Consider the following 56,148-nt stretch of genomic DNA (forward strand, 5'->3'; position numbering starts at 1 on the left):
ATCGGCCATGAACATTTTCGACCATCAAACTGTGCCGATTCGCTGGTCTGAGGCCGCACATCGTTTGGCCGGCGAACTAATACGCCGCGCTGAGGAACCACGACTTGGCGACAGTCGCGGCATTGCAGCGGCACTGGTAGGAGAAGCAGTATGCAAGCGATCGTCCGCCTATGGCATAGCGGCTGAGCTCCGTGAAATCACATCGCAGGTTGGGATTCTGTCTCGCAAAGGCGTTCTACATCGCCTTCTGGGCCGCTGAACCGGCACACCCGCGCCGCACCGCTCCCGTCAGCGGTACGCCGACGGTGAGGAAGACACCCGGCGACGACGTCGCACACCGATGCAGAACCCCTGGCTGCGCACAACCCGCACAACCCCAGGTGCATGGGGTGCAGCCCGGACACCCTGAACGAGCTGCACATGACCGTATTCCGGTCGGGGCAGCAGGTGTACACCGACGTCGCATACGACGAACGCCACATCGACGTACCCGAGCCCAAGGCGGCGCAATCGCCGCAACGTGCGACGACCTGTTGAGCTTCACCCTGTGAATCACCGGCACGCCCGCGGTTGCCCGCAACTCGCGGTCGGCTACTGCGCACCGGTACCACTGCATTTCGAGGCCGACATCACCGATGAGTTGCTCCACTCCGCCAGTACGTTCCGGCGCGTTGTCGGGCTTCCTCGACTTGCGCCACACCGAGTTCGTCGCCGGTCGGCGCGTCGTGCAGATGTCGGTACGCGAGGATCTGTTGACACCGTAGGGCATTGCACGGAGGGTGTCTGGCGGCGCTGGTCGAACACTGTCTGGGCGTGGTGTTCTACCCCGTCACTTCGCCCGGATCATGGGTTGACCACAGAATTCAAAGACAATTTGTTGCGGGCATGTTCAACGGGGTGTGCATCTCGGTGGCCGACATACTGTTGTTGGCCAAGCGTAGCGGCGTGGCACGGATCGACATCACCAACAACGGCACGTTGGTGTGCGCGGCTCAGGGCACCGCCACGATCGCAGCGCCGGAGGCGGCCGAACACCCTCTAGCGCGGCCGTCATGCCTGGTGCGGCGTCGTGGGTCGGCTCGGACGCTTATCGGGCGGGTGCGCGGTGTGGCCACCAGCTGGTCTCGCGGAGCAGTGTGGCGATGGCGGGCACTGTGAGGGTACGTACCAGGAAAGTATCCAGCAGCAGTCCGCAGCCGATGATCAGGCCGGTTTGAACCATGATGGCTATAGAGCCCACCATGAGGCCGAACATGCTGGCGGCGAAGATGAGTCCTGCGGACGTGATGACCGAGCCGGTGTTGGCGACGGTGCGCAGAACGCCGATGCGGATGTTGTTCGTCGACTCTTCGCGCAGGCGCGATACCAGCAACATGTTGTAGTCGGCGCCGACGGCAACGAGGATGATGAAGGCGAGCAACGGTACCGGCCAGGCGATGTCGTGGCCGAGCCACCATTGGAGCACCATAACCCCGATCCCCATGGACGCCAGGTAGTTGAGGACGACGGTGCCCAGCAAGTAGAGCGGGGCGACGATGGCGCGCAACAACAGGACGAGGATCAGGCTGACGATGATTAGTGTCGCGATCGCCAGTAGGGTGAAGTCGCTCCAGAGCAGTCGTTGGATGTCGGAGTTCACGGCCGGGAATCCCGCGACGGACACTGTGGCGTCTGCCAGTGAGGTGTTGGGTCGTGCGGTGTTGGCGGTGTCGACCATTTCGTGAGCGAGGTTCATCGCCTCGACGCTGTAGGGGTCGACAGCCGACTCGATGACGAAACGCGCTGTCTTGCCGTCCGAGGATAGGAATTGTTCGGCGACATCGGCGAATTGACGGTTCTCGAAGACGCTGGTCGGCAGGTAGAAGCCGCTGGAGGTGTCGGAGCCGACGCTGGCTCGGGCGGAGTCCTGAAGTTGGGCGGCGATCTGGCTCATCCCGGAAAGCATTTCGATGTTGCTGTCGACGAGTGTACGGACACCGGCGGCCAATGCCTTTGCGCCCGAGGCGAGCTCGCTGATGCTGTGTTGAAGGCGCTTGATGTTGGCGGCGAGGTCGCCGTGGCCGGCGATGCCGCCGTATGCTTTGTTTACTGCGGTGACAGCTGTCTGCACCTGGGACAGGGTGCCGGTGACGGTGGCGTCGGTGGCGGGGTTGTAGCGGTCGCCGAGACTGGCGATCTGGTCGAAGAATCCGTTGTTGCGCAGGGTGATCAGGATACCGATCTGGTCACGGATCTGTATGCATTGCGGTGTGGTGGTGCACCACGGGGAGGACTCGAGGACACCCCGGAGGGGGTCGATGATGGTGATCGCGTTTCGTGTTTGTTCGGCGAGCGGACGCAGACCGGGTCCGAATTGAATAGCCCGGTCCACGGCGGGCGCGGTAGTCGAGAGTTGTTGGAGCAGGGGGGCGAACCGGTCGACTTGGGTCGCCGTGTCCTGAGCCTGGGTGAGCAGGTCGATCAGCGGACCGAGGGCAGTTCGCAGGGTGCGGTCCAGTTGTGCAAGGCCAGCGGCGAGTTGGTCGGCGCCGCTGGTGAGTTTGGCCAGATCGTCTTTTCTGGCGTTGCCCTCGGCCGCTTCGTCGGCCATCTTGTTGCCGATCTCGCCGTTCTGCCAGGACAATTGCGCTTGTTCGAGGCGTTGACCGGCGGGTCGGGTGACACCGGAGATCGTGGCGACCCCGGACAGCTGGGAGACGCGTGAGGCCATCTCGTCGAGGTCGGCCAACCCTTTGCCTGTGCGCATGTCGGTGGGGTTCTCGACAACGAGGAACTGGGTGATCACAACGTCTTTGCGGAAGTGCCGGTCGAGCAGTTGATAACCCTGGTTGCTCTGCGTGGACCCGGGCTGGCCTTTGCGATCGTCGTAGCTGATGCTGATGGTGGCCGCCGCCGCTGACAGCGCCACCAAGATGACCAGGCTGACCGTGAGTAGTGGTACCGGTCGGCGCACCACCGCTACGGCGATGCTATTCCAATACCGTTGCGTGCGATCGGGTTTCGGGTCTCCGATGCCGCGCCGTGCGGCCACGGCCAGAACCGGCGGTAGTAGGGTGACCGTGGCCAAGAATCCGACCATCACCGCGACCGCGCACGCCGGCCCGAGTGCGGCGAACACGCTGAGCTTAGCAAAAATCATGGCCAGGAACGCGAACGCGACGGTCCCCGCAGAGGCAAGGATGACCCGCCCGATGCTGGCGGTCGCGTCGATGGCCGCTTGGTCGGCGAGGACGTCGGCACGGCGTTGTTCGTGGTAGCGGCTGATCAGGAAGACGCTGTAATCGGTGCCCGCCCCCAGCAGGATCGCCGTCATGAACGCGACAGTGAATTGTGAAACGGGCATACCCATCTCACCGAACACGGAGAGCACCCCGCGTCCAACGGCCAGGCTCAACCCGATCACGAGCAGGGGCAGCAGCGCAGTGAACACCGACCGGTAGACGATAAGCAAAATCAACGCGATCAGTCCTGCGGTGGCGATCGAGATGAACAGCAGATCGTGTTCGGCACTGGCGATCTGATCGCTGAACGTCGACGGCGGACCGGTCACGTGAACCGTGGTCGATGTGCCGGCGAAGACATCGGTGGCAATCGCGCGTACCGCCGTCACCGACTCCGCAGCCGTCGGATCGCCCAAAGTGCCGGCGATTCCGACCGGCACGAACCAGGCCTTGCGGTCCTGGCTGACCGCCTGCGCTTCAGTGACGGGATCGGCAAGCAGATCCTGGACCCGCAGAACATGTTCGGTGTCAGCGCGCAGGCGATCGACAAGTTCCTCGTAGCGCTGCCGCGCCTGGGGCGTCAGCCCAGACTCGTCCTCCATGGCCACGAACAACATCGTCTTGGAGCCCGGCTCGCCGAAGGCTTCGCTCATGCGGTCCACCGTCTGGAACGACGGCGCATCACGGGGAACCAGATCCACCGACTGCTGCCGCACCACCGTCTCCAGTTGCGGAAACAGCACGGCCAGAACCACCGCCGTGCCGATCCACAAACCGATCACCAACGCCTTATGCCGAAGCGTGAAGGCGCCGACGGCCGCGAGCCGGCGACTGTACTCAGTGGAACCCGATATGTCGGGAGTGGCGCCGCGACGGCCAGCCGTCGCCAGGTTCACCGCTGAGCCGGTCTCGTCTTCGCTCACGCCGACGTGGCGGGCGCTTCGCCAGCAGCGGCGTCGGCGCCCTCGGGCAGATCGTGACGTACGAACCGGACTCGGCCGCCCGGCAGACAGGCCATGTAACCGTGGTGTTTTCCATAGAGTTCCCAAGCGGCAGCGTGCTCGTCGGAGTGCACGTGGATACCGTGCCCGCGTGAGAACTCCAGGTGCAGGGCGCCATCGTCGCCGCACCAGGCCTGGGTGCATGTCGAACCAGCCAAGTCCAACAGGGCTCTCTCCTCGGGCGCGACGCAGTGGGGGTCGATCAGCACATCCTCGGCGGGGAACGCGCCGGCCGGCGGCAGCCTCAACCGGAACGGCCGCGAGATGACGACCTCGTTGTAATCATCGAGGTTGAGGACCAGTCCGTCGCGCAGACCCATGCGCTGGACGGCGCACGTCTCAATCCACTGCTTGAGCATGATCTTCCCTCCGCACGTCGCCGAACAGGGAAAAGGAACTGTCGGTATCGCTACGCTATAACCGGTAGCGTTCCAACGCAAGGGCGCCGGGTGTCACACCGAGCAGCAGCGACACGCCGCGGTCGATGTTGCAGCGAGCTGCGTGGGCTGATAGTCGCCCGCCGACGTATGCAGTCAAATTCGCCAACCACACGTCAGAGATCAGGCCGGCGATCTGTCGATCCCGAACCGTCGGTCGCTCACCGCCCATCGCGTGTGCCATCAGCCCCTCGATGACGCTTGCCGCCTCGTCGACGTCTTCGGCGGCGGACGCGTCGGCAGCGACGAAAGCGCGCACCACGGCCTCAGTGAGAAGGGGATCGCGTTGCCACTCCGCATGCAGGCGGGCGGTCAAGCTAGTCAGCGGTCGCTCGGCTGCGATGCCGTCTGCGGACCAATCGCACATCTGCTCGATCCGAGTGAACTCCCGAGTCAACGCGTTGACCAACAAATGTGTCTTCGACGGGAAGTACCGATAGAGGCTCCCGACGGCCATGCCGGCACGTTCGGCCACGGCTCGCATCCGAACGGCCTCGTAGCCACCGCTTCTCGCGATCGTCAACACCGCAGCCAAGATCGCGTCCCGGCGCGACGATGAGCCGTAAACCTCCGGCGATGCCACCCCGGCGAGAGACGCGTCCACGGTTACCGGAGACGTCATCGCAACACCTCCAATGCCGTCCGTGTCGGTGCGCTACCGGTTGTACCATGACGGGGGTTGCCGGAATGGCACTAGCCTCAATTCCACAATCGCCGAAACGAGTCACCATGGTCGAAGATGCAGCACTCAGTGCGGCTGATAACGATGCCGATCCGCGTCGCGCGCGGTCACGGAATCGTCTATTAGACGCTGCCGCAACTCTTTTGAGTACCGGCGGTGTTGAAGCGGTTACGGTGGAAGCCGTCACCAAGGCCTCGAAAGTGGCCCGCACGACGCTCTACCGGCACTTCAGCAGCTCATCGCACCTGTTAGCGGCGACCTTCGAGCGCCTACTACCCCAGGTGACCCCTCCCGCCCCCACCAACCGCGCCCTCCGAGAGCAACTCATCGAACTGCTGACCCGACAAGCCCGACTGTTCAACGAAGCTCCTCTACACGTCACCACGCTGGCATGGCTGGTCCTGGGGCCGACCAACGTGAAGGGTGAAACCGACGGTCAACAGGCAACCGGTGCCCTGCGTGCACGCCTGATCGACCACTACCGCCAACCGTTCGATGCGCTGCTGCGAAGCCCCGCAGCGCAAGGCCAACTACGGGACTTCGACCTCAACCTCGTGCTGTGCCAAATCATCGGCCCACTCGCATTCGCAAAGATCACAGGATTCCGAGTCATCAACGAAGACGACTGCACGCGCATCGTCGACGACTTCCTCACCGTCCACCAGCAGAAGATCACACCACCGGTAATGGCAGACAAAACTGACACTCGGCCGAAGTGAATTACGCCCTCCCATTCCCACAGCCGAGCACTGGGTGGCCGTGAGGGAACACCAAGCACCACGCCAGCATCGTCGTCACCATCCGGAGAGTCCGATGCGCCACGCCGACCACAAGAAGGGAGCTGCCAAGAATTCGCCAATCACCGGCAACAGAGAGGTAAGCGCTCAGCGACAAGAACTGGCAGCTCTCGAGCCAGCTGTCAGCCGTACCACGATCGATTACCCTTAGCCAGCCGGTTACTTGATTCATCGGACCTGCTATCTGGAGCGACGACATCCGAGTTGGCTTGCCGACGATGGGCGACGGAAAGGATGCCCTTGTGGCCAGCAAGCTCGACGACGGATCAGATACTCAGCGCGAGAAAGGCGTTTGAGGGCCACGCTGCAGCGTCATACCAGCAAGTCGAAAGTACCGATGTGGCGTACACGCAACTTTCAGCAGACCCACGACCCGGACGTCGGCGCGCAGACCCAACGGGCTTGGGACACAGGCATTGTCGAGTCTGACTAACTGTAAGCCCAGCTAGCGGAACTGTTCACAGGCCCGCGCCGGGATTACTCTTGGACACGGCGGCGTTTGTCAGTGCATCGAGGAAGGAACCACGATGCGAGGTCTGAGAATTCGTGTGGCAGTCGGGGCGTTCGTTCTGGCGGCGGCCGCGGGCTCAGCCGGCGTCGCCGCCGCGGTGCCGTCGGGCCCGTGTCAGAACGTGACCTACGTCGGTGTGTGCGAACGGCTCGGTGACCAGCCCCGCACGCCGCCGAAGCAGGCCAGGGGCGAAGTCATCGTGACCCCCAACGATATTCAGAACATCGGCTGACCAAGCGATTTCGCGAACCCGCTGACGTCGCGGATGCTGGCGTCGAACACCTCGGGCATGACATGCGGTAACAGCAGGTCGCCACCGTGGCAGGTGCCGGCCACCACGCGGCCCACGGCGGGCACGCCCGCGCGGACGAGCCGGCGGTAGTACAGCAGGCCCTCGTCGCGCAGCGGGTCGAGCTCGTTGACCGAGATGACATGCGGGGGCATCCCGGTCAGCTCGTCCTCGGTGGCTGCGCCGGCCCAGCAGGTGGCGTCGTCGGCGTGCGAGCCGTCCGGGTTGTAGATGGAGCCCAGCAGCGCCAACTGCTGGCGGCTGACGAAGTACTCGTCGTTCTCCGCCAACGACGGCAGATCGTTACATTCGTCGAGCCAGCGGTTCGAGATATAGGGGCATTGTGCGTAGAGCCCGGCGATGTCCCCCAGCCAGCCTTCCCGTTTGGCCTTGTGCGCGACGGTGAGGGTGAGGTTGCCTCCGCCGGACTCCCCCGACACGATCAGGTGGCTGACGCCGAGCTCCGCGCGGTTGGCCGCGACCCACTGCACGGCAGACGCGCAGTCGTTCAGCCCCGCAGGGAACGGGTGCGGGCCGAGCTTGCCGCCCGAGTTGCGGAATTCCACGCCGACGACGACAACCCCTGTGGCAGCAAGGTATTCGCGAAGCCGTCGGTAGCTCACATCGCCGGCGCTGCCGATGGCCATCCCGCCGCCGTGCAGATGCACGACGGCGGGCAACGCGCCGGGCGCCCCATCCGGACGGCTGACGTAGACGGTGATGGCGTTGTCGTCGACGCCGGTGATCTGAGTCGTCGTGGTGGTGACGCCGGTGACCTGCGGTGCGGCCTGGGCGAAGACGTCCAGGATGGCCCCCATGCCTTCTTCGTTGATCGCGGCGTACTCGAGCCGGTCCGCCAGCGGCGAGTCGACAGTCAGCGGCGCAGCCGGGAGGCGGCCATCGAGGCCGAACGGCGCGAACGCCTTGACCATGCGCGGATCAGCGCGCGGATCCGTGCCGAGTGTGGATTCGGGGTCTGCCAGACGTCCGTACATTTCGCGACCGTACAACGAGGCAGCGTTGTTGTGGTGCTACCTGGGCTATTTGGTCGGCCATCTGGAGTCGAAGATGTCCAGCGCGTGCGGCAGACCCGATCGGTAGCGGCCGCGGTCGAGCTCCTTGAACGGGCCCCACCACGGCGCCTGGAACAACTCGACGATCTTGACCATCTCGCCGTTGTAGCCCGATGCCTGCAGCACCCCGTTGGCCGCGTAACGCCCGCCCTCGTTGGCGCCTTCCATCGTCGTGACGTTCTGATCGGTCTTGACCCAGTCGCCCGCCAGGAACAGGTTGTCGATCCCCGTCACCGCGTTCGGCCTGCGATGCCACGAACCCGGATCCTGGATGAACAGCGGTTCGTCGTTGCGCACATCCGGGGTGCCCGAGCCGATGATCGCCGGGTCCAGAAACCACGAGTGCACCATGTCGTCGTCGACGACCTTGCCGGTGTCGTTGAGGTGGGCCTTGATCTGTTGCCACGCCTCACGGGCGACCTCCTCGGGTGTGCAGTCGCGGGCGCTCTTGCCGTTGAAGTTGCCCGGCGTGCTCCAGTCCGAGATGATCGCCGACATACAGTCCTTGACGGTGCCGTCGCCGTATTCGGTGAGGCTTTTCTTCCAGAACTGCTCCTGGCTGATCGACGTGATCGCCCAGCCGGTGTCGACGTAGTTGACGTGGCCCTTGGTGACGTCCACGCGTTCCTTGAGGTAGAACATCAGGCCGTTCATCCACTCGGTGCGCAGCAGCGCGATGTTGGCCAGCTGCGGGTCGGCCTCGATGACGTCGTCGGTCAAGACGGTGGCGAGCTTTTCGCACGGCACGGCCGAGATGTACCAGTCGGCGACGACGGGTTGCGGTATGCCGCCCTGGTTGACCACGGTGGCCGACTCGATGTGCCTGCCGTTGGGGGTGAACCGCGCCAACGCCTGACCGACGCGGAACTGCACCCCCTGGTCGCGGAGGTGCTCGATCCACGGGTCCAACCACTGCGAGCTCGTCGGACCGTTGAGCACACGGTCGAAACCCTTGCCGTCGATGTCGTTTCCGAACATCAGGATGGACCAGACCGAGGCTTCGCCGACCAGCCCGATCGAATGGGCGCTGGCGTCTTTGGATTTGGAGGCGGCCAGGTTGCGGATGATACCGTCGGCCAGATAGCGGTTGTATTCGCGGGACTTTCGGTTCGCGCCGATGTAGTCCTCCCACGTCATGTGCTCCCACTGCCCGAGTTTGCGTTCGGTGCTGCTGGTGACATAGACCGCGAGCTTCTGCGCGGCGTACACCGCCTCCAACGGCGGCAGCCGAAACAACGTCTCGAACACCGCGGTGACCGATTCGATGAACACTTCGGGGGTGATCGGGTTGGGGATCGTCGGCAACGGAAGCGGCAGCGGCACAGTCAGATCCGCACGGCCCATCCCGGAATGCAGGTACGACGTGGCGCGGGTCAAGTTGTCCCAGGCGCCGTTTCGGTTGCCGGGGAAGGGGACCCGGCGCATCGTGTTGGTGACGTTCTTGTAGAAGCCGGGGAAGAACCGGAAGCCGTGTTCGGCGGGCAACGGGGTGGCGCCGGAGTCCGGGACCGGTATCGAGCGGGCCTTGCCGCCGAGTTCCTTGCGTTCGTAGACGGTGACCTGGTAGCCGCGGTCGACGAGTTCGTGCGCGGCGGTCAACCCGGCGATGCCCGCGCCGAACACCGCGACGGTCTTGCCGGACTGGGCACGGGCCCGCGGGGGCATCGAGGCCAACGCGGCCGCCGCCGCGGTTCCGGCGAGGAACGTCCTGCGGGACAGGTGCGTGTGAGACGCATCACCCGACATGCCGATAAGTTAATGGTGATTCTGCTTCGGAGGGCGGCGACACGCCGTGTGGCGTCAGGTTGCTCCAGCTACGGCTTGGTCGCGGCGTGCAGCGCCACGATTCCGCCGGTGAGGTTGCGCCACCGCACCGAGGACCATCCGGCGTCGGCAATCTCGCGCGCCAGCCCCGGCTGGTCAGGCCACGCGCGGATCGACTCGGCGAGGTAAACGTAGGCTTCCGGGTTCGACGACACCGCGCGGGCGATCCGCGGCAGGGCCTGCATGAGGTACTCCTTGTAGGCCGTCGCGAACAGCCGGTTCGTCGGCGTCGAGAACTCACAGACCACCAGCCGCCCACCGGGGCGGGTGACCCGCGCCATCTCGCGCAGCCCGGCGGCGTGGTCGACCACGTTGCGCAACCCGAAGCTGATCGTCACCGCGTCGAAAACGCCGTCGGCGAACGGTAGTTGAGTGGCGTCGCCGGCCACCTTGGGCACATCGCGGCGCTGACCCGCGGCCAGCATCCCGACGCTGAAATCGGCGGCCACGCACCACGCACCCGAGGCCGCCAACTCCACCGTCGACACCGCGGTGCCCGCCGCCAGGTCGAGCACCTTGTCGCCCGGCCCGATGCGCAGCGCCGCGCGCGTCGCGCGCCGCCAGAACCGGTCCTGGCCCAGCGACAGCACGGTGTTGGTCAGGTCGTAACGGCGTGCGACCGCATCGAACATCGACGCGACGTCGTGCGGGTCCTTGTCCAGCGTCGCGCGGTTCACGGCGTCGACGCTACCTGTCGGCCTCCCCTATCCTGCCGGGCGCTCCCCGGCGAGCAGACGCAGAAACCCCCTTTCGGACGCAATTTCGGGGCCTTCTGCGTCTGCTCGCGAGGAGAAATGTGGGCTGAACGTCACGCTCACGCGGCCTTGAGGCGGCGGTGCCCGATTACGTCGTCGTAGTGGTCGAGCAGCTGGTCGCAGATGGCCGGCCAAGTGCGGGCGAGCACGCTGCGCCGCGCGGCCACCGAATAGCGGGCGCGTTCGGCGATCAGGTGGTCGACGGCCGCGGGGAGCTTGCTTTCGAATTCGTCGACGGCCAGCAGCAGCCCGGTGCGGTAGGGCGCCACCAGGTCACGCGGGCCGCCGGCGCTGGGTGCGACGACGGGCACCCCGGAGGCCATCGCCTCCTGCACGGCCTGGCAGAACGTCTCGTGTTCACCGGGGTGGACGAACACGTCCATCGACGCGTAGGCCGCGGCGAGCTCCGTACCGTACAGCGCTCCGGTGAAAACCGCTGAGGGCAGTGTCTTTTGGAGTTTAGCGCGGTCGATACCGTCGCCGACGATCACGAGTCGCAGGTCGTCGCGGGCGGCCAGCGGAGCCAACCGCTCGACGTGTTTTTCCGGGGCGAGCCGGCCCACGAACCCGACGATGGGTTTGTCGTGCGGCGACCACCGGCGACGTAGCGCGTCGTCGCGGGCCGACGGCACGAACCCGGCGATGTCGACCCCGCGCGCCCACGTGTGTACCCGCGGAATGCGGTGTGTGATCAGGCTTTCCACGGCGGCCGACGACGGCGCCAGGGTGCGGTCGGCACGGCTGTGCAGATGTCGGGTCCACGCCCATGCGGCGCGGGCCGTGAAGCCGACGCCGTAGCTTTGCGCGAAACCGGCGATGTCGGTTTGGAATACGGCGACCGTCGGCACCCCGAGGCGGCGCGCGGACTGCAGGCCGCCGTAGCCGAGCAGGGCCGGTGACGCAAGATGCACGACGTCGGGGCCGAATCCACGCAGGACACCGAGCATCCGCGGGCGTGGCACACCCAGCGGTAGCGAGTTGATCGCGGGGAACATGTGTGACGGCACGCGGTGCACGCGGATACCGTCGTGCACCCGGGCGGCGGGCGGTTGGCCGCGCGGGGTGTCCGGGGCGATGACGAGGGCTTCGTGACCGGTGCGGCGCAGATGCTCGAGCACTCGCAGCACCGAGTTCGTGACGCCGTTGACGTTGGGGAGGAAGGACTCTGCGACGATGGCAACGCGCACACCGGAAAGGGTGTCAGCGGCGGTTGTCGGCGAGGTTGCGGCACGGGGTACGGCGGGCGAAGACCTGGTGGATTGTGTCGCGTAATGTGCCCACTGGAAGGCGGTTGACATGCGGATATCGCGGATCCTGGCGGTGCTGGCGGTCGTGGTGGCGCTCGTCGCGGCGGGGTGCACCCGCCACGTCGCCGGCGCCGCGGAGCCCGACCCCGACAAGCCGCCCGTCGAGCTGAGTGAGGACGGCTACGGCGTCGTCGCCGGGTTCGATAACGCGCGGGCGCACATCGAGATCTTCACCGAACCGCAGTGCACGCATTGCGCTGATTTGCAGGCCGACTTCGGGGATCAACTCGCCTACTACATCGCTGTTGGTCGGTTGAAGATCACCTACCGTCCGCTGACGTTTCTGGACACCGAGGCCGACGGGCATTCGGCGCGGGTGAGCAACGCGTTGTTCCTGGCCGCCGACCCCGAGGCCACCGGTGCGGCGTTCCAACGGTTCGTCGAGGAGCTGTGGGCGCATCAAGAGCCCGGCGGCCCGGGGCCGAGCGACGACGAAATGGCTGGGATGGCAAGGGAAGCAGGGCTTTCCGACAGTGTGGCCAAGCGGGTGGCGACCGGCGGGTCGGCGGTGAACGTCGCCGATATGGAGGTGACGAACTTCGGTTACCTCTATCAGATCGATCCGCTGAGCACCGGGACGCCGACCGTCTACGACCTGGTCAACGACGAACGCCTCGACATCTACGACGACGCCTGGCTGGAGAAGCTCATCCAGTCGTGAGCTAATCCGGCGCCGAGACCGACGAAACGGCGGAATCTTTCCCGCCCGGTTGTCCCTTTCGGCGTTCGAGGCGCTGGGTGAGCCGGCGCTGGGCCAGGCTGGATCCTGCCAACGCCACGCCCGCGATCAGCCAGCCCACCACCGCGATCGAACCGGCCGGGATGATCGCCAGCGACGCGTTGCGGTCCTGCACCCGCACCAGATCCGGGTCGTTCACGTCGTATTCGACATAGATCCGCATCCCCGCCTCCAACTCCGACGGGTACAGCACCCCCAATTCCGGCCGATACGTCACCCGGTCCGGCGTCACGAACTCGATCGTCGAGCGCCGCGGCCCCGCGCTGAGCACCTCGGCCTCCGCCACACCCATATGCCGTTCGATCTGACGGTCGTTGCGCCATGCGCCCAACACCATCAACACCGACTGCAACGTCACCAGGCACGCCACGATCACGATGCCGATGCGGATCCGTCGAAACACCCGCTGGGTCCGCGACCCGTTCGGGTCCGCCGACAGGTTCGGAAACACGCTGTGCAGCAACGCGATCGGATGCCGCAGCCTGCCGAGGTTCACAGCGCCGCCTTGATCGACGCGTGCAACGCCCGCAGCGAGGACCGGTCCGCCTTCACCTCCAGCACCCGCATCCCGTCGAACGGTTCGTCGAGCGCATCGGCCAGCTCGTCGACCTCGAGCTGGCGGCTGTCCACGTGATAGGCCCGGCACAACGCGCCGACGTCCACGTCGTGCGGGGTGCCGAAGATCCGCGACGACACATCGGAGAACCGCGGATCGCCCTGCTCGAGCAGTTCGAAGATGCCGCCGCCGTTGTCGTTCGACACCACGATGGTCAGGTGCCGCGGCGTCGGCTCCGTCGGCCCGATCAACAGACCGGAGCTGTCGTGCACGAAGGTCAGGTCGCCGATCAGCGCGATCGTGCGGCCACCTGCGGTCGCCCGTTCGTGTGCCAGCGCCGCCCCGATCGCCGTGGACACCGTGCCGTCGATGCCGGCCACGCCGCGGTTGGAGCGCACCTTGATGCCGTGGGTGTTCAACCCCACCAGCGCCGCGTCGCGCACCGGATTCGACGCGCCCAGCACCAGCTGATCCCCCGGCCGCAGCGCGTCGGCCACCGCGGCGGCCACGTGCAGCCCCGTCGTCAACGGGTGCGCCTCGAGCTGGCCGTGGACCGCGTCGACGGCGTGCCGGTTGAACTCCTTACACCGCTTCAGCCAGCCCGGATGCGGTGCGCCGGTGGTGACGGCGCGGGTGCCGGTGGCCTGCGAGTTTCCCGACACGTCGGGCCAGCGTGGGCCCGTCGTCAACGCATAGACCGGCACCGACGGATCGGCCAACAGCGCGGAGACCGGCCGGTGCAGCGTCGGGCGGCCCAGCATGATGACCTGCTTGGGGTGGATCAGCGGCAACGCCAGCGGGTGCAGCGGGTTGGCGGCGGGCGGCGCCGTCGGTTCGGCGACGGTTGGCAGCTCGGCCAGGTTGGGGTGCTCGCCCGCGCCGTGGCCCGCGATGACGACGGTGTCGGGCGTGAGATCGATGTCCAGCGGCTGATCGAACGTGACGGGCGGGGTGTGGGTCCACGGCTTGCCGCCGGGCCGACCGTCGGGCACGTACGCACCACTGGCCCGCCCCTCGAACGCGTCGGGCACCAGCGGTTCCCGCAGCGGGATGTCGAACTGCACGGGCCCCGCGTTGGCTGAGCGGGAGCCCTTGGCCGCCACCAGGACTCGACATGTCGCAGAGCGCCACTGCGCGTTGAGTTCGGCCATCCGCTCGGTCGCCTCCTCAGCGAGGCCCAGGCTGATCGATTCGCGCACCTGGGTGCCGAAGTAGCCGAGCTGCTCGAAGGTCTGGTTGGCGCCGGTGCCCAGCAGCTCGTAGGGCCGGTTGGCGCTGAGCACGATCAGCGGCACCCGCGCGTAGTTGGCCTCCACCACCGCCGGGCCCAGGTTGGCCACCGCGGTGCCCGACGTCATCGCCACACACACCGGGGCCTGCTCGGCGACGGCCAACCCGATCGCCAGGTAACCGGCCGTGCGCTCGTCGATGCGCACGTGCAGCCGGATGCGGCCGGCCCGGTCGGCGTCGTGCAGCGCGAACGCCAACGGTGCGTTACGTGAGCCGGGGCACAACACGACGTCGCGTACGCCGCCGCGAATCAGTTCGTCGACGACCACGCGGGCCTGCGCGGTCGATGGGTTCACGACTCCAGACTATCGGCGAAGAACTTCAGCACCGCTTCGTTGACCGCCTGCGGCTGCTCGATGAAGCCCAGGTGGCCGGCGTCGGGGATCTCCAGGTAACGGCCGGTGGGGATGGCGTCGGCCACCTCGCGACCCAGATGCGGAGGCAGCACCACGTCGTCGCCGAACCCGATGACCAGGGTCGGGGTCGTGATCGCGCGGTACGCGAGCAGCCGGTTGCCCTCCGGCGCGACGCCGATCTGGGCCCGCAGTCCCGGGGTGGGCTTGGTCGGCCACATCATGAACATGTCGATCCAGTCGCGGACCTTCGCGTCGTCGTTGAGCGTTTTCGGTGAAAAGCTCTCCAGCAGACGGATTTTGGCGTCATAGCTGGGCGGCAGATCGATGCCGGCCTCGTTGAGCTCGCGCTCGGCGTCGCGGAAGAACTCGCGGGTGCGGTCCGCGCGGCCGCGGGTGGCCATCAGCACCGCGCGGTCGACCAGTTCGGGTCGCGACACCATGAGCTCCTGGGCGATGAACGAGCCCATCGACACCCCGACGATGCGGGCCGGCGCGGCGTCGAGCTTCTCGATCAGCGCCGCGGTGTCGCCCACCATCGTCTCGATGGTGAAGCCGCTGGCTTGTTCGGTGGCGCCCACGCCACGGTTGTCGAAGGTGATGCAGCGATAGCCGGCCCGCTGGAACTCGGGGACCTGATGCAGATGCCAGGTCCGGCCCGCACCGCCGCGACCGGCGATGAACACCACAGCGGGACCGCTACCGCGGTCGTCGTAGGCCAGATTCACGCTGACGACGGTACTTGGTCGCCTTCTCGCGGTGATTTCGGCGCGCTTTCGGACCGTGGCGGGGCGTGAGCGCGCCGAAATCGCCGGGAGTGGAACCGCGCGGCCGTCCGGCGCGTCCAAACAACCATGATCGACGAGTACTTGCGCCGCCATGACGGCGTGATCACGCTCGCCCAGGCCCGCGACGCCGGCTTGAGCCACAAGGTCGTACAACGGCGCGTGGCTTCCGGTCATTGGCGCAGGTGCACGCCCGGGGTGTACTTCGTCGAGGATCGGCCGTTCACCGACGCGGCGCGTGTCCGCGCCGCGGTGTGGGGTTACGGCCCACGGGCTGCGGCGAGCGGTCTGACAGCTGCGTGGTGGCACCACCTGACGAGGTTCGCACCCGAGATCGCCGAAGTCACAGTCCCCCGGAACAGTCACGGACGCAGCCGTGATGGCTGCCGGGTGCGACGGCGCGACCTCGGCCCGTCCGACGTCGTCGAGCTCGAGGGGATGCGGGTGACGGCGTTGGACCTGACGGTGGTCGAAGCGGCCATCCAGCGCGGTGACGGGGTGAAGTTGATGGATTCCGCGCTGCAGCGCCATGTCACCCTGAACCAGTTGTGGCGGGCGCATCTACGCAACAAGGGCCGGTACGGCTCGCCGCGGGCACGGCGGCTGTTGCACGCGGCGTCCGACGGTGCCCGGTCGGAGGCGGAGAGGCTGCTCCTCACGCTGCTGCGCAACGCACGGGTCACAGGATGGAAGGCGAACCATCCGTGCGGCCCGTACAAGATCGACGTCGCGTTTGCGGAGCTGAAAATCGCGATCGAAGTCGACGGCTGGGCGTTTCACAGCGACCAGGAGGCGTTCCAGCACGACCGGAAACGGCAGAACTATCTGATCCTGCACGATTGGCAGGTGCTGCGCTTCACCTGGCTGGACCTCGTCGAGTACCCGCAGCGGGTTCTCGCCGTCATCCGCTCACCGATTTCGGCGCGCTCACGGACCGTGGCGGGGCATTAGCGCGCCGAAATCACACGTTGACGCGCCCGTTTGAGCGCGGCGCTCCACACCAGCTTCACCGACGGCGCCACCTGGTGCGCCTTGACCATGTCGCTGGTCAGCAGCGCCGTCGCGGCCGCCTTGGTGGCCACCGACGCCTTGGAGGTGTGCCCGGAGTCGAACGGCGGTTGCGGGTCGTATTCGATGACCAGCTGCACCGCCTTGGCCTTGGCCTCGCCGCCGATCTGCCCGCACAGCCACATCGCCAGGTCGATCCCGGCCGACACCCCGGCCGCGGTCACGATCTTGCCCTCCCGCACGATCCGCTGGTCGCCGACCGGTTCGACGCCGAAGGCCTTCAGCGTCGGCAACGCCATCCAGTGCGACGTGGCCCGGCGGCCCTCCAGCAGCCCGGCCGCGGCCAGGATCACCGACCCCGAGCACACCGACGTCGTCCACGTCGAGTTCTCGTGCGCGCGGCGCACCCAGTCGAGCACCTTCTCGTCGCGGGCGTGCTCGAACGTGGCGCCGCCGCCGGGCACCAGCACGAGATCCGGTGCAGGCGTCTCGTCGAACGAATGCGTGGCGCCGATGAGCAGCACCCCCGAATCCGCTGCGATGGGCCCGGGCTCATGCCAGACGAACCGCACCTCGGTGTCGGGCAGGTTGCGCAGCACCTCGTAGGGTCCGATGAAGTCCAGTGCGGTGTAGCCCGGGTAGACCATGATCGCGATCTGCATGTCTTCTCCTCTATTAGGCGAACGTCTTGCGGTACTGGTCGGGTGAAATACCGAGTCGACGGACGAAGTTGCGGCGCAACGTTTCCGCGGTGCCGAAGCCGCAGCGCGCGGCGATCGCGGTGAGCGTGTCGTCGGTCTCCTCGAGCTGGCGGCGCGCGGCCTCGGTGCGGATCCGTTCGACGTAGGCGCCCGGCGCCTCCCCCACCTCGTCGGTGAACACCCGGGTGAAGTGGCGCGGGCTCATCGCGGCGCGCCGCGCCAGCTCCGGAATGCTGTGGGGTCCACCGGGTTCGGATTCGATGGCTTCCTGTACCGCCCGGATCGGCATGCGCTTGGCGCGCGGCATCCACACCGGCGCGGCGAACTGGGTCTGCCCGCCTGGCCGGCGCAGGTACATCACCAGCCAGCGCGCCACGGTCTGCGCGACGTCGGTGCCGTGGTCCTCCTCGACCAGCGCGAGCGCCAGGTCGATGCCTGCGGTGACACCCGCCGCCGTCCAGACGCGCTCGCTGCTGCGCACGAAGATCGGTTCGGGATCGACGGTGACCGAGGGGAATTCACGCGCCAGCCGGTCGGCGAACGCCCAGTGCGTGGTGGCCGGGCAGCCGTCGAGCAGACCGGCCTGCGCGGCCAGGAACGCGCCGGTGCAGACGCTGACGACACGACGTGCGTGCTGTGCGGCGGCCTGGACCCATGCGACGACGTCGGGGTCGGCGCGGGCGTCGTCCACCCCGGACCCACCGGGCAGGATCACGGTGTCGACGGGCCCGCGCGGGTCAGGTAGGGGTTGCGCGGCGAACGCCAGACCGGTGCCCGTCGTCGCCGGTTCGCCGTTTCCGGTGACGACGTGCACCTGGTAGCCGCCGCGGTCGTGGGCCTGCAGATACATCGCGGCGCCGGTGAACACCTCGTGCGGGCCGACCAGGTCCAACGCCTGCACACCCGGGTAGCCGAGGATGATCACCGTTCGCACGGATTCAGTGTTGTGCACCGCCGACGTGGCGTCTATGCCATGTACCCCACAGATTAGGACACGTCCACTAGAGCTTCTTCAGGCCGCTGATGACCTTGTTGAACGACAGCAGAGACGCCAGACCTTTGCGCAGGTTTCGCTGCATCAGGCTGACGTTGGCCAGGACGATGTACCGGACCCCGCAATCGCGCCACTCCGCAGCGCGCTCGATCACCTCATCGGGTGTGCCGGCGAGAAACATATTTCGGACAACCTCGGTGGGGATCGCCTTGATGTGCGACAGGGCTTCCTGCTCGTCCATGTCCTGGGGCAGTAGGTCCTGCGCCCCGGTGAAGCCGACCCCCAACGGATGTTGGGCACCGTATTGGGCGAAGAAGTCGTCGGGAGCGTTGAGGCCGGCGGCCTTGATGATTTCGGACTCCAGGGCGTCATCGACCTCGCCCGCGGTGCGGCCGGTGACGACCATCACCCACAGGGCGGGCACGATCGTCATCGGGTCACGGCCTGCGTCGGAGGCCGCGGCACGGACCACGTCCAAGCGTTGCGCATAGTCCTCCGGCCTGTGCGCAAATGCCGGGAAGAAGCCGTCTCCATAGCGGCCCACGGCCCGCAACATCCGCGGCCCGTGCGCTGCGATCCAAATTTCGGGCCATTTGCCCCGATACCGCGGTAGATCGAAGATCGCATTGCGCAGCGGGAAGAACGGCGAATCCCGGTTCACGAGTTCACCATTCGAGTCCCAGAGCGCCCGAATCGTGGCCATCGCTTCCTCGAACCGCGCGACCGGTTTCGACCAGTCCACACCGTAGGGCTCGTTGCCTTCACGCTCTCCGGTGCCGATACCCAGAATGGCTCTCCCGCGGGTGAGCAGCTGGAGGGTCGCCGCGGCCTGGGCGGTTACGGCCGGGTTCCGTCGACCGGCGTCGGTCACGCCGACGCCAAGACGCATGCGGCGGAGCCGATTGCGGGCAGCGAGGTGTCCGAGCATGGTCCACGGTTCTAGGCAGGCGTCCGCAGACGGCAGGATCTTCGCACCACCGGCGTACTTCTGATTCCATAAGGACCGCGGAAACAAGGCGTTGAGGTGGTCCGGGACCCAAAAAGAGTCGACTCGGCTGGCGACTGCGTTCAGATAGTTGGCGCGGGTGAAGGTATCGGCCGAAGGCCGCGCAGCGAGAATCGGGTCCATCACGCCAATCCGAGTTTTGGTCATGCATGAATGGTCATGCCGGCGAGCAGGGCCGCCTAGAGTAGTCGGCTACTTCAATATGAGCCGGTGACAGGCCCGAACCCGGTCGATCCACCACTGCCTGCGGTCGGGCGGGGCGGCCAGCGCCGCGAGCCGGGCCGGATCCGGGACGACGGGTCCCACCGGCAGCGTCCCGTCGACGACCAGCGACGGCGGTTCGGCGACGTCCTCGACGAACAACCCGCCGGTGCCCAGCCCGCACGCGTGGCGCAGTTCGGGCAGCGCCGCGGCGGCCAGCAGGCCACGCCCGATGCCCACGGCCGAGTCCAGCGCCGACGACACCACGATCGGGATGTCGATCTGCGCGGCGACGTGCAGCAGCCTGGCGACGCCGCCCAGCGGGGCCACCTTGAGCACCGCGATGTCGGCGGCTGCGGCGCGCACCACGTGCAGGGGGTCGTCGGCCTTGCGGATGCTCTCGTCGGCGGCGATCGGCACGTCGACGCGGCGGCGTAGCTCGGCGAGCTCCGCGACCGTCGCGCACGGCTGCTCCAGGTACTCCAGCGGGCCGTCGGCGGTCAACACCGCCGCGGCGGTGAGTGCCTCCTCGACGGTCCAGCCGCCGTTGGCGTCGACGCGCACCGTGGGCACGTGCGCGCGCACGGCGTTGACGCGTGCGACGTCGTCGGCCAGCGACTGACCCGGTTCGGCGACCTTCACCTTCGCGGTGGCCGCCCCGGGGAAGCGCTGCAGCACCTCCGGTACCGCCGCGGCGTCGACGGCGGGCACGGTGGCGTTGATCGGGATGCGGTCACGGTGCGTCGGCGGCGACGGCTGGTAGGCGGCCTCGATGGCCGATGCCAGCCAGTGCGCGGCCTCGGGCGGCTGGTATTCGAGAAACGCCCCGAATTCACCCCACCCGTTCGGCCCGTCGATCAGCGCGACCTCGCGAACGGTGATGCCGCGGAACCGAACTCGCATGGGTAGCGCGACCACGTGCAGACGGTCGAGGATGTCGTCGAGGTGCGCCACGTCGTCCATCCTGCCCCACCGCCGATGTTTAGTTCCTTGCGTAACCGGCAAATTCTCAAGCGACCAAGGAGAATGATGATGCGGCTGCTCGAGATTCCCGTACAGATCGCGGAATCGGTGCTGTCGATCGTGGGCATCCGGGTGGGCACCGAAGAGCCGCACTACGTGGGCACCCGGCTTACCGACGACGTGGAGATCCGTAAGTACGGTCCGCGGATCGCCGCTGAGACCACGGTGACCGCCGACGAGGACCGCGCCCGCTACATCGGGTTTCGCCGCCTCGCCGGCTACATCTTCGGTGGCAACCACCGCGAGGAGACGATCGCGATGACCGCGCCGGTCAGCCAGTCCCGCGAGAAGATCGCGATGACGGCGCCGGTGGCCCAAGCCCGCGACGGCGAGCACTCGACGATCCGGTTCTACATGCCGTCGAAGTGGACGCTGGACACGCTGCCCAGCCCCGACGACGACGAGGTACGGCTGGTGACGGTGCCGGGTGAAACGGTCGCGGTGTTGCGGTTCAGCGGTGACCGCAGCGCCCAGGCCGTCGCGGCCCGCTCCGAGGAGCTCTCGGAGACGCTGCGCGCCAACGGCGTCGAGGCCACCGGGCCGGCGCAGGCCTGGTTCTACGACCCGCCGTGGACGGTGCCGTTTCGCCGCCGCAACGAGATCGCGATCCCGGTGCGCGAGTAGCGCTAGACCGTCGCCCGGTCGCGGCCCTCCCAGTAGGGCTTGCGCAGTTCCTTTTTGAGGATCTTGCCGGTCGGGTTGCGCGGCAGCTCGTCGGTGATATCGATGCTCTTGGGGCACTTGTAGGCTGCCAGCCGTTCGCGACACCACGCGATGAGCTCTTCGGGGCTAGCGGAGCCCTCAAGTGAGACAACGGCTTTGACGACCTCGCCCCACTTCTCGTCGGGTATGCCGATGACCGCGACGTCGCCGACGGCGGGATGCTCGGCCAGCACCCGTTCGACCTCGATGGAGTAGATGTTCTCCCCACCGGAGATGATCATGTCCTTGAGCCGGTCTTCGACGAAGATGTACCCGCCCTCGTCGACGTGTCCGACATCGCCGGTGCGGAACCAGCCGTCGGAGGTGATCGCCTCGGCCGTCGCCTCCGGCTTGTTGTGGTAGCCCTTCATCAACTGCGGTGTGCGGAACCACAATTCGCCCTGCTCGCCGGGCGCGACGTCCTCGAGGGTGTCCGGGTCGACGACGCGTAGTTCCGCGTTCGGCACCAATGTGCCCGCGCTGGAAAGCCGCTCCTCCCTGCCGGGGTCGCGGTGCGCCTCGGGCAACAGGTGGCTGATCACCCCGCACACCTCGGTGAGCCCGTACACCTGCATGAACTCGGTGTCCGGCCACGCCTTGAGCGCCTGCCGCAGCAGCGGCAGCGGCATCGGCGACGCGCCGTAGGCGAACGTCTTGAGCGCGGCGAACAGTTTCACCGCGTCCTCGCCGGACTCCAGCACCTTGGCCAGCACGGCGGGCACCAGGAACGTCCTGTTGGCGCCCTGCAGAATTGCACCTGCCAGCGCTGCGCCGTCGACCTCGCGCGTCATCACGCTCGGCACGCCGTCGTGCAGGCCGAACTGCACGTAGGACGAGCCGCCGACGTGGAACAGCGGCATCGAGACCATGCTCTTGTCGCCCTCGTCGAACTCGAAGCCCTCGTGCGCGTTGACGGTGTGGGCGATGATGTTGGCCTGTGTCAGCTCAACGCCTTTGGGCCTGCCGGTGGTGCCCGAGGAGTACATGATGATGCACACGTCGTCGGGTGTGACGTCGGCGCCGCGGTCCACCGGGGTCGCCGACGCCAGCATCGCCTCGTACTCGTCGCCGTCACCGCCCTCCGGGGTCACCTCGATGATGTGCTCGACGTTGGTGAGCTGGTCGCGGATCTTGTCGATGCCCGGTTTCAGCTCAGACCCGACGACCAGCAGCTTGGCGTCGGAGTCGTTGAGCACGTAGTCGAGTTCGTCGGCGGCCAACCGGAAGTTGATGAGCGCGTTGGCCGCGCCCAGCGAAGCGGCCGCCAGCGTCAACTCCACGCCGGCCGGGTGGTTCTTGTCCAGGAACGCCACGACGTCACCGCGTTTGATGCCGCGCTCGGTCAACGCACCGGCGAGCCGCCGCACCCGGTCGTTCCATTGCGCCCAGGTCCAGGTCCGGTCCAGGTACGTCATCGCCTCGGCGTCGGGCTTGGTTTGGGCCCAGTGGGCGGTTCGTTCGTCGAGGAAACGGGGCTCAGGCAGGTCAGACATGTTCAGAGCCTGCCATAAACCTGCGCGCCAGCCAGGAAAGTTGCGCGAACCTCCAAATCGGCGATCTGTTCGGCCGGCACCGCACGCGGGTCGGCCGACAGCACCACCAGATCGGCGTACTTGCCGACCTCGAGTGATCCGACGACGTCGTCGGCGAACAGCTGGTAGGCGGCGTCGATCGTCTGCGCGCGGATCGCCTGCTCGACGGTGAGCGCCTCCTCGGGGCCGAGCACCCGGCCGCTGGGTGCGGTGCGCGTGACGGCCACGCTGATGTTGCGCAGCGGCTCCTCGGGGGTCACCGGCGGATCGTTGTGCAGCGAGATACGCATCCCCGTGGCCACCGCCGATCCGCACGGCATCCACCGGCTTCCGTGCTCGGGGCCGAACAGCCCGTCGACGAGCACATCGCCCCAGTAGTGGATGTGGTCGACGAAAATGCTGCACGTGACGCCGAGGTCGTGGGCGCGCTGCAGCTGCTCGGGGCGGATGGCGCCGACGTGTTCGAGGCGCAGCCGGTGATCAGCGCGGGGATGTCGGCGCAGCGCGTCTTCGTAGACGTCGAGGATGGTGTCGACGCCGGCGTCGCCGTGCACGTGACAGGCCAGCTGCCAGCCGCGCGGGAAGTACGCGCTGACGATCTCGGTCAGCTGCTCGGAGGTGTAGTTGGCGCAGCCGCACGAACCCGGTACGACGCCGATGGTGCGGGTGGCGTCGGTGTCCAGGTACGGAAACGTCAGGTCGATGTTGCCGATCCACGGCGAGCCGTCGACCCAGATCTTGATACCGGTTTGGCGCAATAGGTCATCACCGTTGTCGGGGGTCGCGTCGGTGGCCATCCGGGCGTTGGAGATCTCATAGAGGTGCAGCCGCACGGTGAGCGCGTCGCGCATCTGCTCCACGAGCGGTCGAAGTGTCGGGTCGAACGCCATCTCCGAGCAGGTGGTCAGGCCGGCGCGGTTGAGCCGGGCCGATTCGGCGCGCAGCATCGCAGGGTAGTCGCTGGGCTGGATGGCCTCGGTCAGCAGCGAGAACACCGCGCCGATCTCCTCGGCGGTGCCGTCGAGTTCGCCGTCGGCGTCGCGGCCGTAGCTGGCGCCCTTGGGATCCGGGGTGTCGCGGGTCAGGCCCGCCCGGTGCGCTGCGGCGGTGTTGAAGTACGCCTTGTGCCCGGAGTTGTGCACGATCACCAGCGGGTGCTCGGGCGCCATCGTGTTGAGCCAGTTCAGGGTGGGCTCGGGAAGCCCTTGCTGCAGAAGCGGATCCCAGCCGTTGAGGTAGGCGCCGTCGGCGCCGCGCGCGGCCACCTCGGCGCGGATCGCCGCGACGACCGCGTCCGCGTCGGGCAGCGTGACCGGCCGGACGTCGGCCATGGCGTCGGAGAGCACCATCGCCTCCATCAGCGGATGACCGTGGGCTTCAACGAATCCCGGCATGACGCAGCCGTCGACGTCGAGCTGGCGGGTCAGCGGCCCGATCCAGCTGGCGACGTCGGAGTGGGCGCCGACGGCGACGATGCGGCCGTCGGCGACGGCGATCGCCTCGGCGGTGGGTCGGTTGTCGTCGACGGTCAGGATGGTTCCCCGAATGACCAGGTCAGCGGTCGGCATCCGGTCATCTTTGCAGCCGGCGGGCGGATTCGATGAGAAATGCCGTCGGGACCGGTCGGTCTTTATGGAAACAACGTGCACCACCCGAAGGAGACACACGATGGCGCGTTACATGCTGATCATGCGGTCGGGCCCCGAAGCCGAGGCCGCGATGGTGGCGGCCGAGATCGACTTCGACCAAATTCTCGAGTCGATGGGCCGCTTCAACGAGGAACTCATCAAGGCCGGCGTCCTACGCGCCGGCGAGGGCCTGACCGGGCCCGAGGAGGGCTTCGTCGTCGACTTCGACGCCGATCCGCCGGCGGTCACCGACGGCCCGTACTCCGAAACCGAGCTGTTCAACGGGTTCTGGATCCTCGAGGTGTCCTCGAAGGACGAGGCCAAGCGGTGGGCGACAAAGGTTCCGCTCGGCAAGGGCGTCAAGATCGAGGTGCGCCGGGTGGCCGAGACCGAGGAGTTCCCGCAGGACAATCCATGGGTCAAGAAGGAGATCCTGTGGAAGGCGGAGCTGGCCGAGAAGCTCGCCGCGCAGGCGCGCGCCGAGGCCGACCGGCTGGGGTGAGGGTCAGGCCCCGGCGCACACCCCGGAATCGCGGATCACGGTGCCGTAGACGTTGGCGGTCGCGATGTTGGCGTTGATCTGCCCGGACGGCAGCCGCTTCTTGATCTTGTCGCTGATCTGGGTGAACTGATACCACAGCCGGTAGATCGAATCCCCGTGAAACAGCGGCGAATACTCACTTTGATCGGGGTAGTTGATGATGAACAGGGTGTGCGCGCGGGGCTCGAGGAACGCCGCGGACTGGTCGAGGTTGGCGGCGACGACGTCACCGGCCTCGGTCACCCCGGGTCTGTTCCAATAGTCACCCTGCTCGGCCAGGAACAGCTTGAACCCGTACACCTGCCCCATGAGCTCGTCGTACTGGGCGTTGAACCACTGACACGAATCACGTTGCGCGGTGATCTGTTCCGGGGTGACCCGGATCTGCCACAGGTTGTACGGGAACACCGAGTAGTCGGGCTGCCAGTCCGACGGGTACGGGGTGAACACCGGCAGTGTCGGCTCGGCCTCGGCATGGCTGGGCGGGGCCGTGACGAGCAGAAGACCCGCCACCAGCACCGCCACCCAGCGAAACACGGCTAATGGCCCCCGAATTCGGGCCGCAGGATCGGCGCCAGCGCCGTGAGCGGGATGTGCGCCTGAACGGTGCCGCCGTCCATCGCCCACTGCATGAGCCCCGGGCTGAAGTTGATCGGGCGGTCGCGGGCCACCGGGTAGTCCGGCATGTAGATGACCAGTTCGTCGGGCGTCAGCGCCCACGCCTTGTAGGCGCCGGAGTACACCTTGTCCGGGGTCCAGCGGTCCGGGGTGAACGGATAGGTGCCGGGCTGGTGCGGCGGCGGTGCGGCATCGAGGGCAGCGACGATGAACGGCGCACCCAGGCGCGGGATCTCAGCGAAATGGTCAACGCCGGGTTTGAAGAGATCTGCCAGTTGGATCTGCCGCCCGCCGGCGAAGGTGAAGGTGCGGTAGGCGTCGCTGATGATGGGCGCATTGGGATGCGCCAGGGCGTCGGTACCGACCGTACCCGAGTACATCTCGTGGAAGACGACGGACATCGCATCGCCGTGATGAAAGATCTGGAAGTGCTGCTCTCCGAAGCTGTTCTGGACGGTCTTCTGCGCCGCATTGCGCCAGTTGTTCATCAGGTTGGTGAGGTACTCCCGGATGACGGGGTTCTCCACGAGATCGCCGGGCAACGCCATTTTGATGTTGCGGACTGCTTTGCGCTCCGACTCCACCGATGTCGTACAGAATTGCCCGTCCCACTGTCCACCCAGCTCACTGCAGAACGAGGGCGCCGACGCGTTCGCGGCCGGAGCGGCCACCAGCGTGGCGGCGACCAGCGACGCGGCGACCGCACTCGCCAGGCGCATCACGGCAATTCGACTTTACTTGCGCGCCAACGCCCGTCGACGTATTCCATGGTCATCTTGATGCGGCTGCGGTCGATGCGCGGATCGGGCACGTTGGTGTTGGTGACCGACTGATCGACGAACAACAGGATGACGGCCTTGTCCTTGGTCGCCGACTGCACTGCCGATTCCAGCACGACGCCGTGCGCCGAGGCCTTGTTGTCGATCAGCAGCTGCCGCAACTGCTCGCTGGACTGCGAGTACATGTCCTTGAATTCACCGGTGGCCCCGTCGAGTACGGCGTCGAAGTTCTCGTCGACCTTCGCCGAATCGATGCTTGTCAACACTTGCGCGTAGTCCGTCGCGGCCTGCCGCGCCTCCTGCCCGGCCTGTGCGACCTGACGTTCCTGCCACAGCTGCCAACCCAGGTACCCGGCGGCGGCCAGGACCACCACGAACGCCGCCGCTACCGCGCCGCGCCATACGTGGCGGCGCCAATTGCGCGCGGTGGGCTGTCCGTCGGCCTCGGCCTTGTCGTCGGCCTTGTCGTCGGCCTCTTCGACGGCCTCGGTCTCGTCGACTTCGGCCTCGGCCTCGTCGACGGCTTCAGGCTCTTCGGTCTTGTCGCCGGCGTCGCGGTCTTTGTCGGTGCTCACGGACATCATCATCTCCTAGCGGACATGCTCGGGTCAGCGGGGCGGCTCGATCGGAAGCGTCGGGCCACCGTAGGGGGTCGGGATCGTGTAGCGCCCCTTCGGGGTTGGATCGGTCTGCCGGCCCAGGTCGGCGCCGGGCGGGGGTCCGGGGGTGGCGTCGGCGGGCCGCGGCGCGTTCTTCGCCCCGCGGACCAGGACGCCAGGGTGGTCGTCGCGGCAGTAGGTGTACATGAACGGCTCCGGGTAGTCCGCCGCCGACGGTGGCAGTTTCGGTGTGCCGTAGTCGCAGGTGTAGCGCGGATAGATCTCCGCGGTGCCCCACAGCCCGCCGCTGTGCATCGCGGTGCCGAGGGCATCCAACACCGAGGTGCGGTAATCGGGGAACAGCGCGTTGAGCGCGGGCACCCGCAGATAGAGCAGCCGCGAGGTGGTGGTCAGGTTGCCCAGCAGCTGCACCATGGTGTCGGAGTTGTCGACGAACAGGTTGTCGACCTGTTCCAGGGTTTTCGGCGTCTGGTCGGTGAGTCGACGGTAACCGTCGCGCATCCTGTTGATGCCGGCGAAGCTCTCGCTGAGATTGTCTGAGGCGACGTCGATTCCGGCGTTCTTGTCGGCCACCATCGTGAACACCACGCGGCTGGTGCGCAACAGCGAGCTGGTCTCGGGCAGCACCGAGTCCAGGGTGGACAACAAGAACGTGCCGCCGTCGACGATGTCGGCGAGTTTCTGCGGCCCGGCTTCGCTCATGCTCAGTTCTCTGCGCAGAAGTTCGAGCTCTTCGGTGTCGGCCTGCGCCAGCGCCCCGTCGGCGTTCGCCAGCAACTCGGCCAGGCTGACCGGCACGGTGGCCCGGTCCTGGCCGATCACGGCGCCGTCGGCCAGGTACGGGCCCGACTGGCCGTCGGGAACGAAGTCGATGTACTGCTCACCGGCCGGCGACAACCCCGACACCCGCACGTCCGCCGATTGCGGGATCTGCACCGTCGACTTGACGTTGACGACCGCGTTCACGCCGTCCGGGGTGATGTCGAGCCGCTCGACCCGCCCGATCTGCACACCCCGCAACGTCACGTCCTGGTTGGGCAGCAGCCCCGCCGACTCGGGCAACGTGACGGTCAGCTGGTAGCTGTCGGCGAACGGGTTCACCCGAAGCGCCCCGAACATCAGGTACGCCGTGGCGACCACCAGCGTCATGACCAGCCCGATCGAGGAAAGCCACGCGCGCCGGCGGTAGCCGAACCGCACCAGCCCGACGATTCGATCCGCGACGGCGCCGATCATCGTGGTGCCTCCGCGGGTAACGGCGCCGACGGTAGCGGCGCCGACGGCGACGGCGAAGGTGGCGGCGGCCCGTGGGACGCCTCGGGCGGCGGTGGGGCCGCCTGCTGCGCCCCGGGAGCGACGATGATCTCGCCGGGTTCGGTCGGGCTGGGGATCACCGGGACCTGCGGCACCCCGGGTCCCTTGCCGACGATCCTTTCCTGCAGGCGCCACAGTGTGTACTTCAGCGTGCCCACCAGCTGATGCCAGTTATGTCGTTTCGGACCGTGCAATCCGGGGTCCCCCGCGTAGCCGATGTCGGGGATGGATCCCAGCACCAACCGGTCGACGCTGGCGTCCAACGCGATCGCGTTGCTCGTCATGGTCTTGATGAACGGCGGCATCAACCGGTTGAGCGCATACAGCGTGGCGTCCGGGGCCAGCGCGACGTCGTTCCACGCGGCCGCGATGGTGTTGGCGTCGACGATCACGCTGCGGCCGCTGGTGTCGGTGCCGGCGATCGAGGGGAACTTGCGCATCTGACCGGAGACGTCGCCGAGTTGCTCGACGAGGTCGGCGATCTGCGTGGTATGGCCCGCCAGGGTGTCGGTGGCCGGACGAGCTTGCGCCATCACGTCGCTGAGAACCTGGTTCTTCGCGGCGATCTCGCTGGACAACCGCGACGTCTCGGTCATCGCGGTCGAGATCTGTGCGGAGCGCGCGTTGAGCGTGCCCAGCGTGTCGTTGGTCTTGCGGATCAGGGTGCCGAACGCTTCGCCCTGGTCGCCGGTCGCCTTGCCCAGCCCGTTGATGATGTTGGTGAAGTTGCGCACCGCACCGCCGTTGACCAAAATCGCCGCCGACCCCAGTACGGATTCGACGGTGGCCGCCGCCGACGTCGACTCCAGCCCGATGGTGTCGCCATCCTTCAGTAACGGCGTGCCAGGGGCGACCGTGGTCGGCGGTTTGATCGCCACGAACACATCTCCGAGCGGTGTGGCGGAACGCAACTCGGCGGTGCTGCCCTGCGGCAACTGGACCCCGTCCATGATCCGCAGCGTGGTCACCGCGGTGTAGTTGCGCGCCACCATCGACTCCATCTGGCCGATGTCGGCGCCGGCCAGCTTGACCTTCGCGCTCGCGGGCAGGTTCAGCGCGTTGGAGAACACCGCGGTTATCTGGTAACCCTCGGCGCCCACACTGGGCGCCGGCAACGGCAGGCTGGCCAAACCGTCTGTGGCGCAACCCGACGCGGTGAAGCAGGCCGTCACCGCCAACACGGCGGCGACGCGTCGTCGGACCCGCGCGGTCGTCATCACTTCTGCCCCATCGCCGCGAGCCCCTCGAGCATGTAGGTCAACCCGAAGTCCGGTCCGAAGTCCTGCATTGTGCCTGTGCTGCAACCAAGTTGCCGCAGGCCCATCATGTTGCAGACCTCCTTGATCAGCTGGTTGTCGAACAGCACCTTGTCCGTGACGACCTTGACCCGCAGCGCCCCGTTCTTCTCGTCGGCGACGTTGTACAGGTTGTCCAGGGTCATCGGCGCGACGTCGAGGAACTCCTTGAGATCGCGCTCGTGCTCGACGGAGGTGTTCAGCACGACGTCGCCGTTGGCGACCAACTCCTTGATGGTTTCGCGGTGGGTCTGCAGCACCTCACCGGTGTGGGTCAGCACCTCGTTGATCTTCTTGCCGGTGGTGCCGGTGCCGAGCCGCTCGTCGGCGAGGATCTGGCTCAGCGCCCGTATCGACGAACCGAACTCGCGCATCATCTCGTCGTTGCGGGCCGCCGCCTCCGACAGCGAGCTCACGTTGCGCACGATCGTCGTCAGCTGGTCCTTGGTCACGGTGCCGCGCTCCGAACTGAGCCGCAACGCATTCGACAGTTCCCCCAAGGCATCCTTCATCTGCTGGCCGTTGCCGTCGACGATCGCGGCGCTGGCATCGACCACGTCGGCGATCGGCCCGTTGCCTTTTCCGTCACCACGCAGTGAGACGGCGAGTTTGTCGAGAACATTGAGCACCTGGGCGAATTCGACCGGTGTGCGGGTGCGGTTCAAGCCGATGGTGTCGTGGTTCTGCAGGGTGGGGCCGTCGGAATACGGCGGGGTCAACTCGATCTGGCGGTCGGTCAGGATCGAGTTCGAGATGGTGGCCGCCTGCACGTCGGCGGGCACCTTCACATCCTTGTCGACGGTGAAGTCGACCTCGACGTAGCCGCCCTTCGGGGTGATCTTGGTGACCTTGCCGACCGGCATCCCGAGTACGGCGACCACGTTGCCTTCGTAAAGGCCTGCCGCGCTGTCGAATTGCGCGGTCACGGTGATGGTGTCGAGCTGGTCTTTGGCGAACTTGCCCACCAGCACGGCGAGCACCAGCACCGCGGCCAAGCCGACGGCGACGATCGCGATGATCCGGCTTCTGGCGGTTCTCATTTGCAGTCCTGGTAGTACTCGATCATCGAGAACTGCTTGGCGCGCCCGCTGATCGCGCACATCCACGAGTCGACCAGCAGGCCGCCGGAGGCGTTGAAGTCGATGGCGTTGCCGGTACCGGTGATGTTGGCGATACCGCGCAAGGCGATCGGCCCGGACTGCAGGATGCTGCGCACCATACCGTCGTTCTTGGCCAGCAGGGTGGACAGCTCACGCAGGTTGCTCAGCAACTCCTCCAGTTCGGGGCGGTCGTCGATAACGATGCTGCTCAACGTTTGTACGAGGTTGGTGAGCGAGTCCATCATCGTGTGGAAGGTGGCGCGGCGGGCGACGAACTCCCCGAGCAACGAGTTGCCCTGGTTGACCAGGTTGCCGATGGTCGACTGTTGGCGGCGCAGGGTGGTGCTGACCACCTCGGTCGTCTCGAGAAGTTCACCGAGCTGGTCACGGCGCTCGGCGATGATCGTCGACAGCGTGTGGGTGTTCTCCAGCGCCTGCGGGACGACCGGCGGCAGCGTCTCCAGCTGCTTGCCGAGGATCGCCAGCGTCTCGGCGAACTGATCGGAGTCGACCTGCTCATAGGTTGTGGTGACGTCGGACAGCGCCTCCTGCAGGTCGTAGGGAACCTCGGTGTGGGTGATGTCGAACGTGTTGTCCGGCAACGACCCTGGCCCGTCGGGGTACAGCGCGAGGTAGCGCGAGCCCAGGATCGTCGTGATCTTGATCGAGGCGCGGGAGTCCTCGCCCAGCACCACGTCGTCGCGCACCTTCAGGCCCGCCTCGACGTAGTCTCCTTTGAGCTCCATGTTCTTGACTTCGCCCACCGGGATACCGGCCACGGTGATCGGGTTGCCGGGTTGTAGCGCGGCGGCCTGCAGGAAATGCGCGGTGTAGTGGCGGTAGCCGAAGTCGGCGACCCGCACCAGCAGCAGCGCCCCGACGAGCACCGACACCATCACGACCGCGACGACGCCCAGCCACGTCTTGCTGTAGCTCTCCAGCGGGCGCCGGCCGTGAAATATTCGCTTAGCCATTGGCCATCGACCTGCACTTGGGGGTGTAGCGGGCTTTGTTTCCGGGGGTGGCGGCGTCGACCACGATCGGGGTCACATCGTTGAGCCCCGGGAAGAACGCGGTGCCGTCGAGGTTGCACGCGTAGGCGCTGGCGTAGGTGCCCTCGCTGGTGATGCGGGCGAATCCCTTGAGCATCAGCGGCAGGTTGGCGCCGACGAACGCCAGCTGCGGTTCGATACCGAGCATGTGTTTGGCGAAACCCGGTTGCCGCTGGACGAGTTCGTTCAGCGGCGGGTACACCTCGTCGGAGATCGTCGACAGCTGGCGCACCACCTTCGCCATCGAGCCCATGGAGTCCACGAGCTGGGGTCGTCGCGCGTCGAAGGTCGACACCACCGACTGGGCTTCGCCGACGATGTGGTCGAGGTCGTCGTTGTGCCTGGCGAGGTTGGCGACCACCAGGTTGAGGTCGGTGATCACCCCGCCGAGTTCCTCGTCCTGGCCGGCGAACGCATCGGTCAACTGCGCGGTCTGGTCGACCAGGGCGGTGATGGATCCCTGGTCGCCCTGCAGCGACTGGATGACGCCCTTGGTGAGGTTGTCGGCGTGGCGCGGGTCGAGGACGCTGAACAGCGGCTCGTATCCGTTGAGCAGCCGGCCGACGTCGAACGACGGATCGGTTTGTTCGACGGGGATGACGCTGCCCGGCGGCAGCGGTTCGGGCTCGCCCATGCTGCCCAGCGACAGCCCGAGATACCGCTGCCCGACGATGTTCTGGTAGGTCACCGAGGCGACCGTGGTGCCCAGCAGCTGCTGGTCGCTCTGCACCACGAACGACACCTTGGCGTGTTTACCGTCCAGGTCAATGCTTTCCACCCGGCCGACGCGCACGCCGGCCATCCGCACGTCGTCGCCCTCGCGCAACCCGAACACGTCGGTGAACACCGCCGCGTACGGGGTCGTCGTTCCGGACACGTCGCGGCGCAACGTGACGTAGACCAGCCACGTCAACGCCATCGCCACCACCATGAACAGCGACAGCCCGATCAGCGCGCCGCGGGACTTCATCGGGGCTCCTCTCCCGCGATCGGTTCTTCCGTCGAGACCGTGGTCCCGCGCGCCACCGGGCCGAGCAGCAATTGTGTTGCCGCGGTGACCCGTTGGCCGGTGATGACGCTGAGCGCCGCGCGTTCCTGGGTGGACCCGACGGGGCCGACGTTGCCGCCAAAGGCCGCCGGCTGAGCCGGCGATACAGCAGACGCGGGCGCGGCTTCAGCGGGCAGCGGTATCGGCCGGGGCGCGGGCGGTGGCGGCGCGGGGGCCGGCGGCGGCTCGTTTGGTTTGGGTGCCACCGGCGCGGGCGGGGACTGGTTCTGCGCCGGCGGTGGGATGGGCACCAGCGCGTCGTTGGCCGTGTCCGGTACCGGCGGTGCGGGCGACATCCACGGTGGCAGCGGCGGATTCGGGTCCGCCAGGCTCGGGTTCGGGTTGACCAGCGGCGGACCCACCGCGATCAGGTTCCCGCTCTCCCCGAGGATGGTGCCCGGCGGCGGCGCCAGGTCCTTGGGCGGTTGATAGTTCTGCGGCAGCAACACGTCGGGCAACTCGGGCCGGGTGACGACCAGCGGCGCGGTGTAGCAGCTCGGTCCCTTCAGCTCACCGTAGCGCGGGCAGTCGGCTCGGGTGTAGGTGTAGGTCGGGGTGAACGAGAGGTTCATCCGCATGTTGCCGATGTTGCGCTCGGGCCGCCACACCTCTTCGAAGAACTTGTCGGACAAGCCGTTCAGTTTGACGAACGCCGGCAGCCAGTGGTGCGAGGTGTCGGCGAGGACACCCATCACCGGGGTCAGCTCGGAGGTGATCTTGACCATCCGGTCGGTGTGGTTGTGCAGCGCGGTACGCGTGGTTCCCACGGTGTGCAGCCCGCCGGTGACCAGCGCGTCGAGTTGGGCGCGCTGCTCGACGAGGGTCTGCATCGGCTCCACGGCCATGTGCAGCGCGTCGATCAACTCCGGCGCGGTCGAGCGCAGCCCCCTGGTGGCGTCGATGAGCGCCGAAACCGTGGTGGGGCCAGGGTCTTTCGCCACGATCGCATCGACCTCGTCGACCAGGCGGTTGAGCTGCGCGCCGCTGGCCAGCAGCTCGGTGCGCCGGTCTTCGGTGGCCTCGTTGACCGCGGCCAGGATGCCCACCGTCTTGTCCTCGCGGCCGCGCCCGGTGGCGGCGAGGATGTCGCGCAGCTTGCTGATCGTCGTCTGGAACAACACGGTCGGCAGCTCGGTGTCCTCCGCGATGTGCGCACCGGCCTCGATCGGCGGCCCGCTGCCCTGGTCGACGAGTTGCACCGACGACACCGCGAACACATTGGAAGGCACCACCCGTGCGGTGACGGTCGCCGGTATCGACTTCGCGTAGTGCGGGTCGAGGTTGATATGGACGTAGTTGGGTTCGCCGTTGGCGGCCGGGGTGACGCTTTCGACGGCGCCGACGAGCACGCCGTGATACTTCACGTCGGAGCGTTGCGGCAGCCCGTCGCCGACGTTGACGAGGTTCGCGACGACGCGCACGAACGGATCCAGCCGCCCCGTCGACTTGACCAACAGGACGCCTGTAATCAGCGCGGCCACAAGAACAACGACGATTCCCGCGCCGATCAGCTGACGATCGGTGGGCCCGCGGCCGTCGAGGTCAAAGGAGTTGGGCACTAGCCGCCGAACCTTGCTCCGGAGTCGACATTCCACAGCGCCATGGTGAGCAGCATGTTGACGATGATCACCACCGTGATGCTGGCCCGCATGGCGTGTCCGGCGGCCACCCCGACACCTTCGGGTCCGCCTGCGGCGTAGAAGCCGTAGTAGCACTGGATCGTCGTGGCGATCCACACGAAGATGATCGCCTTGAGCAACGAGTAGAACATGTCCTGGCCCGACAGCATCAACGTGAAGTAGTGCAGGTACGACCCGGTCGCTCCGCCGCTGATCACTTGAACCACAAGCTGTGTCGTCAGGTAGCTGACCGCCAGACACACCACGTAGAGCGGAATCACGACGACCACCGAGGCCATCAGCCGGGTGGTCACCAGGTACGGGATGGGCCGGATCGCCAGCGATTCCAACGCGTCGATCTCTTCGGAGATCCGCATCGAGCCCAGTTGCGCGGTGAACCGGCAGCCGGCCTGGGTGGCGAACGCCAGCGACAACGCGATCGGCGCCAGTTCGCGGGTGTTCACCAGCGAGGAGATGATGCCGGTCGCCGGGCCCAGGCCCAGCAGGTCCAGGAAGTTGTAGCCCTCGATGCCGACGAGCGCGCCGACGGTGATGCCGAGGACGATCGCCACGCCCGCGGTTCCGCCACCGACCACCAGCGAGCCGTTGCCCCACGCGATGTCGGACAGCAGCCGGACGAACTCGGCGCGATAGTGCCGCAGCGCCACCGGGATCGCCGCGATCGCGCGGGCGAAGAACACCAGCATGTGGCCGAGCCGGGCGATCGGGGGGGTGGCCTTGTCGTAGAGCCGGACAAACGGCGCCAGGACCGGCGGGACGAACGTCGACGCCATCAGAGCCCCACCCGCGGGAACAACATGATGTAGAGCTGGCTGACCGCGACGTTGACGACCATGAGGATCAGGATCGATTCGACGACGGCGGCGTTGACCGAGTTCGCGACACCGGTGGGCCCGCCTTGGGTGGACATCCCCTTCTGACAGGACACCACGGCGACGATCGCGCCGAAGATGACCGCCTTCACCAGGGCCACGATCATGTCGCCCGTCGTCGTGAACGCCGCGAAGGTGGCCACGAAGCTGCCCGGTGCGCCGTTTTGGAAGTACACGTTGAACAGGTAGCTGGCGAGGAACCCGACGAAGCACACGACGCCGGTCAGGGCGACGCCGACCATGATCGCGGCGGCGAACCGCGGGACCACGAGGCGCCGGATCACCGAAACACCCATGACCTCCATCGCGTCGGTCTCGTCGCGCATTTTGCGGGAGCCGAGGTCGGCGGTGATCGCCGAGCCGACGGCCGCGGCCATCAGGATCGCCGCGGTCAGCGAGGCCGCCTGCCGGATGACGGCCAACCCGCTGGCGGCTCCTGCCAGCGACGTGGCACCGACCTGCCCGGCCAGCAGCGCGAACTGGATGGAGAGCGTGACACCGATCGGCAGGGCCACCAGCACCGTGGGCAGCACGGCCGTCCCTGCCATGAACGCGCCCTGGCGGATGAACTCCTGCCACTGGAACCGGCCGGTGAACAGGTCGACGAAGAAGAACTGCACCGTCCGCACACCCAGCACGAACTGGTCACCGGCGGTCGCCAGCGAAGCCAAGGGGTGACGTTTGACGTAGCCACCCGCCCAATCGCCGATGGCTTCGACGCTGTCACTACGCGCCATAGTTACGAATGGTCATTAACTTAATGCCTCACGTCGGTGTTCGCCGCAACCCCCATGTCTGCGGACAAATGCAGCATATTCACTTGACTTCGCCTAATCGCGTGACCGACCGCCCCGATGGCCCACCATGGTCTTCAGTGATCCACCTCAGTGCTGATGAGTATGCACATTAACTAATGCCGAGTCTGCGGAATTGCCGAATACTCGCCGCAGCTACCAGTCGAGGATGCTGACGCCCGCGTTTGACTCGCGTTTGACCCGCGATTGACGAGGCGCCGGTCGGTGCGAAGCAGTCCTGCGGCGGCGCGGGCCACGGCCGCGGATAACTCAGCGCCATCAGCATGTGTCCAGCCCGCTTCTCAGCCGCCCGCGCGCTGACCGGGCGCATACGGGGTGCCGGGGCCGGCATTCTGTAACAGGTTCTAGTCTGGTGGCCATGACCCAGGCTGTTGACTCCTCGCGCGAGCGCTCGTCGGTGGACCTGCTGCGCCACCCCATCCACTCCGGCCACCTCACGGTGGGGGCGCTGAAGCGCAACAAGGACAAGCCGGTGCTGTTCCTCGGCGACACCACGCTGACCGGCGGCGAACTCGCCGACCGCATCAGCCAGTACATCCAGGCGTTCGAGGCCCTGGGCGCCGGCACCGGCGCCGCCGTAGGCCTGCTGTCGCTGAACCGCCCCGAGGTGCTGATGATCATCGGCGCCGGACAGACCCAGGGCTACCGCCGCACGGCGCTGCATCCGCTCGGCTCGCTGGACGACCACGCCTACGTCCTCGACGACGCCGGCATCTCGTCGTTGATCATCGACCCGGTGCCGATGTTCGTGGAACGGGCGCTGGGGCTGTTGGAGAAGGTGCCGTCGCTCAAACAGATCCTGACCATCGGGCCGGTGCCACAGGCACTGACCGGCGTCGCGGTGGATCTGACCGCCGAGGCCGAAAAGTACGCGCCGCGCCCGTTGGCGGCCGCGGACCTGCCGCCCGACCACATCGGCGGCATGGCCTACACCGGCGGGACGACGGGCAAGCCCAAGGGTGTGATGGGCACGGTGCAGTCGATCACCGCGATGACGACGATCCAGCTGGCCGAGTGGGAGTGGCCCGAGAACCCGAAATTCCTGATGTGCACGCCGCTTTCGCATGCCGGGGCGGCGTTTTTTGTGCCGACGATCGTCAAGGGCGGCGAGATGGTGGTGCTGTCCAAGTTCGACCCGGCCGAGGTGCTGCGGGTCATCGAGGAGCAGCGCATCACCGCCACCATGCTGGTGCCGTCGATGATCTACGCGTTGATGGACCACCCCGATTCGCACACCCGCGACCTGTCGTCGCTGGAGACGGTGTACTACGGCGCCTCGGCGATGAACCCGGTGCGGCTGGCCGAGGCGATCCGTCGTTTCGGGCCGATCTTCGCCCAGTACTACGGCCAATCCGAGGCCCCGATGGTGATCACCTATCTGGCCAAGGGCGACCACGACGAGAAGCGGTTGACGTCGTGCGGGCGTCCGACGCTGTTCGCGCGGGTGGCGCTGCTGGGTGAGGACGGCCAGCCGGTGCCCCAAGGCGAGGTCGGCGAGATCTGCGTGTCCGGCCCGCTGGTCTCCGGCGGCTACTGGAACAAACCGGAAGCCACCGCCGAGACCTTCCGGGACGGCTGGATGCACACCGGCGACCTGGCCCGCGAAGACGCCGACGGCTTCTACTACATCGTCGACCGGACCAAGGACATGATCGTCACCGGCGGCTTCAACGTGTTTCCGCGCGAGGTGGAAGACGTTGTGGCCGAACACCCTTCGGTCGCACAGGTGTGTGTCATCGGTACGCCCGACGAGAAGTGGGGTGAGGCGGTGACGGCCGTGGTGGTGCTGCGCCCCGACGCCGACCGCTCCGATGAGGCGGTGACCCGGATGACGTCGGAGATCCAGGCCGCGGTCAAGGAGCGCAAGGGTTCGGTGCAGTCACCCAAGCAGGTGATCGTCGTGGACTCGGTGCCGGTGACCGCGTTGGGCAAGCCGGACAAGAAGGCGGTGCGCGCGCAGTTCTGGGAGGGCTCCGAGCGCGCGGTCGGCTGATCCCTTTTGGGCGCGAGCGTGCGTGTTTGCGGCCGACACACCGACAAGGAACCCGACTTTGCGCACGCTCGCGGGAGAAGGTGACGATCGATGAAGGACGCTTGGGTGCGCGGGGACTATCTCGGCGTCGACATGCCCGCGCACGCCGACGCGTTACGTGACGGCGGGGCAGCGTTTCTCACCGAGGCGTTCCGCCGCTCCGGGGCGCTCGGCGCGCACGACGACGTCGCCGCCATCACCGACCTTCGGGAGTTCCGCGGTGGCAGCACCGGCCGCAAGGCGCTGCTGTCGGTCGCCTACTCCGGCTCCGAGGCGCTGCCGATCGACCTGTTCGTCAAGTTCTCCCGCGACTTCGACGACGCCGCACGCGACGGCGGGCGCACGCAGATGGAGTTCGAGGTGCGCTTCGCGTTGTTGTCGCGCATGGCGGGCTTTCCGATCGCGGTGCCGGGCTGCCTGTTCGCCGACTACCACGCGCCGTCGGGCACCGGTATCCTGATCACCGAACGAATCACATACGGCGCCAACGGTATCGAACCGCACTACGACAAATGCATGGACTACACCATGCCGGACCCCGTCGGCCACTACAAGGCGATGCTGGGTGCCCTCGGCCGGCTCGCCGGCTCACACAAGGCCGGTCGGCTGCCCGCTGAGCTCGTCGAACATTTCCCGGTCGACATGCAGCGGCTGTCGGTCGGGGAACGCGCGCCCTACACCGCCGAACAACTGCAGCGCCGCGTCGACCGGCTCGCCGAATTCGCCGTCGCGCACCCGAACCTGCTGCCCGACGACATCCACGACCCGAAATTCCTTGCCCGACTGCGTGATCAGGTGACCCGCTTCCCCGCGTCGGAGGCGGCCATCTGGCGGTACCTGGCCAAGGATCCCGACTACGTCGCGCTATGCCACTGGAACGCCAACGTCGACAACGCGTGGTTCTCGCGGCACCCGGACGGCCACCTCGAATGCGGGCTGCTGGATTGGGGTTGTGTCGGCCAGATGAACCTCGCCATGGTGCTGTGGGGTGCGATGTGCAGCGCCGAGACCGACATCTGGAACCAGCACTTCGATGCGCTGCTCGACCATTTCCTCGGCGAGTTCCGCTCGGCGGGCGGGCCCCTATTGCAGGTGGGCACGGTCAAGCGGCAGCTGCTGCTCTACGTCGCGGTGATGGGCCTGGCGTGGCTGCTGGATGTGCCGGCGTACCTGTTGAAGCTGCTGCCGTCATCGGTACCCGACCGGTTCGACACCCGGATCGCCGACAACGAGCAGGCCCGCAGCCGCCTGTTGATGATGACGAACTTCTTGAATCTGTGGTCTCGGAACGACATCGCCGGGGCGCTCGACGGTATTTGACGCGGGGTGGGTGCTCGCTACGGGAGGGGCACGATCAGGTCGGCTTTGTGCCGGCACGCCTGGATCCGGGCGGCGTTGGGCTCGTCGACGTCGCGCACCCAGGTCTGCGCATGCTCGTCGGTCTTGCCGAACTGTATGTGCCGCTTGACAAGTCGTCGCAGGCGTTCGTCGTCGGGGACATCGAGGAACCACACCTCGTCGAGCAGGTCGCGCACGGCCGGCCACGGCGGGTCGTCGTCGAGAAGGTAGTTGCCTTCGGTGACGATCAGCCGCGCATCGGGTGCGACGGGGATGCTGCCCGCAATGGGCTGTTCGAGGTCACGATGGAAGCCGGGTGCGTACACGGTGTGCGACGGCTGGGCCCGAAGGCGTTGCAGCAGCGCAAGATAGCCGTATCCGTCGAACGTGTCGATCGCGCCCTTGCGGTCGAGCCGGCCGAGCCGCGCCAACTCGACATCGGCCAGATGAAAGCCGTCCACGGGCACGTAGGCGGCGCCGTCGAACGCTGCGACCACGGCCTCGGCCAGCGTGGACTTGCCCGCGCCCGGGGCGCCGGTGATGCCGAGCACGACGCGGCGTTGCCGATCCAGCAGGGCAGCCACCCGCGCCGCGAGGTCCGGCGGCAGCGGGGCCATCACTCAAGCAACGCGTCGATCTCCGCGGCCAGCCGCGCGATGCGCTCCTTTTCGCTGGGAATGCCGCGGTTCTCCTCGGCGGCGCGCTGCCAGCCCAGCCGCCACATCCGCGCCACCACGCGGTCGCCGATGCCGGCATACGGGTTGACGAGCGTGTGCGGGAACGCCTTGCGTCCCTCCCGGTAAGCGGTAACCAAACGATGAGCCATCACCGATCACCTTCCCACCGCGAGCAGACACAGAAACGTATGCACACCGGCGTGTCGACACCATTTTGCGTCTGCTCGGGGGGAAGGGGGTGAGCGCGCACGCCGCTAACATGGTGCGGTGGTCCAGGCCGTGCTGTTCGACTTCTCCGGCACGCTGTTTCGCCTCGAGGAGGACGACAGCTGGTTCTCCGGCATGGAGGTCGACGAACGCGAGGTGGACGGCCACGTTCAGGCCGAGCTGATGCGCAGGCTGACCGCACCGACCGGGCAACACGTGGACATGCCCGAGGACGCCTACCACGCCTGGGTCAACCGTGACCTCGCACCGCATCTGCACCGGGAGGCCTACCTGCACGTGCTGCGCGAATCCGGGCTGGCGCACCATCACGCCGAGGATCTGTACCGCCGAGTGGTCGACCCGGCGTGCTGGACCCCGTATCCCGACACCGCCGATGTGCTCAAAGGGCTACGCAGGCAGGGCATCAAGACCGCGGTGGTGTCCAACATCGCGTTCGACGTGCGGCCCGCATTCGCCCGCATCGGCGCGGACGCCGACGTCGACGAGTTCGTGCTGTCCTTCGAGGTGGGCGCGGTCAAACCCGACGCCCAGATCTTCGAGACCGCGCTGGCGCGGCTCGGGGTGGACGCCCCCGCGCACGCCGTCATGGTCGGCGACAGCGACGAGGCCGACGGCGGCGCCCGCGCGGTCGGATGCGGCTTCATCCTCGTCGATCCGCTGCCGACCACCGAGCGCCCCGACGGGCTGCGAACGGCGCTCGCGGACTGCGGCGTCGCGGTCACGTAACGTCGTGGCCATGTCCAACGCGTCGCTGCCGTGGTGGCTGAAGTACGTCAACAAGGTGATGATCGGCCTGCAGAAACTGGGCGTCGGGTTCGGCGGCAAGGGCCCCGTCGTGCTGAGCGTGCCCGGCCGCAAGACGGGCAAGATGCGGTCCACCCCGGTCACTCCGATGACGGTGGAGGGTAAGCGCTACATCGTCGGCGGGGTGCCGGGCTCGGACTGGGCCGCCAACCTGCGCGCCGCCGGTGAAGCGACCCTGCACCAGGGCCGCAACAGCCAACGCGTCCGCGTGGTGGAGATGCCGATCGACGAGGCCCGTCCGCTGCTGCGCGCGTTCCCGGTCGAGGTGCCCACCGGTGTGGACTTCATGAAGAGCATCGGCCTGGTCACCGGGCCCAACCCCGACGAGTTCGAACAGCTCGCCGGGCGCTGCCCCGTCTTTCTCTTGGAGCCGATAAACCTATGAGCGACAACCCATTTGACCCGAAACTCTGGCAGCCCGTCGCCGGGTTCGACTTGACCGACATCACCTATCACCGCCACGTGCTCGATGACGTGGCGCAACCCACGGTGCGGGTGGCCTTCGACCGGCCCGAGGTGCGCAACGCGTTTCGGCCGCACACCGTCGACGAGCTGTACCGCGTGCTCGACCACGCCAGGATGTCCTCGGATGTCGGGGTGGTGCTGCTGACCGGCAACGGCCCGTCGCCCAAGGACGGCGGCTGGGCGTTCTGCTCGGGCGGTGACCAACGCATCCGCGGCCGCAGCGGCTATCAGTACGCCGCGGGTGAGACCGCCGAGACGGTGGATCCGGCGCGGGCCGGCCGACTGCACATCCTCGAGGTGCAGCGGCTGATCCGGTTCATGCCCAAGCCGGTGATCTGCCTGGTCAACGGCTGGGCGGCCGGCGGCGGGCACAGCCTGCACGCGGTCTGCGACCTGACGCTGGCCAGCCGCGAATACGCGCGGTTCAAGCAGACCGACGCCGACGTCGGCAGCTTCGACGGCGGGTACGGCAGCGCCTACCTGGCCAAACAGGTCGGGCAGAAGTTCGCCCGCGAGATCTTTTTCCTCGGCGACGCCTATTCCGCCGAGCAGATGCACACGATGGGCGCGGTCAACAAGGTCATCGACCACGCCGACCTGGAGAAGGTCGGCCTGGAGTGGGCCGCGCAGATCAACGGCAAGTCGCCGCAGGCCATCCGGATGCTCAAGTACGCGTTCAACCTGAGCGACGACGGCCTGGTGGGCCAGCAGTTGTTCGCCGGTGAGGCAACGCGTCTGGCGTACATGACCGATGAGGCCGTCGAGGGCCGCGACGCGTTTCTGGAGAAGCGCGACCCGGACTGGAGCAACTTCCCGCGCTACTTCTGACGAACCAGGCCGCCGAGTGTGGGCTCGCGTCACGGTTGAGGCGCCAATGGTGTGCGGGTAACCCACGTTCGCGGGCCGCCTAGACTGCGGACTCGTGAGTAAGAGCCCGCTGCGGCGGTTGCGCGAGCAGGTCGTGCTGACCACGATGCGGCCGCCGTTGGCGCCGCAACTGGTGCTGTTGCGGCCGGATATGGCCGACGTCGACCTGCGCGGTAAGCGGGTCCTGCTCACCGGGGCGTCCTCGGGCATCGGCGAGGCGGCCGCGGAGAAGTTCGCCCGCCGCGGCGCGACGGTGGTGCTGGCCGCACGCCGCCAAGAGCTGCTCGACGCGGTCGTGGACCGCATCACCGCCGCCGGCGGCAGCGCGACCGCACACGCGTGCGACCTGTCGGACATGGACGCCTGCGACGCGCTGGTCGACCGGGTCGAAGGCGAGCTCGGCGGCGTCGACATCCTGGTCAACAACGCCGGCCGGTCGATCCGCCGCCCGCTCGCCGATTCGCTGGATCGCTGGCACGACGTCGAACGCACGATGACGCTCAACTACTACTCCCCGCTGCGCCTGATCCGCGGCCTGGCCCCGGGCATGCGCGAGCGCAAAGACGGCCACATCATCAACGTGTCGACGTGGGGTGTGCTCAGCGAGGCCTCCCCGCTGTTCGGGGTCTACAACGCGTCGAAGGCCGCACTGTCCACGGTGAGCCGGGTGATCGAGACCGAATGGTCTTCTGCCGGTGTACATTCCACCACGCTGTACTACCCGTTGGTGGCCACCCCGATGATCGCCCCGACCAAGGCCTACGAGGGTCTGCCCGCGCTGACCGCGGAAGAGGCGGCCGACTGGATGATTCTGGCCGCGCGCAAACGGCCGGTGCGCATCGCGCCGCGGATCGCGATGACGGCCAGGGCGCTGGACACCGTCGCCCCCAACTGGCTCAACGCGCTGATGAAGCGGCAGACCGTCCAGCCTTGACCCCGATGCCCGAGCTCACCACGGTCGCCGACATCGTGCGCCGCCACGGCGCGCAGCGCCCCGACGCCGTCGCGCTGATCTGCGGTGAGCGCACCGTCACCTTCGCCGAACTCGACGCGCGCTCCAACCAAGCCGCACAGGCGTTTCGCGCGGCCGGTGTCGGGTTCGGCGACCGGGTGGCGTTCGTCGAGAAGAACGGCGTCGAATTCTTCGAGGTCCTGTGCGGGCTGGCCAAACTCGGCGCGATCGGCGTTCCGGTGAACTGGCGACTGGCCGCGCCGGAGATGGCCCACGTCATCGCCGACGCCGGTGCCGCCGCGGTGGTGGTCGGGCACGAGTTCTTCGGGCACCTCGAAGCGATCGTCGACCAACTCGAGCACGTGCACACCGTGGTGGCGATCGGCGAGCACGAGCGCTGGCCGTCCTTCGACGACTGGCTGACCGCGCAGACCGACGAAGACCCTTACGTTGCAACGAGTTCCGACGACGTCGCCGTGTTGATGTACACCTCGGGAACGACGGGCGCACCCAAGGGCGCGATGCTGAGCAACGCCAACTACCTGGCCAAGACGGTCGGGTGCGCCCACCAGTGGCTGTTCAGCGCCGACGCGGTCAGCCTGGCCGTGATGCCGTTGTTCCACATGGCCGGCTCCGGCTGGGCACTGGTCGGCCTGTACGTCGGCTGCGCGACCGTGCTGCTGCGCGACGTGGACCCGCATGCGATCCTGGCCGCGATCACCAAACACCGCATCACCAACATGCTGCTGGTGCCCGCGGTGATCCAGCGGCTGCTGGCCACCCCCGGCATCGACTCCGCGGATCTGTCCAGCCTGCGGGTCATCGTCTACGGCGCATCACCGATCACCGACGATGTGCTTGTCAAGGCCATCGAGCGGTTCGGCTGCGATATGCGCCAGGTGTACGGCATGACCGAAACCACCGGATCCATAACGCAATTGGACGACCACGATGCCGCGCTGCTGCGGTCGTGCGGTAAGCCGTACCCGTGGGTGCAGATGCGCGTCGTCGACGCCGACGGCCGCGACGCGCCCAGCGGCACCGTCGGCGAACTGTGGACCCGTTCAACGCAGAACATGCTCGGCTACTGGAACAACCCGCAGGCCACCGCCGAGACCCTCACCGGCGACGGCTGGCTGAAGACCGGCGACGTCGGCTACCTCGACGACGCCGGCTACCTCTACCTGTACGACCGGGTCAAGGACATGATCGTGTCGGGCGGGGAGAACGTGTACCCCGCCGAGGTGGAGAACGTGCTGATGGCCCATCCCCAGGTGGCCGACGTCGCCGTGATCGGGGTACCCGACGACACCTGGGGCGAGGCCGTCAAGGCCATCGTCGTCCCCGCTCAGAATCCCGGCCCGGATCCCGCCGAGCTGATCCGGTTCGCCCGCGCCCGGCTGGCCGGATTCAAGCTGCCCAAATCGGTCGATTTCGCCGCCGAACTGCCCCGCAATCCCAGCGGCAAACTGCTCAAGCGCGAGCTGCGGGAGCCGCACTGGCGCGGCGTGAACCGGCGAGTCCGGTGACGCGCCTGGGGTTGCGCCGGGTGTCGCGGTTGGATCACGGCCACGACGTGCTACACACATCTGTATGGAGATCCTGGCCAGCCGGATGCTCATCCGACCGGCCGACTACCAACGCTCGGTGCGCTTCTATCGCGACGAGCTGGGGCTGGCCATCGCCAGGGATTACGGCTCGGGTACCGTCTTCTTCGCAGGTCAGTCGCTTATCGAGCTGGCCGGCCACGGCACTCCCAACGCCGGGGGCGCGATGTGGCTGCAAGTGCGCGACGTCTACGCCACCGAACAGGAGTTGGCGGGACGCGGCGTGCCGATCGCACGGGAATCCCGGCAGGAACCGTGGGGTTTACACGAGATGCATGTACACGATCCGGACGGGGTGCATCTCATCTTCGTGCAGGTTCCGGAGACCCATCCGCTGCGGCGGGACACCAGAGGATAACGCGATGCCACCCGGAGAATCCGCACTGTGAGCCTTGAGCTTTTTCTGCTGATCATCGTCGTGATCACGGCACTGGCTTTCGACTTCACCAACGGCTTCCATGACACCGGCAACGCCATGGCGACCTCGATTGCCAGCGGCGCGCTCAAGCCGAAGGTCGCCGTCGCGATGTCGGCGGTGCTCAACCTCATCGGCGCGTTCCTGTCGACTGCGGTCGCCGCGGCCATCGCCAAGGGGCTGATCGATCCGGGCCTGGTCAGCCTCGAGTTGGTGTTCGCCGGCCTGGTCGGCGGCATCGTGTGGAACCTGCTGACCTGGCTGCTCGGCTTGCCGTCGAGCTCCTCGCACGCGCTGATCGGCGGCATGGTCGGGGCGATGCTGGCCGCGGTCGGCGGCCACGGCGTGATCTGGCAGGGCGTGGTGTCCAAGGTGCTGGCGCCCGCGGTGCTGGCACCGGTGATCGCCACCGTCGTCGCCGGGGTGGGCACCTGGCTGGTGTACCGCATGGTGCGCGGCGTCCCGGAGAAGCGCACCGAGAGCGGGTTCCGCTACGGGCAGGTCGGCTCGGCGGCGCTGGTGTCGCTGGCGCACGGCACCAACGACGCGCAGAAGACGATGGGCGTGATTTTCCTGGCGCTGATCGCCTACGGCTCGGCCAGCGAGTCCGATCCGATGCCGCCGTTCTGGGTCATCCTGTCGTGTGCCCTGGCGATCGCGCTGGGCACCTATCTCGGGGGTTGGCGCATCATCCGCACGCTGGGCAAGGGCCTCGTCGAGATCAAACCACCGCAGGGAATGGCCGCCGAATCCTCCTCGGCGGCAATCATTCTGCTGTCCAGCCACTTCGGCTACTCGCTGTCGACCACCCATGTCGCGACCGGTTCGATCCTCGGCAGCGGCGTCGGGCGGCGCGGCGCGGAGGTGCGCTGGGGCGTGGCCGGACGGATGGCGTCGGCGTGGCTGATCACAGTGCCCGCCGCCGGGCTCGTCGGCGCGCTGACCTACTGGATAGTCAACGCCATCGGCGGTTACACCGGTGCGGGCGTGGGCTTCCTGCTGCTGGTGGCGGTCTCGCTGGCGATCTGGCTGCGGTCGCGCAAGGCGCCGATCGACCACCAGAACGTCAACAACGACTGGGAGGGCAACCTGACCGCAGGTACCGCGCCGCAAGCCCCGATGCCGGTGCCGCCCGTACCCGACGCACCACCGCAACCGGTCAAGACACCCGAGCCCGTATGACCCCGATGACCGGAGACCGACCGTGAGTGACTGGTTCAACTACATCGCAGCGCTGAAGATCCTGGCCGTCGGGCTGGTGATCGGGGCGGGGCTGCCCGCGCTGTTCGCGATCGGGGTGCGGCTCAACGCGACAGGAGCCGGCGTCACTGAAGGCGGTGCAGCGCAACGCAATCCGAGGCTCATGGCGCTGAGCTGGGCGCTCTTCGCGCTGGTGCTGGTCGCGGTGGTGATCGGGGTGCTGTTCATCGCGCGTGACTTCATCGGCCACCAGACCGGGCTGTACCTGCTCGGCGCGCAACCCACGTAGCATCGTGAGTAATTGTGACCAAGTTTCTGGCCAAGATCGTCGCGTGGATCACCGACGGCTATCCCGAGGGTGTGCCCGGCCCTGACCGGGTTCCGTTGCTGGCGCTGCTCAAACGGCGGCTGACCGACGACGAGGTCAAGGCTGTCGCGCGGGAGTTGATGGCCCGCGGCGAGTTCGACAACGCCGACATCGGGGTGCTGATCACCCAGATCACCGACGGGTTGCCGTCGGTCGACGACGTCGAGCGGGTGCGCAGCCGGTTGGCCGCCAAGGGCTGGCCGCTCGACGACCCCCGCGACCCCGAGGAGGACGCATAGCCGTCCTGCGCCCCGTCGCCGTCGCGTCCGGCGCCTCGGCGCTGTCCCTGCTGCCCGTCGTGGCCGACGCGCTCGAGGGGCGAACGTCGCTGCTACCGGTGCCGGCCGATGATGAGCGCGAAAGTTCGCTGTTGACAACGTCGTTACGGGCCGGATCCGCCGTCGACGACGACGTCGCGGTCGTGGTCGCCACGTCCGGGACCACCGGTGTCCCCAAAGGCGCGATGCTGTCGGCGGCCGCGTTGACGGCCAGCGCCGACGCCACCCACGCGAGGCTGGGCGGCCCGGGCAGGTGGCTGCTGGCGCTGCCCGCCCATCATGTGGCGGGGCTGCAGGTGTTGGTGCGCAGCGTCGTCGCGGGTACGGCACCGGTGGCGATCGCACCGGGATTCGCTGCGGCCGAACTGGTTTCGGCGGTGGGCGCGCTGGGCGCCGGGCGGCGCTACGCCTCGCTGGTGGCGGCGCAACTCGACAAGGCGCTGCGGGATCCGGCGGCGACGGCGGCGTTGGCGTCACTGGACGCCGTGCTGATCGGCGGCGGCCCGTTGCCTGCCGCGGTGGCGCGCCGCGCTGCCGACGCGGGCATCGCGGTGGTACGCACCTACGGGATGAGTGAAACCGCGGGCGGATGCGTGTACGACGGCGTCGCGCTGGACGGGGTGCGGGTGCGCATCGATGACGCCAGGGTGGTGTTGGGTGGCGCGACCCTGGCCAACGGCTACCGCAACCCGGTGCACCCCGACCCGTTCGCGGAGCCGGGCTGGTTCCGCACCGATGACCTTGGCGCGGTGGATGATTCAGGCCGCCTGACGATTCTCGGCCGGGCAGACGAGGCGATCAGCACCGGCGGGTTGACGGTGCTACCCCAGCTGGTGGAGACCGCGTTGGCGTCGCATCCCGCGGTCACCGAGTGCGCGGTGTTCGCGGTGCCCGACGACCGGCTCGGCCAGCGGGTGGCCGCGGCGGTCGTCGTCGCCGCCGGGCAGGCCGCGCCCACGGTGGCCGAGTTGCGCGCCCACGTCGCGCAGACCCTGGACGTCACCGCCGCACCGCGGGAGGTACACGCGGTGACGGCGCTGCCGCGGCGCGGCATCGGCAAGGTGGACCGGCGCGCGCTCGCCGCCCGGTTCGGCTGAGCTCAGCGCGGCGCCGGTTTGAGCGGGTCGTGGCCGATCGTCATCAGCCGGTGGCGCCAGTTCTCCTGGCCCGCGGTGGGCTCGAGGTCGTCACGGCGTTCGGCGTGGATCCGGTCGACGACTTTGCGCATCACGCGCTCGTCCTCGTCAGTGAGGTCTCCGCGGCGCTTCTGCAGGATGTCGAGGACCGCGCGACCCGTTTTGGTGCCCGCCTGGTCCGGTAGCTCCTCGGTGCCCTCGTCGGCCGACCGCGTGCGCAGCCAGTCGAGCAGCTCCCGCGATGTCATGTTCACGACCCGGTGAAACTCCTCCCAGAGTTCCGGTTCGACTTCGACATGATGTGCCATGCCGAACGGCTACCCGGACCCCGCACCGGTTAATCGCTGCACGGCATGATAGGACGATGCGTCGCGAAGTCGAGAGCGTCGAGCAACTGCGGGCGATCGTCGGGGAGCCCGACCAGTACGTCGCCAACAAGGTCAAGGACCGGCTGTCGGCGGTACAGAGGCAATGGCTGGCGCACTCGCCGCTGTGCTTCGTCGCGACCACGGACGCGCAGGGCCACGTCGACGTGTCGCCCAAGGGTGACCCGGCCGGCTTCGTCCACGTCATCGACGACACGACGATCGCGATCCCCGACCGGCGCGGCAACAAGCGCGTCGACGGATACCTCAACGTGCTGCAGAACCCGCGGGTCGGCACGGTGTTCGTGATCCCCGGGCGCGGCGACACGCTGCGCATCAACGGCGCCGGCCGCATCCTGGCCGACGCCGACTACTTCGACGCGCTGGTGGTGCAGGGTAAGCGCCCGACGCTGGCGCTGGAGATCGCGATCGACGAGGTGTTCTTCCACTGCGCCAAGGCCTTTCTGCGGGCCGACGCGTGGGACCCGTCGACCTGGGCGCCCGACGCGGTGCCCAGCGCGGCGCGGATCGCCAAGGCGGTGCGCCACGACTGGACCCAGGAACAACTCGACGAGTACTACAGCGAAGCGAACTACCGAAAGGCGCTGTACTAAGTTGCGGCGCCCCGTGTCCCCGGAGTGGGTGGCCGTCGCCGTCGGAGTGGCGCTAGTGGCGGCGGCGTTCCTGCTCCCGCGCCTGGACATCGGCGTCACACCGCTGATCAACGCGTCGCCGGAGCGGCTCGAAGCGTTCGCGGGGGCGCCGCCGATCTTCGGCTGGTTCGACGCCCACGTCGGCTGGGGCACGGTGCCGGCGATCATGATCGGCGCCGCCGCGGTGCTGTGGGGACAGCGGATCACGCGACGGTTGCCGTGGCGCGCGCTGCTGTGGCTGACCTGGGCGACGGCGTGCGCGTGGGCCTTTTCGCTGGCGATGGTCGACGGCTGGCAACGCGGGTTCGCCGGGCGGCTCACCGCCCGCCACGAGTATCTGCGCCAGGTGCCCACGGTCACCGACATCCCCGAAGCGGTGCGCACGTTCGCCGACAGAATCCTGGACTACCAACCGGATTCGTGGATCACCCACGTGTCGGGCCATCCACCCGGAGCGCTGCTGACGTTCGTGTGGCTCGACCGCATCGGCATGGGCGGCGGCACATGGGCGGCGCTGCTGTGCCTTCTGGTGGGCTCCAGCGCGGCGGCGGCGATCCTGGTTGCGGTGCGCGCGTTGGCCACCGAGGACACCGCGCGGCTGGCGGCGCCGTTCGTCGCGGTGGCGCCGACGGCGATCTGGATCGCGGTGTCGGCCGACGGCTACTTCGCGGGCGTGGCGGCGTGGGGTATCGCGTTGTTGGCGTTGGCGGTTCGGGGTACGGCGCGCTGGCCGGTGCTCGCCGCGTGCGGTGCGGGGCTGTTGTTGGGCTGGGGGATATTCCTCAACTACGGGCTGGTGTTGATGGCGCTGCCGGCGGTGGCGGTGCTGGTGTGTGCGCCGTCGTGGCGGGTGGCGCTGCGCGCGCTGGCCCCGGCGGCGATGGTCGCCGGTGCGGTGGCAGTGGTGTTCTTGGCGGCCGGGTTCTGGTGGTTCGACGGCTACTTCCTTGTGCAGGAACGCTATTGGCAGGGTATCGCCAGCGACCGGCCGTTCTCCTACTGGGGGTGGGCGAACCTGGCGTCGGTGGTGTGCGCGATCGGGCTGGGCAGCGTGGCCGGTATCGGGCGGGTCTTCGACATCGCGGCGATCCGGCGGCGTGCCGGTCTGCACATGCTGATGATCGGCGCGCTGCTGGCGATCGCGTTGGCCGACCTGTCGATGCTCAGCAAGGCTGAGACGGAACGGATCTGGCTGCCGTTCACGGTGTGGCTGCCCGCGGCGGCCGCGCTGTTACCGCCGCGGTCACACCGTTGGTGGCTGGCGCTCAACGTGGTCGGCGCGTTGGCGCTCAACCACCTGATCCTGACAAACTGGTGATCGCCTGGCCGAACCGGCTGCCCGCCGGGCAGGCCCGGTGCACGGCGTCGAGATCGTCGACGGTGTCGAAGTCGGCCTGTTCGGCGACCAGCCGCACGTCGATTCCCTTGGCGTACAACGCGGCCAACGTCAACGCGCCGGTGTCCGGCCGCGACATCGGCACGCCGCGAAGGCAGTCGGCCATCGCGGCATCGGACACCCCGAGCACCCACCATCCGCCGTCTTCGGCGAGCCCGACGACAGCCTGCGTGCCGAGAAGTTCGCGCGCGCACTCGGCAAGCATCTCCTCGGAGACCTGTGGGGTGTCCATCCCGATCTGCAGCACCGCCTGGTAGCCCGCGGCGTCGGCGGCGTCGCGATGGGCGTTGGCGAGGCGTTCGGCGAAGTCGGCGCCGCGCTGCGGAACCACGGTGAATCTGCTTAGGCTGTCCCGGATTTCGCCGATGCGGCAGGCGCCCTCGAGGTCGCCGGCCAGCGCCACCACATGGGCCTGCAGCGGTGCGGCGGCCATCGCGTCCAGGGTGTCCAGCAGCGCGGCCGCGGCGATGTCGGCGGCGGCCCGCTCACCGATGCTGGCGGCGAGGCGCGTCTTGGCCAGCCCGGGCACCGGCGCCTTGGCGACCACCAACCCGACCACCGGCAGCACCGTCACGAGATCACCCGCCAAAAGTCCAGGGCCGCTACCAGACTGCCGCGCAACGAACCGCTGACCTTGGACTTCCCGCCCGTACGCGGACCGTAGGAGACGTCGCGCTCCACCACTCGCCAGCCCGCGGCGGCCGCCCGGACCAGCAGTTCCAGCGGATACCCCGAACGACGGTCGACGACACCCAGACTCAACAGGTCGGCACGCCGGGCCACCCGCATCGGGGCGATATCGTGCACCACCAGGCCGTGCCGTCGACGCAGGCGCCAGCACACCGCGGCGGTGCCGAGCCGCGCGTGCCACGGCCAGCGCAGCCCGGGGGCCGCGCGTCGTCGCCCGATCACCATGTCCGCCCGCTCGAGGGCGTCGACCAGCGCGGGCAGCTCACCCGGATCCAGCGACCCGTCGCCGTCGAGCACCGCGACGATCGGCGTCGTCGCCGCCACCACCCCGGCGTGCACGGCCGCCCCGTAACCCGGTTGCGCCTCGGCGACGACGTCGGCGCCGCATCGGCGCGCCACCTGCGCGGTGCCGTCGGTGCTGTTGTTGTCGACGACCAGCGGGCGGTATCTGGGCGGCATGGCCGCCAGCACACCCGGCAGCGACTCCGCCTCGTTGAGGCAGGGCAGCACCACAGTCACCGGCGCCGCCGAGTGATTTCGGCGCGGTAACGGACGCTGAGAGGGCATGAGCGCGCCGAAATCGCAGTCAGTCGGGCAGCGAGTTGCTCAGCCGTTCGGTGGCCGCCAGGTAGTCCTCGATGAACTCGCGCACCACCTCGCGGGCCGGTTTGACCTTGTTCATCAGCCCCACCCCCTGGCCGACGAAGTAGGTGGCCAACGCCTGCGCGCCCGGATGCCCCTGCGACGCCAACACGTCGACGCGGCGGATGACCGGTTCGGCCAGCATCGACTGCAACGGCAGCGGCAGCGGCTTGTGCCCGCCGTCGTTGGGCGCCCAGGCCTGCGTCCAATCCGAAACCAGTTGTCGCGCAGGCTTACCCGTGCGGCCGGCCGAGCGGATGGTGTCACGCGACGACGCCTGCAGAAACTTCTGCACCGTGTAGGGCGCGGTCTCGGCCTCCTCGGTGGTCAGCCACACCGAGCCCGTCCAGGCACCGGCGGCGCCCATCGCGACGCAGCCCGCCATCTGCCGTCCGGTGACGATGCCGCCCGCCGCCAACACCGGCACGGCGCCCTCGATCGCGTCTATTACTTCGGGCACCAGCACCAGCGTCGTCACCTCGCCGCAGTGCCCGCCGGCCTCGGTGCCCTGCGCGACGATCAGATCGACGCCGGCCTGCACCTGCTTGACGGCGTGCTCCTTGGCGCCCACCAGCGCCGCGACCGGGATGCCGTTCTCCTTGCCCGCCTCGATCATGTAGTCCGGCGGAACCCCCAACGCGTTGGCGATCAACCGAATCGGATGGCTCATCGCCACCTCGAGCAGGTCCTTGCCGGTGTTGCCGGACAGCATCGACGGCCCGGTCCGCGGCGCCTCGTCGGGTTCGATGCCGTGTTCGGCGAGCAACGCGTCGATGTAGGTGCGGTATTCGGCGGGGATGCGGCTGGCCAGCGCGCCGTCGGTGAGTTTCTCGCCCTTGCCCTCGAACTTGGCGGGCACGATGAGGTCCAGCCCGTACGGTTTGCCGTGCACATGCTCGTCGATCCAGGACAGTTCCTGGTCCAGCATCTCGGGGGTGTAGGCGGTCGCGCCCAGCACACCGAAGCCGCCGGCGTTGGTCACGGCGGCCACCACGTCGCGGCAGTGGCTGAAGGCGAACAGGGGGAAGTCGATTCCGAATTGCTCACAGATCGCGGGTTTCACCCTGTCAGTATCGCTAAGTCACTCCGGCCGATGACAGGAACTCCCGGATGGCGTCGAGCATCACGGCGCCGTCGAGCAGCACCTGGTCGTTGTGGCCGGCCCCGGGCACCACGACGTAGCGCTTGGGTTCGTTGGCGGCCTCATACAGTTGCCGGCTGAGCTGCTCGGGCACGATGTCGTCGCGGTCGCCGGCGATCACCAGCAGCGGCACCCGCACCGACGTGATCCGCTCGATCGACGGGAACCGGTCGATCAGCAGCCGCCGCACCGGCAGCCACGGGTAGTGCTCGGCGGCGACGTCGGCCAGCGACGTGAACGGTGACCGCAGGATCAGCGCGGCAGGCGGGCGGGGCACCGCCATCCCGACCGCCACTGCCGCGCCGAGGGATTCGCCGAAGTACACGATCTGTTCGACGCCCGGCTGCTCGGCCAGCCACTTCTCGGCGGCGCGGGCGTCGGCGGCCAGGCCCTCTTCGGTGGGCTTGCCCGGGTTGCCGCCGTAGCCGCGGTAGTCGAACAGCAACACCGAAAGGCCCATCCGGTTCAGTGCTGCCGCCAGCGGCCAGCGTCCTGACCGGTCACCGCCGTTGCCGTTGAACACCAGCACCGCGGGCGCGTCTCCGGCCACCGGGAAATACCACGCCCCCAAGGAGATTGCGTCGTCGGTCTCGATCACGACGTCACGCCCGTTGGGCAACACCGTGGTCGCCGACGGCACCGGCCCCGGTGAGGGGAAGTAGATCAGCCGTCGCTGCTGTGACCAGATCAACCCCAAAAGCCCCGCCGCCACAAGCGTGACGATAGCGACAACGACCACCGCGCGGCGCATCAGGCCCGCAACGGTGCGAACGCGAACTCCCGCAGCCCGTCATGCGGGTCCACGACGGCACGAAAGCCCAGCACCTGGGCGGCGCGTTCGGGGTCGGCGACGATGTGGCGGACGTCGCCGCTGCGGTACTGCCCGGTGACGACCGGTGGTGCGTCACCACGCGCCTCGCACAGTTCGGTCGCCACCTGCGAAATCGAGATCGGCCGGCCCGAGCACACGTTGAACGCGGTGAACCCGTCGAGTCGGGCCGTCACGGCCGCGACGTTGGCCGCGGCGACGTCGTCGACGTGCACGAAGTCGCGCATCTGCTGACCGTCTTCGAAAACCCTTGGCACATCACCGGATTCCAGTTCGGATCGGAAGATCGCCGCCACCCCCGAGTACGGGGTGTCGCGCGGCATGTGCGGGCCGTACACGTTGTGGTAGCGCAGCGCGGTGACCGCCCCGCCGGTCGCCTCCGACCAGGCCAGCGCGTAGTGCTCCTGCGCGGCCTTGCTGGCGGCGTACAGGCTGCGGGGCCGCAGCGGCGCGTCCTCGGACACCAGCCGCCATTCCACGAACGCCCCGCACAGCGGGCAGCGATGGTCGAACACCCCCGCGTCCAGATCCGCGCGGCTACGGGGGTGCGGTTCGACCGGACCGTGTTCGGCACAGTCGTAGCGGCCCTGCCCGTAGACCACCATCGACGACGCGAGCACCAGCCGGTCACAGCCCGCGGCGAACATCTCGGCGAGCAGCACCGCGGTGCCGTAGTCGTTGTGGCTGCCGTAGGACGGCGCGTCGGCGGCGTTGACCCCGGCGCCGACGACCGCCGCCTGGTGACACACCACATCCACGCCCTTCAACAGCCGCGCCAGCGCCGACGCGTCACGGATGTCGAGCACCCGGCAGCCCTCCGGCGGGCGTGCCCCCGAACCGTGCGCCGCGGACAGCATGGCGTCGACGGCGACGACGTCGTGGCCGGCGACGCGCAACGCGGCGTCGATCCGGGCTCCGATGAAGCCCGCGGCACCGGTCAGCAGGATCCTCACGGCAGGTCGAAGGGCAGTTGGACACCGTCGTGGGCCAGGCAGTGCGTGCAGGCGCGCTCGGTGTCGGTGTTCTCGATGGCCTCGTGCACCAGCTGGCGGAACGGCCCCATATTGCGTTCGAACTCCGCGAACACGTCCACGGTGCGCACCGCGCTTCCCGCGTCGACGCCGGCGTCCACGTCGGTCACCAAAGCGATGGCGGCGTAACACATCTCGAGTTCACGAGCCAGCACCGCCTCCGGGTAGCCGGTCATGTTGACCAGCGTGAAACCCTGGTTCGCGAACCATTGGCTCTCCGCGCGGGTGGAGAACCGCGGGCCCTGGATCACCACCATCGTGCCGCCGTCGACCACGCCGGGCAGGCCGGCCGCCGCGGCGCGCAGCGACGGGCAGTACGGGTCGGCGAACCCGACATGGATGCCGCCCGAATCGAAGTAGGTGTCGGCGCGCCCGGTGGTGCGGTCCACGAGTTGATCGGGCACCACCGTCGCACCCGGCCCGTGTGCCGGGGTGAGGCTGCCGACCGCGCACGGCCCGAAGATCCGGCGCACCCCGAGGCTGCGCAGCGCCCACATGTTGGCCCGGTACGGCACGGTGTGCGGGGAGAACTCGTGGTTGACGCCGTGGCGCGGCAGGAACGCGACTTCGTGCTCACCGACCGTGCCGACGGTGATCGGCGCGCTGGGCGCCCCGTATGGGGTCTCCAGCGTGACGCTGCGGGCGTCGGCGCCGAAGAACGAGTAGAAGCCGCTGCCTCCGATGACTCCGAGCATTCCGACATTGTCCGCCATGCGACGATGACGCTCGTGGCCAGTTTCGCGCAATGGGTCGAGGGCGCTCGCCCCCGGACGTTGCCCAACGCGATCGCCCCCGTCATCGCCGGCACCGGAGCCGCAGCCTGGCTCGGTGCGGCCAACTGGTGGAAGGCGTTGCTGGCGTTGCTCGTTGCGATGGCGATGATCGTCGGGGTCAACTACGCCAACGACTACTCCGACGGGATCCGC

The 56,148-nt window shown here is 67.8% G+C and carries 58 protein-coding genes and 1 pseudogene (1 of these 59 only partly in view); 23 read left to right on the top strand and 36 right to left on the bottom strand.

Features of this window, described 5'->3' with window-relative positions; translation table 11 throughout:
- Both ABQE93_RS00005 and ABQE93_RS00010 read left to right on the top strand, forming a co-directional pair.
- The coding region (locus ABQE93_RS00005) for a hypothetical protein (protein ID WP_448405216.1) at positions 1-259 on the top strand (259 nt) is incomplete at its 5' end.
- Between the two features lie 351 nt (positions 260-610).
- A pseudogene (locus ABQE93_RS00010) lies at positions 611-1,029 on the top strand (PaaI family thioesterase); the annotation flags it as partial.
- Positions 1,030-1,087: 58 nt separating this feature from the next.
- Here ABQE93_RS00010 and ABQE93_RS00015 read toward each other — a convergent pair.
- From ABQE93_RS00015 to ABQE93_RS00025, 3 genes are read right to left on the bottom strand one after another with little or no spacing between them, the layout of a single operon-like run.
- Entirely contained in the window at positions 1,088-4,144 is a 3,057-nt protein-coding gene (locus ABQE93_RS00015; RefSeq protein ID WP_448405217.1) for an MMPL/RND family transporter, read from the bottom strand.
- Complete coding sequence (locus ABQE93_RS00020; RefSeq protein WP_069406458.1) at positions 4,141-4,581, bottom strand: DUF6188 family protein; 441 nt, start codon at positions 4,579-4,581, stop codon at positions 4,141-4,143. The genes ABQE93_RS00015 and ABQE93_RS00020 overlap by 4 nt, the downstream gene beginning before the upstream one ends.
- Positions 4,582-4,636: 55 nt before the next feature.
- Positions 4,637-5,281, bottom strand: coding sequence for a TetR/AcrR family transcriptional regulator (locus ABQE93_RS00025; protein ID WP_084223442.1), 645 nt, complete (start codon positions 5,279-5,281; stop codon positions 4,637-4,639).
- Positions 5,282-5,388: 107 nt separating this feature from the next.
- On the opposite strand from ABQE93_RS00025, the gene ABQE93_RS00030 reads away from it, so the two are divergent.
- Positions 5,389-6,060: a TetR/AcrR family transcriptional regulator gene (locus tag ABQE93_RS00030; RefSeq protein ID WP_069406459.1), complete on the top strand. Its 672-nt coding sequence runs from the start codon at positions 5,389-5,391 to the stop codon at positions 6,058-6,060.
- A gap of 605 nt (positions 6,061-6,665) precedes the next feature.
- Complete coding sequence (locus ABQE93_RS00035; protein ID WP_069406461.1) at positions 6,666-6,881, top strand: hypothetical protein; 216 nt, start codon at positions 6,666-6,668, stop codon at positions 6,879-6,881.
- On the opposite strand, the gene ABQE93_RS00040 is transcribed toward ABQE93_RS00035, so the two are convergent.
- The 4 genes from ABQE93_RS00040 to ABQE93_RS00055 form a co-directional block, all read right to left on the bottom strand.
- The gene (locus tag ABQE93_RS00040; RefSeq protein WP_448405219.1) at positions 6,866-7,933 is read right to left on the bottom strand and encodes an alpha/beta hydrolase fold domain-containing protein; all 1,068 of its coding nucleotides are present in this window, start codon (positions 7,931-7,933) and stop codon (positions 6,866-6,868) included. The genes ABQE93_RS00035 and ABQE93_RS00040 overlap by 16 nt on opposite strands.
- A 45-nt stretch (positions 7,934-7,978) precedes the next feature.
- The gene (locus ABQE93_RS00045) at positions 7,979-9,757 is read right to left on the bottom strand and encodes a hydroxysqualene dehydroxylase (RefSeq protein WP_448405220.1); all 1,779 of its coding nucleotides are present in this window, start codon (positions 9,755-9,757) and stop codon (positions 7,979-7,981) included.
- A gap of 68 nt (positions 9,758-9,825) precedes the next feature.
- The gene (locus ABQE93_RS00050; protein WP_448405222.1) at positions 9,826-10,512 is read right to left on the bottom strand and encodes a demethylmenaquinone methyltransferase; all 687 of its coding nucleotides are present in this window, start codon (positions 10,510-10,512) and stop codon (positions 9,826-9,828) included.
- Positions 10,513-10,649: 137 nt separating this feature from the next.
- Positions 10,650-11,777, bottom strand: a complete 1,128-nt coding sequence (locus ABQE93_RS00055) for a glycosyltransferase family 4 protein (protein ID WP_448405223.1) — start codon at positions 11,775-11,777, stop codon at positions 10,650-10,652.
- A 109-nt stretch (positions 11,778-11,886) separates the two neighbouring features.
- On the opposite strand from ABQE93_RS00055, the gene ABQE93_RS00060 reads away from it, so the two are divergent.
- A complete protein-coding gene (locus tag ABQE93_RS00060) occupies positions 11,887-12,558 on the top strand; it encodes a DsbA family protein (RefSeq protein WP_448405224.1) in 672 nt (223 codons plus the stop codon).
- A gap of 1 nt (position 12,559) precedes the next feature.
- On the opposite strand, the gene ABQE93_RS00065 is transcribed toward ABQE93_RS00060, so the two are convergent.
- The 3 genes from ABQE93_RS00065 to ABQE93_RS00075 are packed head-to-tail and all read right to left on the bottom strand — an operon-like array spanning position 12,560 to position 15,563.
- Positions 12,560-13,132: a DUF3592 domain-containing protein gene (locus ABQE93_RS00065; protein WP_448405225.1), complete on the bottom strand. Its 573-nt coding sequence runs from the start codon at positions 13,130-13,132 to the stop codon at positions 12,560-12,562.
- Entirely contained in the window at positions 13,129-14,778 is a 1,650-nt protein-coding gene (gene menD, locus ABQE93_RS00070; protein WP_448405226.1) for a 2-succinyl-5-enolpyruvyl-6-hydroxy-3-cyclohexene-1-carboxylic-acid synthase, read from the bottom strand. The genes ABQE93_RS00065 and menD overlap by 4 nt, the downstream gene beginning before the upstream one ends.
- On the bottom strand, positions 14,775-15,563 hold the full coding sequence (locus ABQE93_RS00075) for an alpha/beta fold hydrolase (RefSeq protein ID WP_448405227.1): 789 nt from the start codon (positions 15,561-15,563) through the stop codon (positions 14,775-14,777). The genes menD and ABQE93_RS00075 overlap by 4 nt, the downstream gene beginning before the upstream one ends.
- A gap of 126 nt (positions 15,564-15,689) precedes the next feature.
- Between ABQE93_RS00075 and ABQE93_RS00080 the strand changes: the two genes are divergently transcribed.
- Positions 15,690-16,571, top strand: a complete 882-nt coding sequence (locus tag ABQE93_RS00080) for a DUF559 domain-containing protein (RefSeq protein ID WP_448405228.1) — start codon at positions 15,690-15,692, stop codon at positions 16,569-16,571.
- Here the strand turns inward: ABQE93_RS00080 and ABQE93_RS00085 are convergent.
- The 4 genes from ABQE93_RS00085 to ABQE93_RS00100 form a co-directional block, all read right to left on the bottom strand.
- A complete protein-coding gene (locus tag ABQE93_RS00085) occupies positions 16,568-17,290 on the bottom strand; it encodes a DJ-1/PfpI family protein (protein ID WP_448405229.1) in 723 nt (240 codons plus the stop codon). The two genes, ABQE93_RS00080 and ABQE93_RS00085, sit on opposite strands and share 4 nt — an antisense overlap.
- 13 nt (positions 17,291-17,303) lie before the next feature.
- Positions 17,304-18,254: a GlxA family transcriptional regulator gene (locus ABQE93_RS00090; RefSeq protein WP_448406465.1), complete on the bottom strand. Its 951-nt coding sequence runs from the start codon at positions 18,252-18,254 to the stop codon at positions 17,304-17,306.
- A gap of 76 nt (positions 18,255-18,330) precedes the next feature.
- A complete protein-coding gene (locus ABQE93_RS00095; protein WP_448405230.1) occupies positions 18,331-19,476 on the bottom strand; it encodes an LLM class flavin-dependent oxidoreductase in 1,146 nt (381 codons plus the stop codon).
- A 45-nt stretch (positions 19,477-19,521) separates the two neighbouring features.
- Positions 19,522-20,493 (bottom strand): o-succinylbenzoate synthase, encoded by a 972-nt coding sequence (locus tag ABQE93_RS00100; RefSeq protein ID WP_448405231.1) that lies wholly within the window; start codon positions 20,491-20,493, stop codon positions 19,522-19,524.
- A 69-nt stretch (positions 20,494-20,562) separates the two neighbouring features.
- Here ABQE93_RS00100 and ABQE93_RS00105 point away from each other — a divergent pair, with 69 nt between their 5' ends.
- Positions 20,563-21,177, top strand: coding sequence for an SOUL family heme-binding protein (locus ABQE93_RS00105; RefSeq protein WP_448405232.1), 615 nt, complete (start codon positions 20,563-20,565; stop codon positions 21,175-21,177).
- Between the two features lie 2 nt (positions 21,178-21,179).
- Here ABQE93_RS00105 and ABQE93_RS00110 read toward each other — a convergent pair whose 3' ends face one another.
- A complete protein-coding gene (locus tag ABQE93_RS00110) occupies positions 21,180-22,748 on the bottom strand; it encodes a long-chain-fatty-acid--CoA ligase (RefSeq protein WP_448405233.1) in 1,569 nt (522 codons plus the stop codon).
- Between the two features lie 2 nt (positions 22,749-22,750).
- Positions 22,751-24,355 (bottom strand): amidohydrolase, encoded by a 1,605-nt coding sequence (locus tag ABQE93_RS00115; RefSeq protein WP_448405234.1) that lies wholly within the window; start codon positions 24,353-24,355, stop codon positions 22,751-22,753.
- 100 nt (positions 24,356-24,455) lie between these two features.
- On the opposite strand from ABQE93_RS00115, the gene ABQE93_RS00120 reads away from it, so the two are divergent.
- Positions 24,456-24,917, top strand: a complete 462-nt coding sequence (locus ABQE93_RS00120; protein ID WP_448405235.1) for a YciI family protein — start codon at positions 24,456-24,458, stop codon at positions 24,915-24,917.
- A gap of 3 nt (positions 24,918-24,920) precedes the next feature.
- On the opposite strand, the gene ABQE93_RS00125 is transcribed toward ABQE93_RS00120, so the two are convergent.
- The 11 genes from ABQE93_RS00125 to ABQE93_RS00175 are packed head-to-tail and all read right to left on the bottom strand — an operon-like array spanning position 24,921 to position 36,031.
- Positions 24,921-25,493 (bottom strand): hypothetical protein, encoded by a 573-nt coding sequence (locus ABQE93_RS00125; RefSeq protein ID WP_448405236.1) that lies wholly within the window; start codon positions 25,491-25,493, stop codon positions 24,921-24,923.
- A 2-nt stretch (positions 25,494-25,495) separates the two neighbouring features.
- Positions 25,496-26,293, bottom strand: coding sequence for a mannan-binding protein (locus ABQE93_RS00130; protein WP_448405237.1), 798 nt, complete (start codon positions 26,291-26,293; stop codon positions 25,496-25,498).
- On the bottom strand, positions 26,293-26,934 hold the full coding sequence (locus tag ABQE93_RS00135; protein ID WP_448405238.1) for an Rv1363c family protein: 642 nt from the start codon (positions 26,932-26,934) through the stop codon (positions 26,293-26,295). Before ABQE93_RS00135 ends, ABQE93_RS00130 begins: the two co-directional genes overlap by 1 nt.
- Before the next feature lie 27 nt (positions 26,935-26,961).
- Positions 26,962-28,209 (bottom strand): MlaD family protein, encoded by a 1,248-nt coding sequence (locus tag ABQE93_RS00140; RefSeq protein ID WP_448405239.1) that lies wholly within the window; start codon positions 28,207-28,209, stop codon positions 26,962-26,964.
- A complete protein-coding gene (locus tag ABQE93_RS00145) occupies positions 28,206-29,504 on the bottom strand; it encodes an MlaD family protein (protein ID WP_448405240.1) in 1,299 nt (432 codons plus the stop codon). Before ABQE93_RS00145 ends, ABQE93_RS00140 begins: the two co-directional genes overlap by 4 nt.
- Entirely contained in the window at positions 29,504-30,622 is a 1,119-nt protein-coding gene (locus ABQE93_RS00150; RefSeq protein ID WP_448405241.1) for an MlaD family protein, read from the bottom strand. Before ABQE93_RS00150 ends, ABQE93_RS00145 begins: the two co-directional genes overlap by 1 nt.
- Positions 30,619-31,656, bottom strand: coding sequence for an MlaD family protein (locus tag ABQE93_RS00155; protein ID WP_448405242.1), 1,038 nt, complete (start codon positions 31,654-31,656; stop codon positions 30,619-30,621). Before ABQE93_RS00155 ends, ABQE93_RS00150 begins: the two co-directional genes overlap by 4 nt.
- Positions 31,649-32,704, bottom strand: coding sequence for an MCE family protein (locus ABQE93_RS00160; protein ID WP_448405243.1), 1,056 nt, complete (start codon positions 32,702-32,704; stop codon positions 31,649-31,651). The genes ABQE93_RS00155 and ABQE93_RS00160 overlap by 8 nt, the downstream gene beginning before the upstream one ends.
- Entirely contained in the window at positions 32,701-34,341 is a 1,641-nt protein-coding gene (locus ABQE93_RS00165; protein ID WP_448405244.1) for an MlaD family protein, read from the bottom strand. The genes ABQE93_RS00160 and ABQE93_RS00165 overlap by 4 nt, the downstream gene beginning before the upstream one ends.
- Positions 34,341-35,195, bottom strand: coding sequence for an ABC transporter permease (locus ABQE93_RS00170; protein WP_448405245.1), 855 nt, complete (start codon positions 35,193-35,195; stop codon positions 34,341-34,343). The genes ABQE93_RS00165 and ABQE93_RS00170 overlap by 1 nt, the downstream gene beginning before the upstream one ends.
- Positions 35,195-36,031 (bottom strand): MlaE family ABC transporter permease, encoded by an 837-nt coding sequence (locus tag ABQE93_RS00175; RefSeq protein ID WP_448405246.1) that lies wholly within the window; start codon positions 36,029-36,031, stop codon positions 35,195-35,197. Before ABQE93_RS00175 ends, ABQE93_RS00170 begins: the two co-directional genes overlap by 1 nt.
- Before the next feature lie 436 nt (positions 36,032-36,467).
- On the opposite strand from ABQE93_RS00175, the gene fadD8 reads away from it, so the two are divergent.
- Entirely contained in the window at positions 36,468-38,102 is a 1,635-nt protein-coding gene (gene fadD8 / locus ABQE93_RS00180; RefSeq protein ID WP_448405247.1) for a fatty-acid--CoA ligase FadD8, read from the top strand.
- Between the two features lie 90 nt (positions 38,103-38,192).
- Positions 38,193-39,461, top strand: coding sequence for a hypothetical protein (locus ABQE93_RS00185; RefSeq protein ID WP_448405248.1), 1,269 nt, complete (start codon positions 38,193-38,195; stop codon positions 39,459-39,461).
- A 17-nt stretch (positions 39,462-39,478) separates the two neighbouring features.
- Here ABQE93_RS00185 and ABQE93_RS00190 read toward each other — a convergent pair whose 3' ends face one another.
- Together ABQE93_RS00190 and ABQE93_RS00195 are read right to left on the bottom strand one after the other, a co-directional pair.
- A complete protein-coding gene (locus tag ABQE93_RS00190; RefSeq protein WP_448405249.1) occupies positions 39,479-40,096 on the bottom strand; it encodes a nucleoside/nucleotide kinase family protein in 618 nt (205 codons plus the stop codon).
- Complete coding sequence (locus tag ABQE93_RS00195) at positions 40,096-40,305, bottom strand: ribosome modulation factor (protein ID WP_448405250.1); 210 nt, start codon at positions 40,303-40,305, stop codon at positions 40,096-40,098. Before ABQE93_RS00195 ends, ABQE93_RS00190 begins: the two co-directional genes overlap by 1 nt.
- 118 nt (positions 40,306-40,423) lie before the next feature.
- Between ABQE93_RS00195 and ABQE93_RS00200 the strand changes: the two genes are divergently transcribed.
- The 10 genes from ABQE93_RS00200 to menE all read left to right on the top strand — a co-directional run bounded on the left by ABQE93_RS00200 (position 40,424) and on the right by menE (position 48,436).
- Positions 40,424-41,110 carry an HAD family hydrolase gene (locus tag ABQE93_RS00200; protein WP_448405251.1) on the top strand — a complete coding sequence of 229 codons (687 nt, stop codon included), beginning with the start codon at positions 40,424-40,426 and terminating at the stop codon, positions 41,108-41,110.
- Between the two features lie 10 nt (positions 41,111-41,120).
- Positions 41,121-41,573: a nitroreductase/quinone reductase family protein gene (locus ABQE93_RS00205; protein WP_448405252.1), complete on the top strand. Its 453-nt coding sequence runs from the start codon at positions 41,121-41,123 to the stop codon at positions 41,571-41,573.
- Positions 41,570-42,481, top strand: coding sequence for a 1,4-dihydroxy-2-naphthoyl-CoA synthase (locus tag ABQE93_RS00210; RefSeq protein ID WP_448405253.1), 912 nt, complete (start codon positions 41,570-41,572; stop codon positions 42,479-42,481). Before ABQE93_RS00205 ends, ABQE93_RS00210 begins: the two co-directional genes overlap by 4 nt.
- A 94-nt stretch (positions 42,482-42,575) precedes the next feature.
- Positions 42,576-43,454 (top strand): SDR family oxidoreductase, encoded by an 879-nt coding sequence (locus tag ABQE93_RS00215; protein ID WP_448405254.1) that lies wholly within the window; start codon positions 42,576-42,578, stop codon positions 43,452-43,454.
- 5 nt (positions 43,455-43,459) lie between these two features.
- Positions 43,460-45,001: a long-chain-fatty-acid--CoA ligase gene (locus ABQE93_RS00220; RefSeq protein WP_448405255.1), complete on the top strand. Its 1,542-nt coding sequence runs from the start codon at positions 43,460-43,462 to the stop codon at positions 44,999-45,001.
- A gap of 64 nt (positions 45,002-45,065) precedes the next feature.
- On the top strand, positions 45,066-45,437 hold the full coding sequence (locus tag ABQE93_RS00225) for a VOC family protein (RefSeq protein WP_448405256.1): 372 nt from the start codon (positions 45,066-45,068) through the stop codon (positions 45,435-45,437).
- 27 nt (positions 45,438-45,464) lie between these two features.
- Positions 45,465-46,676, top strand: a complete 1,212-nt coding sequence (locus tag ABQE93_RS00230; protein ID WP_448405257.1) for an inorganic phosphate transporter — start codon at positions 45,465-45,467, stop codon at positions 46,674-46,676.
- A gap of 22 nt (positions 46,677-46,698) precedes the next feature.
- Entirely contained in the window at positions 46,699-46,983 is a 285-nt protein-coding gene (locus tag ABQE93_RS00235) for a hypothetical protein (protein WP_448405258.1), read from the top strand.
- A 14-nt stretch (positions 46,984-46,997) separates the two neighbouring features.
- Positions 46,998-47,300 carry a DUF3349 domain-containing protein gene (locus ABQE93_RS00240; protein WP_448405259.1) on the top strand — a complete coding sequence of 101 codons (303 nt, stop codon included), beginning with the start codon at positions 46,998-47,000 and terminating at the stop codon, positions 47,298-47,300.
- A gap of 50 nt (positions 47,301-47,350) precedes the next feature.
- On the top strand, positions 47,351-48,436 hold the full coding sequence (menE, locus tag ABQE93_RS00245) for an o-succinylbenzoate--CoA ligase (RefSeq protein ID WP_448406466.1): 1,086 nt from the start codon (positions 47,351-47,353) through the stop codon (positions 48,434-48,436).
- A gap of 2 nt (positions 48,437-48,438) precedes the next feature.
- Here menE and ABQE93_RS00250 read toward each other — a convergent pair whose 3' ends face one another.
- Positions 48,439-48,783: a DUF3140 domain-containing protein gene (locus ABQE93_RS00250; RefSeq protein ID WP_069406360.1), complete on the bottom strand. Its 345-nt coding sequence runs from the start codon at positions 48,781-48,783 to the stop codon at positions 48,439-48,441.
- Between the two features lie 56 nt (positions 48,784-48,839).
- On the opposite strand from ABQE93_RS00250, the gene ABQE93_RS00255 reads away from it, so the two are divergent.
- Complete coding sequence (locus ABQE93_RS00255) at positions 48,840-49,454, top strand: pyridoxamine 5'-phosphate oxidase family protein (RefSeq protein WP_448405260.1); 615 nt, start codon at positions 48,840-48,842, stop codon at positions 49,452-49,454.
- 13 nt (positions 49,455-49,467) lie between these two features.
- The gene (locus ABQE93_RS00260; protein ID WP_448405261.1) at positions 49,468-50,811 is read left to right on the top strand and encodes a hypothetical protein; all 1,344 of its coding nucleotides are present in this window, start codon (positions 49,468-49,470) and stop codon (positions 50,809-50,811) included.
- Here the strand turns inward: ABQE93_RS00260 and ABQE93_RS00265 are convergent.
- Genes ABQE93_RS00265 through ABQE93_RS00290 form a run of 6 tightly spaced genes read right to left on the bottom strand, consistent with a single transcriptional unit; the run spans position 50,783 to position 55,917 of the window.
- A complete protein-coding gene (locus ABQE93_RS00265) occupies positions 50,783-51,457 on the bottom strand; it encodes a TIGR04282 family arsenosugar biosynthesis glycosyltransferase (protein ID WP_448406467.1) in 675 nt (224 codons plus the stop codon). The genes ABQE93_RS00260 and ABQE93_RS00265 overlap by 29 nt on opposite strands.
- Before the next feature lie 2 nt (positions 51,458-51,459).
- Positions 51,460-52,146, bottom strand: coding sequence for a glycosyltransferase family 2 protein (locus ABQE93_RS00270; RefSeq protein ID WP_448405262.1), 687 nt, complete (start codon positions 52,144-52,146; stop codon positions 51,460-51,462).
- Between the two features lie 19 nt (positions 52,147-52,165).
- A complete protein-coding gene (locus tag ABQE93_RS00275) occupies positions 52,166-53,284 on the bottom strand; it encodes a nitronate monooxygenase (RefSeq protein WP_448405263.1) in 1,119 nt (372 codons plus the stop codon).
- 13 nt (positions 53,285-53,297) lie between these two features.
- Complete coding sequence (locus ABQE93_RS00280; RefSeq protein WP_448405264.1) at positions 53,298-54,113, bottom strand: alpha/beta hydrolase; 816 nt, start codon at positions 54,111-54,113, stop codon at positions 53,298-53,300.
- On the bottom strand, positions 54,113-55,144 hold the full coding sequence (locus ABQE93_RS00285) for an NAD-dependent epimerase/dehydratase family protein (protein ID WP_448405265.1): 1,032 nt from the start codon (positions 55,142-55,144) through the stop codon (positions 54,113-54,115). Before ABQE93_RS00285 ends, ABQE93_RS00280 begins: the two co-directional genes overlap by 1 nt.
- Positions 55,141-55,917 (bottom strand): S-methyl-5'-thioadenosine phosphorylase, encoded by a 777-nt coding sequence (locus ABQE93_RS00290; protein WP_448405266.1) that lies wholly within the window; start codon positions 55,915-55,917, stop codon positions 55,141-55,143. Before ABQE93_RS00290 ends, ABQE93_RS00285 begins: the two co-directional genes overlap by 4 nt.
- Before the next feature lie 33 nt (positions 55,918-55,950).
- On the opposite strand from ABQE93_RS00290, the gene ABQE93_RS00295 reads away from it, so the two are divergent.
- On the top strand, positions 55,951-56,148 hold the start of the coding sequence (locus tag ABQE93_RS00295; RefSeq protein ID WP_448405267.1) for a 1,4-dihydroxy-2-naphthoate polyprenyltransferase. The gene runs 678 nt beyond the window's last position; 198 of the gene's 876 nt are visible here — the first part of the coding sequence; it begins with the start codon at positions 55,951-55,953; its stop codon lies beyond the right edge, outside the window.

The sequence above is a fragment of the Mycolicibacterium sp. XJ662 genome (assembly GCF_053484035.1).

Bases quoted from the DNA above. Each gene is read 5' to 3' on its own strand.
- ABQE93_RS00020 (WP_069406458.1), bottom strand. From the start codon at position 4,581: ATGCTCAAGCAGTGGATTGAGACGTGCGCCGTCCAGCGCATGGGTCTG.
- ABQE93_RS00025 (WP_084223442.1), bottom strand. From the start codon at position 5,281: ATGACGTCTCCGGTAACCGTGGACGCGTCTCTCGCCGGGGTGGCATCG.
- ABQE93_RS00030 (WP_069406459.1), top strand. From the start codon at position 5,389: ATGGTCGAAGATGCAGCACTCAGTGCGGCTGATAACGATGCCGATCCG.
- ABQE93_RS00035 (WP_069406461.1), top strand. From the start codon at position 6,666: ATGCGAGGTCTGAGAATTCGTGTGGCAGTCGGGGCGTTCGTTCTGGCG.
- ABQE93_RS00040 (WP_448405219.1), bottom strand. From the start codon at position 7,933: ATGTACGGACGTCTGGCAGACCCCGAATCCACACTCGGCACGGATCCG.
- ABQE93_RS00045 (WP_448405220.1), bottom strand. From the start codon at position 9,757: ATGTCGGGTGATGCGTCTCACACGCACCTGTCCCGCAGGACGTTCCTC.
- ABQE93_RS00060 (WP_448405224.1), top strand. From the start codon at position 11,887: ATGCGGATATCGCGGATCCTGGCGGTGCTGGCGGTCGTGGTGGCGCTC.
- ABQE93_RS00080 (WP_448405228.1), top strand. From the start codon at position 15,690: ATGATCGACGAGTACTTGCGCCGCCATGACGGCGTGATCACGCTCGCC.
- ABQE93_RS00085 (WP_448405229.1), bottom strand. From the start codon at position 17,290: ATGCAGATCGCGATCATGGTCTACCCGGGCTACACCGCACTGGACTTC.
- ABQE93_RS00095 (WP_448405230.1), bottom strand. From the start codon at position 19,476: ATGACCAAAACTCGGATTGGCGTGATGGACCCGATTCTCGCTGCGCGG.
- ABQE93_RS00100 (WP_448405231.1), bottom strand. From the start codon at position 20,493: ATGGACGACGTGGCGCACCTCGACGACATCCTCGACCGTCTGCACGTG.
- ABQE93_RS00105 (WP_448405232.1), top strand. From the start codon at position 20,563: ATGCGGCTGCTCGAGATTCCCGTACAGATCGCGGAATCGGTGCTGTCG.
- ABQE93_RS00110 (WP_448405233.1), bottom strand. From the start codon at position 22,748: ATGTCTGACCTGCCTGAGCCCCGTTTCCTCGACGAACGAACCGCCCAC.
- ABQE93_RS00115 (WP_448405234.1), bottom strand. From the start codon at position 24,355: ATGCCGACCGCTGACCTGGTCATTCGGGGAACCATCCTGACCGTCGAC.
- ABQE93_RS00120 (WP_448405235.1), top strand. From the start codon at position 24,456: ATGGCGCGTTACATGCTGATCATGCGGTCGGGCCCCGAAGCCGAGGCC.
- ABQE93_RS00130 (WP_448405237.1), bottom strand. From the start codon at position 26,293: ATGCGCCTGGCGAGTGCGGTCGCCGCGTCGCTGGTCGCCGCCACGCTG.
- ABQE93_RS00135 (WP_448405238.1), bottom strand. From the start codon at position 26,934: ATGTCCGTGAGCACCGACAAAGACCGCGACGCCGGCGACAAGACCGAA.
- ABQE93_RS00140 (WP_448405239.1), bottom strand. From the start codon at position 28,209: ATGATCGGCGCCGTCGCGGATCGAATCGTCGGGCTGGTGCGGTTCGGC.
- ABQE93_RS00145 (WP_448405240.1), bottom strand. From the start codon at position 29,504: ATGACGACCGCGCGGGTCCGACGACGCGTCGCCGCCGTGTTGGCGGTG.
- ABQE93_RS00150 (WP_448405241.1), bottom strand. From the start codon at position 30,622: ATGAGAACCGCCAGAAGCCGGATCATCGCGATCGTCGCCGTCGGCTTG.
- ABQE93_RS00155 (WP_448405242.1), bottom strand. From the start codon at position 31,656: ATGGCTAAGCGAATATTTCACGGCCGGCGCCCGCTGGAGAGCTACAGC.
- ABQE93_RS00160 (WP_448405243.1), bottom strand. From the start codon at position 32,704: ATGAAGTCCCGCGGCGCGCTGATCGGGCTGTCGCTGTTCATGGTGGTG.
- ABQE93_RS00170 (WP_448405245.1), bottom strand. From the start codon at position 35,195: ATGGCGTCGACGTTCGTCCCGCCGGTCCTGGCGCCGTTTGTCCGGCTC.
- ABQE93_RS00175 (WP_448405246.1), bottom strand. From the start codon at position 36,031: ATGGCGCGTAGTGACAGCGTCGAAGCCATCGGCGATTGGGCGGGTGGC.
- fadD8 (WP_448405247.1), top strand. From the start codon at position 36,468: ATGACCCAGGCTGTTGACTCCTCGCGCGAGCGCTCGTCGGTGGACCTG.
- ABQE93_RS00185 (WP_448405248.1), top strand. From the start codon at position 38,193: ATGAAGGACGCTTGGGTGCGCGGGGACTATCTCGGCGTCGACATGCCC.
- ABQE93_RS00190 (WP_448405249.1), bottom strand. From the start codon at position 40,096: ATGGCCCCGCTGCCGCCGGACCTCGCGGCGCGGGTGGCTGCCCTGCTG.
- ABQE93_RS00195 (WP_448405250.1), bottom strand. From the start codon at position 40,305: ATGGCTCATCGTTTGGTTACCGCTTACCGGGAGGGACGCAAGGCGTTC.
- ABQE93_RS00205 (WP_448405252.1), top strand. From the start codon at position 41,121: ATGTCCAACGCGTCGCTGCCGTGGTGGCTGAAGTACGTCAACAAGGTG.
- ABQE93_RS00210 (WP_448405253.1), top strand. From the start codon at position 41,570: ATGAGCGACAACCCATTTGACCCGAAACTCTGGCAGCCCGTCGCCGGG.
- ABQE93_RS00220 (WP_448405255.1), top strand. From the start codon at position 43,460: ATGCCCGAGCTCACCACGGTCGCCGACATCGTGCGCCGCCACGGCGCG.
- ABQE93_RS00225 (WP_448405256.1), top strand. From the start codon at position 45,066: ATGGAGATCCTGGCCAGCCGGATGCTCATCCGACCGGCCGACTACCAA.
- ABQE93_RS00250 (WP_069406360.1), bottom strand. From the start codon at position 48,783: ATGGCACATCATGTCGAAGTCGAACCGGAACTCTGGGAGGAGTTTCAC.
- ABQE93_RS00255 (WP_448405260.1), top strand. From the start codon at position 48,840: ATGCGTCGCGAAGTCGAGAGCGTCGAGCAACTGCGGGCGATCGTCGGG.
- ABQE93_RS00270 (WP_448405262.1), bottom strand. From the start codon at position 52,146: ATGCCCTCTCAGCGTCCGTTACCGCGCCGAAATCACTCGGCGGCGCCG.
- ABQE93_RS00280 (WP_448405264.1), bottom strand. From the start codon at position 54,113: ATGCGCCGCGCGGTGGTCGTTGTCGCTATCGTCACGCTTGTGGCGGCG.
- ABQE93_RS00290 (WP_448405266.1), bottom strand. From the start codon at position 55,917: ATGCTCGGAGTCATCGGAGGCAGCGGCTTCTACTCGTTCTTCGGCGCC.